This window comes from Streptomyces pseudovenezuelae (assembly GCF_001513955.1).
GTDB classification, from domain to species: Bacteria; Actinomycetota; Actinomycetes; order Streptomycetales; family Streptomycetaceae; genus Streptomyces; species Streptomyces pseudovenezuelae.
The window spans coordinates 883,133-925,120 of the sequence record NZ_KQ948146.1 but is presented as its reverse complement, the minus strand read 5'-3'; the positions used below and the strand labels follow the sequence as shown (position 1 = coordinate 925,120).

Sequence of the window (41,988 nt, the reverse complement as noted above, 5' to 3'; positions counted from 1 at the left end):
GGGAGGTTCGGATGTCGGCCCGCGTACGCGCGGAGTCGTGCGGCTGGCTGGGTCGGGAAGGCTCGCTTCGCCGTCATGGGGGTCGGGGCCGGGTGGGTTCAGGTGCTCCGGTCGAGAGCCGGACAGGACGTTCGGATGTCGGCCGTGTACCCGCCGGACGGTTCGGGTGGCCGAGTCAGGGGCGCCCGCCGGGGTGCCGGGCCCGGGAGCCGGGCCGTGATCCGCCGGACGGCTCCCGTGCCCCGGCGCATCGGATCTGCCGTGGCTGCCGCAACCGCGGCGATAGGGTCCACCCCATGGAGAATCAGGACATTCGGGTGGAGATCGCCCGGGAGGCGGACCAGGAGCTTGTCGACGCCTTCGCGCGGATGCTGCCGCAGCTGTCCTCGACGGCCGAGGCCCTCGATCTCGCCGCACTCGGCCGCATCCTCGCCTGTGACGCCAACACCATGCTGATCGCGAGGTCGCGGACCGGGTCGGTCGTGGGGACGCTCACCCTCGTCATGTTCCCCGCGCCCGCGGGACTGCGGGCCCGTATCGAGGACGTGATCGTCGACCACGCGGCTCGCGGTCAGGGCATCGCGGGACTGCTGATCAGGGAGGCCATCCGACTCGCCCGGGAGGCCGGGGCCCGTACCGTCGACCTGACCTCCCGCCCGGACCGGGCGGCGGCCAACCGGCTGTACGAGCGGCAGGGTTTCCGGCAGCGGGAGTCGACCGTGTACCGGGTGCCGCTCAAGAGCTGACCCGGAGCCGGCCGGACCTCAGGAGGCCACCGCCTCCGGCTCGCGCTCCCGCTCCACCGCCGCGAACTCCAGCTCCAGCAGCTCGCCCACCGCCGCCTGGTCCGCCCGGTGCGTGCGCCACAGCCACAGGATGTCCCGGCCGAACGACCAGACCAGCGTCCCCAGGGCGAGGGCCACGACCCCGAAGGTCGCCGAGTGCGGCAGGTACCCGGACGCGGCCACCAGCAGCAGGATCCCCTGCAGCGCGGCCACCGTCTTTCGGGCCATGCTCGGCGGCAGCGGGGCGTTGAGCCAGTTCCAGACGCGGGCGGCGGCGACGAAGCCGTAGCGCATGGCGCCGATGAGGAGGACCCACGGGCCCTGGGACATCGACACGTACACGCTGAGCACCAGGATCAGGAACGCGTCGACCTCCATGTCGAACCGCGCGCCCAGCGGCGTCGAGGTGCCCGTCGCGCGGGCCACCTTGCCGTCGACGCCGTCGAGGATCAGGGCCACCGCCGTCAGCCCGACGAAGAGGGTGACCGGCGGGGAGTCCTGGAAGGAGTCCGCGACCAGGGCCGTGACGCCGCCCACCAGGGTCGCCCGGCCGAGGGTCACCCGGTTGGCCGGCCCGAAGGACCGCGGCCGGGTGCGGTGCAGCGCCCTGGAGAGCACGGCCCAGGTGGCGACGGCGAAGGCGAGGCCGGTCAGCCAGCCCGCCGGCCCCATGCCTATCGCCGTGCCGAGCAGGGCCAGCAACAGGATCTGAACGCCCGCTCCCACAGCGGTCTCCTGCTGGACCAGCCTTGCTTCGTAAGTGTTGTTCAGGGCCACCGCGCATTCCTCCGGCCAGATGACAGAGTCGATCAAGGCCGCGTACTGTGCGCGGCCTGTGCACATCTCGGTACGTGACGAGGTACGTGCACGGGTTGCCGATCGTTCAGGAGGTTCTCGATGAAGGCCGCCGCTCGCGCGTTCTGGCTCCGCTCTCCGGGAGAGGGCGAGATTCGGGAGGTCGCCCTTCCGGCTCCCCGCGAGGACGAGGTGCTGGTCCGCTCGCTCTACTCGGGGGTCAGCAGGGGCACGGAGACACTCGTGTTCCGCGGCGGGGTGCCCGAGAGCCAGCACGCGGCCATGCGGGCACCGTTCCAGGAGGGTGACTTCCCGGGACCCGTGAAGTACGGCTACCTCAGCGTGGGGCTGGTGGAGGAGGGGCCCGCCGCGCTGAAGGGCAGGACCGTCTTCTGTCTGTACCCGCATCAGACGCGGTACGTAGTTCCCGCGAGCGCCGTGACGGTCGTACCCGACGACGTGCCCGCCCGCCGGGCCGTGCTCGCCGGCACCGTCGAGACCGCCGTGAACGCCCTCTGGGACGCGGCGCCCCTGGTGGGCGACCGGATCGCGGTGGTCGGCGGTGGCATGGTCGGCAGCTCGGTCGCCGCGCTCCTCGCCCGCTTTCCCGGCACACGGGTCCAGCTCGTGGACGCCGACCCCGCCCGCGCCGCCACCGCCGAGGCCCTCGGCGTCGGCTTCGCGTCCCCCGCGGACGCCCTCGGCGGCTGCGACCTCGTCGTCCACGCCAGCGCCACCGAACAGGGCCTCGCCCGCTCGCTGGAACTCCTCGGCGCCGAGGGCACGGTCCTCGAACTGAGCTGGTACGGCGACCGGAAGGTCAGCCTGCCGCTCGGCGAGGCCTTCCACTCCCGGCGGCTCGTCATCCGCAGCAGCCAGGTCGGCACGGTGTCACCGGCCCGCGGCAACCGCAGTTACGGCGACCGGCTCGCCCTCGCCCTGAAGCTGCTCGCCGATCCGGCGCTCGACGCCCTCATCACGGGGGAAAGCGCGTTCGAAGAACTGCCGAAGGTGATGCCCGCGCTGGCCAGTGGGGACATTGCGGCCCTCTGTCACCTCGTGAGGTACGGCAAGACCGCCTGACCTGAGAAAAGAGTGAGATCCGGCTGAACACGGGGACACGGAGAGCCGTACTACACGGCATCCCCCGGCAGGGATCAGCCGGGGGACCAGACGCGCCGCACCTGGAGGGTCGTCCGTTGTTCAGCATCACCGTCCGCGATCACATCATGATCGCCCACAGCTTCCGCGGCGAGGTCTTCGGCCCCGCGCAGCGACTGCACGGCGCGACGTTCCTCGTGGACGCCACGTTCCGGCGCGAACAGCTGGACGACGACAACATCGTCGTCGACATCGGACTGGCCACCCAGGAACTCGGTGCCGTGGTCAGCGAGTTGAACTACCGCAATCTCGACAACGAGCCCGACTTCGCCGGGGTCAACACCTCCACGGAGTTCCTGGCGAAGGTCATCGCGGACCGGCTCGCCGAGCGCATCGAGAAGGGCGCTCTCGGAGAGGGCGCCAAGGGGCTCGCGGGCCTGACCGTCACGCTGCACGAGTCGCATGTCGCCTGGGCGAGTTACGAGCGTGCCCTGTGACCGACATGACGACCGGGCGGGCGGGCACTCTCGACTACGTGCCCGTACAGCACACGGCTCTCAAGAAGGCCGAGATCATCCCGATGTCCCTGCGGACCGTGCACTTCGTGATGCCGGGCGGCGTGGACGACGCGACCGCGCCGAGCGGCGGCAACGCCTACGACCGGCGGGTCTGCCTGGATCTGCCCGGCTTCGGCTGGCAGGTCGAGCGGCACGCGGTGCCCGGCAGCTGGCCCCGGCCGGGAGGGCCGGCCCGTACCGAGCTGGCCCGCACCCTGCGGGACCTGCCCGACGACACCGTCGTCCTCATCGACGGCCTGGTCGCCTGCGGAGTCCCGGAGATCATCGTCCCGGAGGCGGAGCGGCTGCGTCTCGCGGTCCTCGTCCACCTGCCGCTCGGCGACGAGACGGGACTCGAACCCCGACTCGCCCTGGAACTGGACGCCAGGGAGCGCGAGGTGCTGCGGGCCGTGCCCGCCGTCATCGCCACCAGCGACTGGGCCGTACGCCGGCTCGTCTCCCACCACGGCCTAGCCCCCGAGCGCGTCCACGTCGCGACCCCGGGCGCCGACATCGCCCCCCTCGCCTCCGGCACCGACGGCCTCTCCCGGCTGCTGTGCGTGGCCGCGGTGACGCCCCGCAAGGGCCAGCACCGGCTGATCGAGGCCCTGGCGGGCGCGCAGGACCTGCCGTGGAGCTGCGTGTGCGTCGGCGGGATCACCCAGGACCCCGAGTACGTCGCCCATCTGCGGATGCTCATCAAGAAGTACGGCCTCCAGGACCGCCTGCACCTCGCGGGCCCGCAGGCCGGCGCCGAGCTGGACGCCAGCTACGCCGCCGCCGACCTGATGGTCCTCGCCTCCTACGCCGAGACCTACGGCATGGCGGTCACCGAGGCCCTCGCGCGCGGCATCCCGGTGCTGGCGACCGACGTCGGCGGACTGCCCGAGGCGCTCGGACGCGCCCCCGACGGCGGGGTGCCCGGCATCCTCGTCCCGCCGGAGGACCCCGGCGCCCTCGCCGCCGAACTGCGCGGCTGGTTCGGCGAGGCGGACGTACGACGCAGGCTCAAGGCGGCTGCCCGGGGCCGGCGGGCCGCCCTGGACGGCTGGGCGACCACGGCCCGCAGCCTGGCCGGAGTTCTCGGCCGACTCCCGAGCGAGCCCAGGAGGGCGGCATGAGGAAGACGGCGACCAAGCAGAGCGGGAAGATCCCGGCCCAGCCCGGTCCTCGAGAGGTGACGTCGGTGCAGCCTGTCCCGTCCGACGCGGAATCGGTCATCCCCGGTGCCGGTCCCAGCACCCGCCCCGGCGAGCGTCCCACCGTACGGCTCAGGGACGCCGGACCCGACGACGCTCCCCGTTACGCCCCCGAGTGGCTGGAGCTGCGGGAGGGGCCCGACGCGGCCGCGCGGGCGGGTGATCTGCTCGACCCGCTGCGGATCCGGCTGGCCAACCTGCCGGGCAAGGCCGGGCTGGTCATCCACGACCTGGGCTGCGGCACCGGCTCGATGGGCCGCTGGCTCGCGTCCCGCCTGGACGGCCCCCAGCACTGGATCCTGCACGACCGGGACCCCTACCTGCTGCACTTCGCGGCCGTCGCCTCCCCGCGCTCCGCGGCCGACGGCAGCCGGGTCACCGTCGAGACGCGCCGCGGCGACGTCGGGCTGCTCACCCCGGACGCCCTCGCCGGCGCCTCGCTGGTGACGGCCTCCGCGCTCCTGGACGTCCTCACCCGCGAGGAGATCGACACCCTCGCCGCGGCCTGCACGGGCGCCGGCTGCCCGGCCCTGCTCACGCTGTCCGTGGCGGGCCGCGTCGAGCTCACCCCGTCCGACCCGCTGGACGAGGAGATCGCCGACGCCTTCAACGCCCACCAGCGGCGCGGCGGACTGCTCGGCCCGGACGCCGTCAACGCCGCCTGCGAGGCGTTCTCCGAACGGGGCGCGACGGTACGGCTGCACCCCAGCGCCTGGCACCTGGGCCCCGCCGAGGCCGCGCTCACCGCCCAGTGGCTGCGCGGCTGGGTCGGCGCGGCCGTCGAGGAGCGCCCCGAACTGAAGGAGCGCGCCGAGCGCTATCTCCGGGACCGCCTGGAGGCCTGCCGCGCCGGGGAGCTGAAGGTCGTCGTCCACCACAGCGACCTGCTGGCGCTGTCCCGTCCGACGGGCGGAGCGTCATGAGCGTGGAGACGGTGCGGCCGGACACGGACCTCCCGGCCCGCGGCACCGCTCGCACCAAGGCGCCGCTGCCCGTACGGCGACCCGCGGACCCGGCCGGGCCGGGCACGCTCTCCCAGCGGGCGCGCACCCTGCGGGCAGAGGTGGTCCAGACCCGGGACGAGCTGCTCACGGCACGGACCGACGCTCTCGTGGCCCGGGCCGAGATCCTCGAAGCGGCCGGCGTGCCCGCCAGGGACCTGACCGAGGCCGCCGTCTCCCACGACCGGATCGGTGTGATCGTGACCGAGGCCCGGCCCGAGCCCGCTCACCCGGCCGCCCCCCGGTGGCGCACCGCCCTGCGCGCGGTGCTCAACTCCCGTGCCCTGCGCACCCACTTCGGCACGGTGGCCGGGGTCACCATCCTCGCGCTCCTGCTGTGGCGCCTCGGCACCGGCGTCTTCCTGGACGGGCTGCGCCGGATCGACGGCCCCGCCCTCCTGGCGGCGCTCGCGATCGGCGTACTGACCACCGTGTTCAGCGCCTGGCGCTGGCAGCTGGTGGCCCGCGGGCTGCGCATCCGGCTGCCCCTCGGCGAGGCCGTGGCCGACTACTACCGGGCCCTGTTCCTGAACGCGGCCCTGCCCGGCGGCGTCCTCGGCGACGTGCACCGCGCGGTCCGGCACGGCCGGAGCGCCGGTGACATGGGCCGCGGAGTACGGGCGGTCGTCCTCGAACGGGTCGCCGGTCAGATCGCGTTGGCGTTCGTCGGCGGTGCCGTACTGCTCACCATGGACTCCCCGGTACTGGCCGAGGCCCGCCACCTCGCACCCCTCGTCGGACTCGCCGCCCTCGGCGCGCTCGCCGTGGCCGTGGCCCTGCGGATGAACCGGGCCCCCTCCACCCGACGCGGCCGCGTCCTGCGCGCGACCCTCGCCGAGGCCCGCGAGGCGCTGCTCTCCCACCGCAACTGGCCCGGCGTCGCGCTCTCCTCCGCCGTCGTCCTCGCCGGCCACCTCGGGATGTTCGTGCTCGCCGCGCGCATCGCGGGCTCCGACGCCTCCGTCGCCGCCCTGCTGCCGCTGGCCGTGCTCGCCCTGCTCGCCATGGGACTGCCCCTGAACATCGGCGGGTTCGGCCCCCGCGAGGGCGTCACCGCCTGGGCGTTCGCCGCCATGGGCCTCGGTGCCGGCACCGGCCTCGCGACCGCGATCGTGTACGGCGTCCTCAGCTTCGTGGCGAGCCTGCCGGGCGCCGCCGTCCTGGCCGTCCGCTGGTACGAGGGCCTGCGGCGCCCGGCGGCGGAGCCCTACTCGGCGCCGGATTCGGTCAGCATCGAGAAATACGTCCCGAAGGAAGCCGCGAGGCTCTCCAGCAACGCTTTCCCTTTTTCCGCCGAGCCCAGCGAAGGGCGCCCGATGACACCGGAATCGGTGTAACCGGACATGCCGAGGGTGAGGAGATGACGACGGTCGTCCGCGACGAAATCGGAGGTCTCGTAACCGGGACGGAGACTTTCCGGGTGCGTGTGCAGAAGAATGGAGGTCTCGATTTCTCCCGCGTGCATGTCGGTGAGCAGCGAGGTGACCACTCCCGCCTCCGTACGGGCGGCCTCCCAGTCCTCCGCGGCCGGGAACAGCGCCATCCGCTCCCCGCGGGCGGAGGCCTCCTGGACGACGTTGCCCAGCACGTAGTTCCCCCCGTGGCCGTTGACCACGACCAGCGCCTCGACGCCCGAGCGGCGCAGCGAGGCGGCGATGTCCCGCACCACCGCGTGAAGGGTGACGGAGGAGATGCTGACGGTACCCGGCCAGGCCGCGTGCTCGTGCGAGCAGGCGACCGTCACCGGGGGGAGGAGGTGCACCGGGTACGCCGCGGCGATCTCCCGCGCGACGGCACACGCGACGAGGGTGTCGGTCGCCAGGGGAAGGTACGGACCGTGTTGTTCGAAGCTACCGACCGGAAGGACGGCGACCTGAGTTGAGACGCCCGCACCCCGCGTCCGTACGTCTTCCGTAGTGTCCGTCGGCAACAGACCGTACGCCGCCGACCGTATTCCCGAACCGCTCATCTTTTCACGGCCTTTCGTCTCTGCTTAGGAAACAGATCATGACAGATTACGTTGGCGTACTCGGCAAGAAGGCACCGCAGCGCACCGGGGTGGAACGCGTGGTGAATGCCCCGCTGCCCACCGTGTACGGGAAATTCCAGGCGGTCGGCTACCTCGATCACGACCGCGGTGATGAACAGGTCGCCCTCGTCTACGGTGACATCGCCGCGGACGACGTCCTTGTGCGACTGCATTCCGAGTGCCTGACCGGTGACGCCTTCGGCTCCCAGCACTGCGAGTGCGGTGACCAGCTGGACGCCGCGCTGCGGGCCGTGGTCAAGGAGGGCAGCGGCATCGTCGTCTACCTGCGGGGTCACGAGGGCCGGGGCATAGGGCTGCTCGCCAAGCTGCGCGCCATGGCGCTCCAGGCGGAGGGCCTGGACACCGTCGAGGCGAACCTCGCGCTCGGCCTTCCGGTGGACTCCCGCGACTACGGCGTCGCCGCCGGGATCTTCCACGACCTGGGCGTGAACTCGGTCCGCCTGATGTCCAACAACCCGCGCAAGCGCGAGGCACTGCTGCGGCACGGCATCGAGGTCACCGAGACGGTGCCGCTGCTGATCACCCCGTGCGAGAGCAACATCACCTATCTGCGCACCAAGCGGGAGCGGCTGGACCACCACCTGCCCCATCTGGACGCGGTGGCCCACCTGTCCTGATCGCCGGGCGGATTCCGGGAGGGCGGATCCGGACAGGAAGAGGGAATGACCGACGACGTCCTCTTCCTCTCCGGACAGCGGGTCACGCGCCTGCGCGACGCGGACCCGGCCATCGCCCCACCGCCGACGATCCACGCCGGCCCGGGTGACGTCCCGCCCGGACGAGCCGACGGGGAGCCGCGGTGAGTACGCGCACGGCCGAGGTCGTCGTCATCGGCGGCGGCGTCATGGGGACGGGCATCGCCCGCCACCTGGTGCGCGCGGGCGTACGGGACGTGGTGCTCGTCGAGCGGGACGAGCTCGCCTCCGGCTCCACCTCGAAGGCGGCGGGCGGGGTACGGGCGCAGTTCTCCGACGAGCTCAACATCCGGCTCGGGGCGCGCAGCCTGGAGGCGTTCGGCCGCTTCGAGGAGGAGACCGGGCAGGACATCGGCCTGCACCGGGTCGGATACCTGTTCCTGCTGTCGACGCCCGAGGAGGTCGCCTCCTTCGAGGAGAGCGTGCGGCTGCAGAACGCCCTCGGCGTCCCGAGCCGCATGATCGACCCGGCCGAGGCGCGTCGGCTGTCCCCGCTCATCACGACCGACGGCCTGCTCGCCGCCGCCTTCTCGCCCGAGGACGGCCACTGCACCCCCGAGTCCGTCGTCCACGGCTACGCGGCCGACGCCCGTCGGCACGGCGCGACCGTCCTGCGGCACACCGAGGTCACCGGCATCGAACTGCGCGGCGACGACATCACGGCCGTCACGACCACCGGGGGCCGGATCGCCACCGGCACGGTGGTCTGCGCGGCCGGCCCCTGGTCCCGGGCCGTCGGCGCGATGGCCGGCGTGGACCTGCCCGTCGAGCCGCTGCGCCGCCAGATCGCCGTCACCGAACCGGTCGACGCACTGCCGCCCGGTCTCCCCATGACCATCGACTTCACCAGCAGCCTCTACTTCCACCGCGAGGGCCCCGGGCTCCTGCTCGGCATGTCCGACCCCGACGAGCGACCCGGCTTCGACACCGCCACCCACGACCGCTGGATCCCCCGCCTGGCCGAGGCCATGCAGCACCGCGCCCCCGCCCTGCTCGACCTGCGCCGCACCGGTGGCTGGGCCGGCCTGTACGAGATCACCCCGGACCACAACGCCCTGATCGGCGAGGCGACTTCGGTCTCCCGCTTCCTGTACGCGACCGGCTTCTCCGGCCACGGTTTCCTCCAGGGACCGGCCGTCGGCGAGGTCGTCCGCGACCTGTACCTCGGCCGCGTACCCTTCGTGGACATCAGCCCGCTCAGCGCCGGCCGGTTCGCGGCCGACGCCCCGCGCCCGGAGGCCAACCGCGTATGACCGAGCTCCATCTGTGGCTGCGCCACGAGGTCCGCTCCACCGAGCGACGCACGCCCGTCGTACCGTCCGACGCCCGGCGGCTCGTCGACAGCGGTGTGACGCTGACCGTCGAGGAGTCCCCGCAGCGGATCTTCCCGATCGAGCAGTACGAAGCGGTCGGCTGCGAGGTCGCCCCCGCGGGTTCCTGGGCCTCCCGGGCGCCTGAGGACGCCGTGGTCGTCGGCCTGAAGGAGCTCCCCGACGGGCCCGCCGCCCTGCCGCACCGGCACGTCTTCTTCGGGCACGCCTACAAGGAGCAGCCGGGCGCCGCGGAACTGCTGCGCCGCTTCGCCGCCGGGGGAGGAGCCCTCCTCGACCTGGAGTACCTGGTCGACGACCACGGCCGCAGGCTCGCCGCCTTCGGCTACTGGGCCGGTTACCTCGGCGCGGCCCTCGCCGTGCTCCAGCACCGGGGGAGGCTGTCCGCGCCCCTCACGCCCACCTCGCAGGAGGAACTGGAGGAGGCTCTGCGCCCGGTCGCCGGGGACGAGGAGTTCACGGCCCTGGTGATCGGCGCGCTGGGCCGCAGCGGCCGGGGCGCCCGCGTCGCCCTCCAGGCCGCCGGCGTCGAGCCCACCTGCTGGGACCTCGACGAGACCCGCGACCTGGACCGCCCCGCCCTGCTCGCCCACGACGTGCTGGTGAACTGCGTCCTCGCCACCAGCCCGATCCCTCCCTTCGTCCGCGAGAGCGACCTGGACGACCCCTCCCGCCGGCTGCGCACCCTCTCCGACGTCACCTGCGACGTCGGCTCGCCGCTGAACGTCCTGCCGGTCTACGACCGCACCACCGAGTGGGACGAGCCCGTCCGCCGGCTCCACAAGGAGCCCCCGCTCGACCTGATCGCCATCGACAACCTGCCGTCCCTGCTCCCGGAGGAGTCCAGCGTCGGCTTCTCGGGCTCGCTGCTGCCCCTGCTGCTGGAGTTCGGGGTCGGCGGACCCTGGGGGCGCTGCCTGGACCGCTTCCACCGGGCGTGCCGCGAACTCGGCATCGACAAGGAGGGGGTGCGCCGTGACTGACCTGGTCCCCGCGAGCGGCACCGTCCACTGGATCGGTGCCGGACTCTCCACCGGCAGCGGTCTGGCCGCCCTGTGCGACACCGCCGACCGCGTACTGCTGTGGCACCGCACCGAGGAACGGGCGGAGGAGGCCCTCGAAGGCCTTCGTATCAACGGACGGGCCGCGCCCCGCGCCTACACGCTCGCCGCGCTCACGGCCGAACTGGCCCCCGGGGACGTCGTCGTGTCGATGCTGCCCGCCCCCGAGCACGCCGGGATCCTCGCCGCCTGTGTGCGCGGGTCGGCCCACTTCGCCTGCTCCAGTTACGTGTCCGACGCCGTCCTCGCACTCGTGCCCGAGGCGCGCGAGGCAGGACTCGTCGTGCTCACCGAGGCCGGCCTCGACCCGGGCATCGACCACCTCTTCGCGCACAGCCTCGTCGCGAGGGCCCGCGAGGCGATCGGCGACGGAACGCCGGCGTCGTACGGTCTCACCTCGTACTGCGGGGGAGTGCCCGCCGTCCCGAACGACTTCCGGTACCGCTTCAGCTGGGCTCCGGCCGGTGTCCTCAACGCCCTGCGCTCGCCCGCCCGTTACATCGACCACGGCACCCCGACCACCGCCGAGCGCCCCTGGGAGGCGACCCGGCGCCATGTCGTGGACGGCGAGACCTTCGAGGTCTACCCCAACCGTGACAGCGTCCCCTTCGTCGAGCAGTACGGACTGCCGGCCGCCTGGACCCCGCGGACCTTCGTGCGCGGGACCCTGCGGCTGGACGGCTGGCTGCGCGCCTGGGAGCCGGTCTTCGAGGAGCTGAGGACCGGCGACGACGCCCGGATCGCCGCCCTGGCCCAGGAGTTGGCGGCCAGGTACCCCACGACGGACGCCGACCGTGACCGGGTCGTCCTCGCCGTCTCCCTCGATGTGCGCGCGGCGGACGGCCGTACCTGGTCCGGCGGCTATCTGCTCGACCTGGTGGGGGACGAGGAGGACAGCGCCATGGCCCGCTGCGTCTCCCGGACCCTCGCCCTGGGCGTCGGCCACGTGCTGGACGGCTCCCTCCCGGCAGGGCTGAACCGCGCCGCGGAGAGCGCCGACCGCTCGGAACGGTGGCTGGGCGAACTCGCCCGCGACGGCGTGCACTTCGCCCTGCGGGTCGATCAGTAGGCGCCTACGCCGTGACGGCCTCGTGGACCAGCCGCTTGAGGTCGGGGAAGAGCTTCAGCGATTTCGGCCGCACCTGGGTGAAGAACTGCACGGTCAGATCGCGGCCCGGGTCGACCCAGAAGGTCGTGGACGCCGCCCCGCTCCAGCCGTAGGAACCGAGGTTCGAGGGGGCCAGGGTGCGGGCGGGGTCGATCACCACGGAGACGCCGAGGCCGAAGCCGACGCCGTCGTTGCCGGGCTCGTCGTGGGCCGGTTTGGTGCCGAAGGCGCGCAGGTCGGCGCCGCCCGGCAGGTGGTTGGAGGTCATCAGGTCCACCGTCTCGGCGGACAGCAGACGGGTGCCGTCCAGTTCGCCGCGGCGGCGCAGCAGTTCCGCGAAGCGGTGGACGTCGTACGCCGACGCCGCGAGTCCGCCGCTGCCGGAGAGCAGGCGGGGGCGGCCCCGCAGCGGCAGTCCGGGGACCGGCTCGATGCTGCCGTCGTCCTTCTCGCCGTACAACTCCGAGAGCCTGTCGGCCTGTTCGTCGCTCACCCAGAAGCCGGCGTCGGTCATCCCGAGCGGGCCGAGGACGCGTTCGGCGAAGAACGTGTCGAGCGTCCGGCCGGACGCGACCTCTATGACCCGGCCCAGGACGTTGGAGGCGACCGAGTAGTTCCACTGGGTGCCCGGCTCGAACTGGAGCGGCAGGCTCGCGTACACGTCGACCGTCCTGGCGAGGTCCGAGCCCGGCAGCACGGACGACTCCAGTCCGGCCTCGCGGTAGAGGGCGTCGACCGGGTGGGAGTGGTAGAAGGCGAAGGTCAGGCCCGCGGTGTGGGTCATCAGATGCCGGACCAGGATCGGACCGTGGGCCGGGCGGGTGGTGAGGTCGTCGCCGGAACCGTCCACATAGACCCGGGGCTCCGCGAACGCCGGCAGGTACTCGGCGACCGGGTCGTCCAGCGACAGCCGGCCCTCCTCCACCAGGATCAGGGCGGCCACCGCGGTCACCGGCTTGGTCATCGAGTAGATCCGCCACAGGGTGTCGGCCTCGACCGGCAGGCCGGCGGCGAGGTCACGGTGGCCGTGCGCGGTGAGGTGGGCGACGCGGCCGCCGCGGGCGACGGACACCAGGAAGCCGGGCATCCGGCCCTCGTCGACGTAGTGGGCGAAGTGTTGGTCGAGGCGGTCGAGCGCCTTCGCGTCCAGCCCCACCTCACCGGGATCGACCTCTTGCCGCAGCTGTGCCATCGCTCTCCTCCGTCGCATCCGTCGAGGTGGGGACCGACATACCCGGTCCGCACCACCTCAGACATCATCGTCGCTCAGAAAACCGCGACGAGCCGCGGGTCGTCCCGGATTCGGCGCCGGCGGGAATGCCGGGTGCGGCCGGGCCGGTTGATCGTGTCATGACCGAAGACGCGACGCAGGACGCACTGCTCCGGCTGCTCTCCGAAAGCCACGGCGGGGTGCTGGTCACCCTCAAGCGCGACGGCCGGCCCCAGCTGTCGAACGTCAGCCATGCCTACTACCCCGACGAACGGATCATCCGGGTCTCCCTCACCGACGACCGGGCCAAGACCCGCAATCTGCGCCGGGACCCCCGTACCTCGTACCACGTGACGACCTCGGACCGATGGGCGTACACGGTCGCCGAGGGCACGGCCGACCTCACGCCCGTGGCGCAGGACCCGCACGACGACACGGTCGAGGAACTCGTCCGCCTGTTCCGGGACGTCCAGGGCGAACATCCCGACTGGGACGACTACCGCGCGGCGATGGTCCGGGACCGGCGGCTGGTGCTGCGGCTGCGGGTGGATCGGGCGTACGGAATCCCCACCGGCACGAACCACGGCTGACCACCCGGACCACCGCGCCGACCCGCGAGCGTCCACGACGAGCCCAGCGGAGGCCGCCGGCCGGGGTGGCACCGGCCCGGGTACGCTGGCGCTGCCCGCGCTGGCGTGGCTGCTCCCGCTGGTCTGGGTCACGGTGAGTGGGGTCGGTGGGGCGGTGCATGGGATGAGCCCAGGGGACGCCTTTCTGTCGGGTGGCACCCGCCCGGTTCCCGGCGTTGCCCGCAGCGGGTGGGCCGGCATGTCTGCTCCTACTGGCCTCGGCCACGGTGAGCGGGATCGGTGGGGCGGTCCATGGAGGGCGAGCCCAGGGGACGCCTATCTGTCGGGTGGCATCCGCCTGGCGGTGTCCCGCCCGGTTCCCGGCGCTGGCCGCGCTGGGCGGGTCGGCGTGGCCTCCCACTGGCCTCGGCCACGGTGAGCAGGACCGGTGTGGTGTGCGGGACGAGCTCGGCGGAATCCCGCCTGCCGGGTGGCACGCGCTGAGCGGTAACCCGCCCGGGTACGCGGGCCCTGCCCGCACCGGGCGGCCCGGCGTCGCCGCTCCCGCCTGTCCCGGCCACCGCGAGCAGGACCGGCTCGGTCTACGGCAGCGTGCCCGCGCGGAACCACTCGGCGGCGCCGACCCTGCCGTACCGGCTCGTTCGCTTCTGCCAAGAGCGGGACCGGCCCGGTCTGCGACAGCGTGCCCCTGGCGGAACCACCCGGCGGTGCCGACCCTGCCGCACTCGCTCGTCCGCCTCCGCCGCGAGCAGGCCCGGTCCACGGCAACGCGCCCGCGCGGAATCACCCGCCGCCCCGGTCCGCCGGTCCTACGACCTGGGGTCCAGGGCCGACGGCCGATGTGTCGGGGAGGGGCGGGTGCCTACGCTGGCCGGGACATCCAGGGAAGAGGTCAGCATGCCCGTGAACGGCCGTAGCCACATCCGTATCGCCCGCCCGTCCCGGGACCTGGTCGCCGCCGAACGGTTCTGGGTCGAGGGGCTCGGGCTGGGCGTGGTGTGGCGGGCCGAGGGCGGCTCCGAGCCCGGTGAGCACGACCTGCTGATGCTGGGGTGGCCGGACGCCGGGTGGCACCTGGAGCTGGTCCACGAGCAGGGGAGCCCGGTCGAACCGCGCCCGACCGAGGAGGACCTGTTGGTGGTCTACGTCGACGGGCCGGTGCCGGAGGACCTCGTCGCCCGCCTGGAGGCGCACGGCGGCAGCCGGGTGCGGTCGCCGAACCCGTACTGGAACGAGTGGGGCGTGACGGTGCAGGACCCGGACGGGTACCGGCTGGTGCTGTGCACACGGGGCTGGGCGAACGCGTAGGCGTGGCGAGCCGGGCAGGCCCGAGCCCCCGGTGCCGGCAGGGCGCTCGGGGGCTCGACGTGGGGGGAGAGCGGAGCGGGGAGGGTCAGGCCGTCACCTTCTCCGGGCGGGACGCCTCCCGGGGGGTGCGGGAGCCGAGGTCCTCCGTGGGGACCTTGTGGGTCTCGCGGGCCGTCAGGGCGGCGATCACCGGCGGGACGCACAGGGCCCCGGTGAAGAGGGCCACTGAGGACCAGTCGGTGCCGTCGGGGCCCGCGATCTGCGCCGCGAAGGTGACCGCGAACCCGGCCACCGCGAAACCGATCTGCGTGCCGATCGCCATGCCCGACAGCCGGACCCTGGTGGAGAACATCTCACCGTAGAAGGACGGCCAGACGCCGTTCGCGGCGCTGTAGACGACACCGAAGGCGAGGATGCCGAGCAGCAGCGTCAGCGGGTAGTTGCCCGTGGAGATCGCCCAGAGGTAGAGGAACATCGTCACCGCGCTGCCCGCCGCGCCGATCAGGAAGACCGGCCGCCGGCCGATGCGGTCCGACAGCGTGGCCCACAGCGGGATCGCGGCGAGCGCGACGAGGTTGGCCAGCGCGCCCACCCACAGCATCGAGGAACGGCTCATCCCGACCGCGTCGCTCGTCGCGTACGCCAGCGCCCACACCGTGAAGATCGTGGAGACCGAGGCGATCAGCGCGCCCCCGATCACCCGGAGCACATCCGCCCAGTGCTCCCGCAGCAGGACCACCAGCGGCAGCTTCGGGACGCCCTCGGAGGCCGCCTGCTGCTCGAACGCCGGTGTCTCCTCCAGCTTGCGGCGGATCACGAAGCCGACCACGGCGACCGCCACGCTCAGCCAGAACGGCACCCGCCAGCCCCAGGACAGCAACTGGTCCTCGGGCAGCGCGGCGACCGGCAGGAAGACCAGGGTGGCGAGCAGCTGTCCGCCCTGGGTGCCGCTGAGCGTGAAGCTCGTGAAGAAGCCCCGCCGGTGCCCCGGCGCGTGTTCCAGGCTCATGGAGTTGGCGCTGGCCTGCTCACCGGCGGCCGAGATGCCCTGCAGGACACGGCAGAGCACCAGCAGGACCGGGGCGAGGGTGCCGACCTGGTGGCGGCTCGGCAGACAGCCGATCAGGAACGTCGACAGGCCCATCAGGATCAGCGTGAAGACCATGATCTTCTTACGGCCGACCCGGTCGCCGAAATGCCCGAGGAAGAGCGCGCCGACCGGCCGGGCCGCGTAGGCGACACCGAAGGTGGCCAGCGACAGCAAGGTCGCGGTGGCCGGGTCGGACTCGTCGAAGAACACCTTCGGGAAGATCAGGGCTGCGGCGCTGCCGTAGATGAAGAAGTCGTAGTACTCCAGGGCGCTGCCGATCCAGGCGGCGGTGGCGGCCTTTTTCGGTTGCCCGACGGCTTCGGCGGGGACGGACACGGGTTGCTCCTTCGGGGGGACTCCGGGAGCTATCCAGTTAATTAACCCACTGGATAGTTAGTAGCGGTTGCCGAGGATGGTGCGCCCGCGCCTCCCGGGTGTCAAGGGGTGCGGACGCGCCGGGTCAGTCCGCCGCGCGGTCCGCCGTCAGGTAGGCGATCACCATGTCGCCCAGCATGGCCCGGTAGTGCGCGCGCTGCTCCGGGGCGACGAGGTCACGGCCGAAGAGGGCGCCGAAGGTGTGCCGGTTGGCCACCCGGAAGAAGCAGAACGAGCTGATCATCGCGTGCAGGTCCACCGCGTCCACGTCGGCCGTGAACAGGCCGGACTCCTGCCCCGAGACCAGGATGCGGCGGATCACGTCGAGGGCGGGTGAGCCGATCCTGCCGAGCTTCTCGGAGCCGGCGATGTGCTCGGCCCCGTGGATGTTCTCGATGCTGACCAGGCGGATGAAGTCGGGGTGCTGCTCGTGGTGGTCGAAGGTCACCTCGGCCAGCCGCCGGATCGCGGCGACCGGGTCCAGGTGCTCGACGTCCAGCTCCTGTTCGGCCTCGCGGATCACGGTGTAGGCCCGCTCCAGGACGGCCGTGAACAGCTGCTCCTTGCCGCCGAAGTAGTAGTAGATCATCCGCTTGGTGGTGCGGGTACGGGCGGCGATCTCGTCGACGCGGGCCCCGTCGTAGCCGGCCCGCGCGAACTCCTGGGTCGCCACGTCGAGGATCTCGGCCTGGGTGCGGGCGGCGTCGCGGGTCCGCCCGCCTGGTCGTGCCGGTTCGTCGACGCTGGTCATCGGGTTCCTTCGGGAAGAGCGGCCGGTGCGGCAGATTCTAGAAGGCGCCGCCCGGCTCTTCCCCGGCGGCTGTCCGGCTGATATAGCTAACGTACTGGTTCGTACATTAGCTCTCGGCTGGGAGGTCCGCGTGGCCAAGGACTCGTTTCTCGTCGGACTCATCGGCGCCGGCATCGGCCCTTCGCTGAGCCCGGCGCTGCACGAGCGGGAGGCGGACCGGCAGGGCCTGCGCTGTCTCTACCGGCTCATCGACATCGACGTGCTCGGCGTACGTCCCGAGGCGGTCGGCGAGCTGGTGCGGGCCGCCCGGGACCTGGGCTTCGACGGGCTGAACATCACCCACCCGTGCAAGCAGCTGGTCATCGGGCACCTGGACGCGCTCGCCCCGCAGGCGGAGGCGCTCGGCGCGGTCAACACCGTCGTCTTCGAGGACGGCCGCGCGACCGGACACAACACCGACGTCACCGGCTTCGCCGCGTCCTTCGCGCGGGGGCTGCCCGACGTGCCCCTGGAGCGGGTCGTGCAGCTGGGCGCGGGCGGTGCGGGGGCGGCCGTCGCGCACGCCATGCTCACCCTGGGCGCCGGGCAGGTCACCGTCGTCGACGCGCTCGCCGACCGGGCCGCCGCTCTCGCCGCCGCCCTGAACCGGCACTTCGGCGAGGGACGGGCGGCCGCGGCCGGCCCGGACCGGCCGGCCCCGCTGCTGGCCGGCGCCGACGGCCTCGTGCACGCCACCCCCACCGGCATGGCCGCCCACCCCGGTCTGCCCCTCCCGGCCGGCCTGCTCCGCCCCGAGCTGTGGGTCGCCGAGGTGGTCTACCGACCGCTGGAGACGGAACTGCTGCGCACCGCCCGCGCGCTGGGCTGCGCCACGCTCGACGGGGGAGGGATGGCCGCCTTCCAGGCCGCGGACGCGTTCCGGCTGTTCACGGGGCGGGAGCCGGACGCGGCCCGGATGCTCGCGGACATCACGGAGCTGGCGGGCGTGGTCGGGGCTCCCAAGTAACCCTTCTCAAGTCACCCCTTCTCACTGGCGGTTGACGGTCCGTGTCACACCCGCGAAGACCGTCGTCGCCAGGATCCAGCCCGCGATGACCAGCGCGTACGACAGCGACTGGTACCAGCCCTGCGGGGCGAAGGCGCCCTCCTGGCCGAAGGAGATCACCGGCAGCAGCAGGTCGAGGGTGTAGAAGAGCGCGTTGAAGTGCGGGGCCTCGTCCGCCTTGAGCGGCGGCGGGTGGTGCAGACCGTAGGCGAGCGTGCCGACGGCGAGCAGGGAGACCAGCCAGACGCACGCCCGCAGGGGATGGAAGCCGTAGCCGACGGTGGCGTCCTGGACGTGGCCCCACAGGCGCCCGTACCAGGCGAGGGTGGCGCGGTGGCGGCGCTGCTTGGCGAGCTGGACCAGCCGGGCGGCCCGGTCGTCGCCGATGCGGCGGTAGGCGGCGGTCAACTGCTCGTAGGCGTGCGGGACATAGCCCTCGCGGTCGCGCTCCAGCATGGGCAGGCGGCGCTCGGCGGGCTCCTGCGGGGTGAGCGAGGTGTAGACGAGCTTGTTGAACTGGACCTCCTCCGGCACCACTTCGGGTTCCAGGAACAGGTCGTCGATCTGGGCGCGGCGCAGGCTGAGGGTGCCCTGGATGCGCGGCCCCTTGCGCAGCCACAGCTCCCCGATGGTGGAACTGTTCGCCCTGAGCGCCGCGTCGCCCGGGTTCGACAGATGCGCGTACGAGAAGTCGAGCCGGCCCGCGATCCGGGCACCCCGCAGACCGATCCAGCCGAAGGTGTGCACCCGGCGCAGATGGACGTCGCCCTCCACGACGAGGGTCTGCGCGTCGAGCACGATGTCGCCGGGGTGGCTGAGCCGGGCGTCGTTGAGGTTGACGGAACCGGCGACGGTGGCGCCGTTGAGGCGGACCTCGCCGTGGGCGCGGAGCCCCGGAGCCCACAGGTCGTCGCCGAAGCTCATGTGGTTGAGCTGGAGCGCGGGTTCCCCGGCCTGGTCCGCGACGATCTCGGCCCGGTCCAGGAACAACGCCCCGGCGATGTGCGCCCCGCCGAGCCGCACCGGGCCGTTCACCCGGCAGTCCGTCATCCGCAGCACGGCCTCCACGCGCATCGTGGCCGCGGTCAGTCCGGGCAGCACCGAGTTGCTGAGGTTCAGCTGGCGCAGCCGGCAGCCGTACAGCAGCGGTACGTCGTCGAAGTGGCAGTGGCTCATGCGTACGGCGTGGTCGACCGTCCCGTACTGGAGCGCGAGCACACCGGTGATCCGGGCGCCCGCGAGCTTGAGGGCGGGTATCTCCCCGTCCTCCTGTGGTCCGTTGAGCATCAGCGCCCGCAACACGGAGGCCCGCACGGTGCGTTCGGCGCCCCACTCGGCACCGCCCGCCACGTCCTCGTCCTGCGCCGCCCGGAAGTCCACGGCCTCGCCCTTCGGGAAGGCGCGCCACACCCGCAGTTCGGCCGGGGTCAGGTTGTCGATCTCCATCAGCCGTGACTCTCCAGTGCGCACGTCACGGTGTCAACCGGCCCTGCCGACGACGACGGCCCGGGAGCCTGTGCTCCCGGGCCGTCCACAACTGCCGTGCTAGGTCCTGGTGTTCCACTCCGCGATCACCGGTCGGTCGTGTTCCGTCGACAGCCGGCTCACCGTGCCGGTCGCCAGCTGGAACAGCCTGCCGTCCGCCGGGGGGAGCCCCAGCCGGCGGGCCGTCAGGACCCGCAGGAAGTGGGCGTGGGCCACGAGGACCACATCCCCCTCGGGCAGGGCGGCATCCACGCGGGCGAGGACCCGGTCGGCGCGGCGGCCGACCTCCTCGGGCGCCTCGCCGGGGTGTCCGTCCGGGCCGGGCGGGACCCCGTCGGTCCACAGGTTCCAGTCGGGCCGGGTGCGGTGGATGTCGACGGTGGTGACGCCCTCGTAGGCGCCGTAGTCCCACTCGTGGAGGTCGGGGTCGGTCAGGGCCCCGGTGATGCCCGCCAGTTCGGCGGTGCGTATCGCGCGGTCCAGGGTGCTGGTCAGCGCGAGCGAGAAGGTCCGGTCCGAGAGGAGCGGAGCGAGTGACTTGGCCTGTTCCTCGCCGTGCTGGGTGAGGGGCAGGTCGGTCCAGCTGGTGTGCTGTCCCGACACGCTCCACTCCGTCTCACCGTGGCGGACCAGAAGGAGATCCCCCACGGCGCGCCTACTTCTTCGACTCGACGGCGTGCCCGCCGAACTGGTTGCGCAGCGCCGCGATCATCTTCATCTGCGGGGAGTCGTCCTGGCGGGACGCGAACCGGGCGAACAGCGACGCGGTGATCGTGGGCAGCGGCACCGCGTTGTCCACGGCCGCCTCCACGGTCCAGCGGCCCTCGCCGGAGTCCTCGGCGTAGCCCTTGAGCTTGTCCAGGTGCTCGTCCTCGTCGAGGGCGTTGACCGCGAGGTCCAGCAGCCAGGAGCGGATGACGGTCCCCTCCTGCCAGGAGCGGAACACCTCCCGCACGCTGTCCACCGACTCGACCTTCTCCAGCAGCTCCCAGCCCTCGGCGTACGCCTGCATCATGGCGTACTCGATGCCGTTGTGGACCATCTTGGAGAAGTGCCCGGCGCCGACCTTGCCCGCGTGGACATAGCCGTACGGCCCCTCGGGCTTGAGCGCCTCGAAGATCGGCTGGAGCCGCTCGACGTGCTCCTTGTCGCCGCCCACCATCAGGGCGTAGCCGTTCTGGAGGCCCCACACGCCGCCCGAGACACCGGCGTCGACGAAGCCGATGCCCTTGGCGCCCAGCTCCTCGGCGTGCTTCTCGTCGTCCGTCCAGCGGGAGTTGCCCCCGTCGACCACGGTGTCACCGGGGGACAGGAGACCGCCGAGCTCGTCGACGACGGACTGGGTGGCGCCGCCGGCCGGCACCATCACCCAGACCACGCGCGGGGCTTCGAGCTTGTCGACCAGCTCGGCGAGGCTCGCCACGTCGGAGACTTCGGGGTTGCGGTCGTAGCCGACGACGGTGTGGCCGGCGCGGCGGATGCGCTCGCGCATGTTGCCGCCCATCTTGCCCAGGCCGATGAGTCCCAACTGCATGTCAGTGCACTTCCTTCAGTTCACGGTAGGCGGCCACGAGGGCGGTGGTGGAGGGGTCGAGACCGGGGACGTCGGCGCCCTCGGTCAGGGCGGGCTCGACGCGCCTGGCGAGGACCTTGCCGAGCTCGACGCCCCACTGGTCGAAGGAGTCGATGTTCCAGATCGCGCCCTGGACGAACACCTTGTGCTCGTAGAGGGCGATGAGCTGGCCCAGCACCGAGGGCGTCAGCGCGCGTGCCAGGACGGTCGTGGTCGGGTGGTTGCCCTGGAAGGTGCGGTGGGCCACCTGCTCCTCGGCAACCCCCTCCGCGCGTACTTCCTCGGCGGTCTTGCCGAAGGCGAGCGCCTGCCCCTGGGCGAACAGGTTGGCCATCAACAGGTCGTGCTGGGCCTTGAGTTCGTCGCTCAGTTCGTCGACCGGACGGGCGAAGCCGATCAGGTCGGCGGGGATGAGCTTGGTGCCCTGGTGGATCAACTGGTAGTAGGCGTGCTGTCCGTTGGTGCCGGGCGTGCCCCACACCACCGGGCCGGTCTGCCACTCCACCGGGTTGCCGTCCCGGTCCACCGACTTGCCGTTGGACTCCATGTCCAGCTGCTGGAGATAGGCGGTGAACTTCGACAGGTAGTGGGAGTAGGGCAGTACGGCGTGTGACTGGGCGCCGTGGAAGTTGCCGTACCAGACGCCCAACAGGCCCAGGAGCAGCGGGGCGTTGGCCTCGGCGGGCGCGTTCTGGAAGTGCTCGTCGACGATCCGGAAGCCGTCGAGCATCTCCCGGAACCGGTCCGGGCCGATGGCGATCATCAGGGAGAGGCCGATCGCCGAGTCGTAGGAGTAACGGCCGCCGACCCAGTCCCAGAACTCGAACATGTTGTCCGGGTCGATACCGAAGTCCGTGACCTTCTCGGCGTTGGTCGACAGGGCGACGAAGTGCTTCGCGACGGCCTTGTCGTCCCGCAGACCGTCCGGGCCCTCCAGCAGCCAGGTGCGGGCCGAGGTGGCGTTGGTGATCGTCTCGATCGTGGTGAAGGTCTTGGACGCGACGATGAACAGGGTCTCCGCCGGGTCCAGGTCCCGCACCGCCTCGTGCAGGTCGGCGCCGTCCACGTTGGAGACGAAACGGAAGGTCAACTCCCGTGCCGTGTAGGCCCGCAGGGCCTCGTACGCCATCGCGGGACCGAGGTCCGAGCCACCGATGCCGATGTTGACGACGTTCTTGATCCGCTTGCCGGTGTGGCCGGTCCACTCGCCGGAGCGGACCCGGTTCGCGAAGTCGCTCATCTTGTCGAGGACGGCGTGCACGCGGGGCACGACGTTCTCGCCGTCGACCTCGACCACCGCTCCCGCGGGGGCGCGCAACGCGGTGTGCAGCACCGCCCGGTCCTCGGTCGTGTTGATCTTCTCGCCGCGGAACATGGCGTCGCGCAGCCCGAACACATCGGTGGCGGTGGCCAGTTCCTGGAGCAGGGCCAGGGTCTCGTCGGTGATCAGGTGCTTGGAGTAGTCGATGCGCAGATCGCCGACGCGCACCACGTACCGCTCCGCGCGCCCGGGATCGTCGGCGAACAGGTCACGCAGATGCGCGTGCTGCTCGGCACGGTGGTCCTCCAGGGCCGTCCACTCGGGGCGGCGCGTCAGAAGAGGGGAGTCAGACATGAGCAGGGGTCTCCTTGGTGCCCGGAGAGGGCGTCTGATGGATCTTTCCGACGGGGCGGGGCCTGGCACGCGGTCCCCCGCGGGGAGTACCCCCGGCGGCGTCGGCCGCCGGGAGGTACGGCACCTCAGGACCGGCCGGATCCATCGGGCCCTCCCTCGCCCCGCAGGGCCACGGCGTACATCTCGTCGGCGTCGAGGCGGCGGAGCTCCTCGGCGATGAGTTCGGAGGTGGAGCGGACCTTCAGCGCGAGGGTGCGGGAGGGCTGGCCCGGCAGGGACAGCGTGGCCAGCGGGCCCTCGGGACGGTCGATGACGACCTCGCCGCCCGCGGTGCCCAGGCGGACGGCGGTGACGACCGGACCGGCGGTGACCACACGGTCGATCTTCACCTTCAGCCGCGCCTCCAGCCAGCGCGCGAGCAGTTCGGCGGCCGGGTTGTCGGCCTCGGCCTCCACGGCCCCGGAGATGATCTCCGCACGGGCCTGGTCGAGGGCCGCCGCCAGCATCGAGCGCCACGGCGTCAGCCGGGTCCAGGCCAGGTCGGTGTCGCCGGGCGCGTAGGAGCGGACCCGGGCCGCGAGGACGTCGAGGGGGTTCTCGACGGCGTACAGGTCGGTGATCCGGCGCTGGGCCAGCGCGCCCAGCGGGTCCTTGGCCGGGTTCTCCGGCGCGTCCACCGGCCACCACACGACGACCGGGGCGTCGGGCAGCAGCAGCGGCAGCACGACGGAGTCGGCGTGGTCGGAGACCTCGCCGTACGTCCGCAGGATGACCGTCTCGCCGGTGCCGGCGTCGGCGCCCACCCGGACCTCGGCGTCGAGGTGCGAGTTGGTGCGGTCGCGCGGGGTGCGGGCGTGCCGCTTGATGACGACCAGGGTGCGCGAGGGGTGCTCGTGCGAGGCCTCCTCGGCCGCCTTGATCGCGTCGTAGGCGTTCTCCTCGTCCGTGACGATCACCATCGTCAGGACCATGCCCACGGCGGGGGTTCCGATGGCGCGGCGACCCTGCACCAGCGCCTTGTTGATCTTGCTTGCCGTGGTGTCGGTCAGGTCGATCTTCATGGCCTGCGCCAGCTCCGTCCGTCTCGTGCGAGCATCTCGTCGGCTTCCTCGGGTCCCCAGGTACCCGACGCGTACTGCGCCGGACGGCCGTGGTTCGCCCAGTGCTCCTCGATCGGGTCGAGGATCTTCCAGGACTCTTCCACTTCCTGGTGACGCGGGAACAGGTTGGCGTCACCGAGGAGGACATCCAGGATGAGCCGCTCGTACGCCTCCGGGCTGGACTCCGTGAACGACTCGCCGTAGGCGAAGTCCATCGTTACGTCCCGGATCTCCATCGAGGTGCCCGGCACCTTCGAACCGAACCGGACCGTCATGCCCTCGTCCGGTTGCACCCGGATGACGATCGCGTTGGAGCCCAGCTCCTCGGTGGCCGTGGAGTCGAAGGGCGAGTGCGGGGCCGTCTGGAAGACGACGGCGATCTCGGTGACCCGGCGGCCCAGGCGCTTGCCGGTGCGCAGGTAGAAGGGGACGCCCGCCCAGCGGCGGTTGTCCACGTTCAGCCTGACGGCCGCGTACGTGTCGGTGGTGGAGGTCCGGTCGATGCCGTCCTCCTCCAGGTACCCGAGCACCTTCTCGCCGCCCTGCCAGGCGCCCGCGTACTGGCCGCGCACGGTGTGCTTGCCGAGGTCCTCCGGCAGCTTCACGGCCCTGAGGACCTTCAGCTTCTCGGTCAGCAGCGACTCGGCGTCGAAGGCGGCCGGCTCCTCCATGGCGGTGAGCGCCATGAGCTGGAGCAGGTGGTTCTGGATGACGTCACGGGCGGCGCCGATGCCGTCGTAGTAGCCGGCCCGGCCGCCGATGCCGATGTCCTCGGCCATCGTGATCTGGACGTGGTCCACGTACGACCGGTTCCAGATGGGCTCGTACATCTGGTTGGCGAAGCGCAGCGCCAGGATGTTCTGGACGGTCTCCTTGCCCAGGTAGTGGTCGATGCGGAACACCTGGTCCGGCTCGAACACGTCGTGCACCAGGGCGTTGAGCTCGCGGGCGCTCTTCAGGTCGCGGCCGAACGGCTTCTCGATGACCGCCCGCCGCCAGGACCCCTCGGGCGCGTTGGCCAGCCCGTGCTTCTTGAGCTGCTGGACGACCTTCGGGAAGAACTTCGGCGGTACGGAGAGGTAGAAGGCGTAGTTGCCGCTGGTGCCGCGGGCCTTGTCCAGGTCCTCGACGGTCTGGCGCAGCTGCTTGAAGGCCGTGTCGTCGTCGAAGTCGCCCGGGATGAACCGCATCCCCTCGGCGAGCTGCTGCCAGACCTCCTCACGGAACTCGGTCCGCGCGTGCTCGCGCACGGAGTCGTGCACGATCTGCGCGAAGTCCTCGTCCTCCCAGTCCCGGCGGGCGAACCCGACGAGCGAGAAGCCCGGCGGGAGCATGCCGCGGTTGGCGAGGTCGTAGACGGCCGGCATCAGCTTCTTGCGGGACAGGTCGCCGGTGACTCCGAAGATGACGAGCCCGGAGGGCCCGGCGATCCGGGGCAGACGCCGGTCGCGCTCGTCGCGCAGGGGGTTCTCCCAGTCGGCGGTGATGGTCATTCCGCGTCCACTCCCTTGCTGTTCAGCGACTTGGTCACGGCGTCCAGCAGCTCCTGCCAGGCCGCCTCGAACTTGGCGACACCCTCGTCCTCCAGCTGCCGCACCACCTCGTCGTACGAGATCCCCAGCGCCTCCACGGCGGCCAGGTCGGCGCGGGCCTGCGCGTAGCCGCCGGTCACCGTGTCGCCGGTGATCACGCCGTGGTCGGCGGTGGCGTTCAGCGTGGCCTCGGGCATGGTGTTGACCGTGCCGGGCGCGACCAGGTCGTCGACGTAGAGCGTGTCCTTGTAGGACGGGTCCTTCACGCCGGTCGAGGCCCACAGCGGGCGCTGCCTGTTGGCGCGGGCTCCGCCGAGGGAGGTCCAGCGCTCACCGCCGAAGACCTCCTCGTACGCCTGGTAGGCGAGCCGCGCGTTGGCGAGCGCCGCCCGTCCCTTGAGCGCGAGGGCCTTCTCCGTGCCGAGGACCGTGAGCCGCTTGTCGATCTCGGAGTCGACCCGGGAGACGAAGAAGGAGGCGACGGAGTGGATCGTGGAGAGGTCGAGGCCGTTCTTCGCGGCCTTCTCCAGACCGGCCAGGTAGGCGTCCATGACCTCGCGGTAGCGCTCCAGGGAGAAGATCAGCGTGACGTTGACGCTGATCCCGAGGCCGATGACCTCGGTGATCGCCGGGAGCCCGGCCTTCGTCGCCGGGATCTTGATCATGACATTGGGGCGGTCCACCAGCCAGGCGAGCTGCTTGGCCTCGGCGACCGTCGCCCGCGTGTCGTGGGCGAGCCGGGGGTCGACCTCGATGGAGACCCGGCCGTCCCGCCCGCCGGTGGCCTCGTGCACCGGACGCAGCACGTCAGCGGCGGCGCGCACGTCGGCCGTCGTCATCATGCGTACGGCCTCGTCGACCGTCACGCCCCGGGTGGCGAGGTCGGCCAACTGCTCCTCGTAGCCCTCTCCGGAGCCGATCGCGGCCTGGAAGATGGACGGATTGGTGGTGACGCCGACGACATGCCGGGTGGCGACGAGTTCGGCGAGGTTCCCGGACTCGATCCGCCGGCGCGAGAGGTCGTCCAGCCAGATGGAGACGCCCTCGTCGGACAGGCGCTTGAGTGCTCCCGCGGTCGCGGTCGCTTCGGTCACAGTGATCATCTTCTTTCTGGCGGTCGGATCAACCACGCGCGGCGGCGAGGGATTCCCTGGCGGCCGCGACGACGTTCTCGGGGGTGAAGCCGTACTCGGCGAACAGGGTCTTGGCGTCGGCGGAGGCGCCGAAGTGTTCGAGGGAGACGATGCGTCCTGCGTCACCTGTGAAGCGGTACCACGTGAGACCGATACCGGCCTCGATTGCGACGCGGGCTCGCACGGACGGCGGAAGGACGCTCTCCCGGTACTCCCGCGGCTGCTCCTCGAACCACTCCACGGACGGCATCGACACCACCCGGGTGCCGACCCCCTCCGCCTCCAGCCGCTCCCGCGCGGCGACGGCGAGCTGGACCTCGGAGCCGGTGGCGATGAGGACGACGTCCGGGGCCTCGGTGGAGGAGTCCCGCAGCACGTAACCGCCCCTGGCCGCGTCCGGGTTCGGGGCGTACGTCGGGACGCCCTGGCGGGTCAGCGCGAGGCCGTGCGGGGCCGGGTCGGTGGCGTGCCGGCGCAGGATCTCGGCCCAGGCGGTGGCGGTCTCGTTGGCGTCGGCCGGGCGGACGACGTTCAGGCCCGGGATGGCGCGCAGGGACGCGAGGTGCTCGACCGGCTGGTGGGTCGGGCCGTCCTCGCCCAGGCCGATGGAGTCGTGCGTCCAGACGTAGGTGACGGGCAGCTGCATCAGCGCCGACAGGCGCACGGCGTTGCGCATGTAGTCGGAGAACACCAGGAAGGTGCCGCCGTAGATCCGTGTGTTGCCGTGCAGCGCGATGCCGTTCATCTCGGCGGCCATCGAGTGCTCGCGGATTCCGAAGTGGACGGTACGGCCGTACGGGTCGGCCTCCGGCAGCGCGTTGTCCTTCGGGAGGAAGGAGCTCGTCCTGTCGATGGTGGTGTTGTTCGACCCGGCGAGGTCGGCGGAGCCGCCCCACAGCTCGGGCAGCACCGGACCGAGCGCCTGGAGGATCTTGCCGGAGGCGGCACGGGTGGCGACGGACGTGCCCTCCTCGAACACCGGGATCGCGGACTCCCAGCCCTCGGGGAGCTGGCCGGCGACGACCCGGTCGAAGAGCTCGGCCCGCTCGGGCTGCTCACCGCGCCACACGGAGATCTGCTTGTCCCAGGCCGCGTGCGCGTCGGCGCCCCGGTCCAGGGCCAGACGGGTGTGACGGATGACCTCGTCCGCGACCTCGAAGCTCCGGTCCGGGTCGAAACCGAGGAGGCGCTTGGTCGCGGCGACCTCGTCGGCGCCGAGCGCGGAGCCGTGGGCGGCCTCGGTGTTCCGCGCGTTCGGGGCGGGCCAGGCGATGATCGTGCGCATCGCGATGATCGAGGGGCGCTCCGTCTCGGCCTGGGCGGTCTTCAGGGCCGCGTACAGGGCGTGTACGTCGATGTCGCCGTCGGCGCCGGGCTCGATGCGCTGGGTGTGCCAGCCGTAGGCCTCGTACCGCTTCAGCACGTCCTCCGAGAACGCGGTGGCGGTGTCGCCCTCGATGGAGATGTGGTTGTCGTCGTAGAGGAAGACCAGGTTGCCGAGCTTCTGGTGGCCGGCGAGGGAGGAGGCCTCGGCGGAGATGCCCTCCTGAAGGTCGCCGTCGGAGACGATCGCCCAGATGGTGTGGTCGAAGGGCGACTCGCCCTCCGGAGCCTCGGGGTCGAAGAGGCCGCGTTCGTAGCGGGCGGCCATCGCCATGCCGACGGCGTTGGCGACACCCTGGCCGAGCGGGCCGGTGGTGGTCTCGACGCCGGCGGTGTGCCCGTACTCGGGGTGGCCGGGCGTCTTGGAGCCGTGGGTGCGGAAGGCCTTGAGGTCGTCGAGCTCCAGCTCGTACCCGGAGAGGTAGAGCTGGGTGTAGAGCGTCAGCGAGGTGTGCCCGGGGGAGAGGACGAAGCGGTCACGGCCGGTCCACTCGGGATCGGCGGGGTCGTGACGCATCACCTTCTGAAAGATCGTGTACGCCGCCGGGGCCAGGGCCATCGCGGTGCCAGGGTGGCCGTTTCCGACCTGCTGCACGGCATCGGCCGCCAGGAGGCGGGCCGTGTCGACGGCGCGACGGTCGAGGTCGGTCCATTCGAAGCTGTCCGGTGTCTGCGTGCTCATCTTCAAGAAATCCTCGATCGGAGCGGGAAAGCTGGCCTGACGTGTTCAAACTTAAAAGTCTGACTTTTACGGGGGAAGGTCACGGTGTGCCAGCCTGTGGTGAAAGTGGGACACGGAACGCTCCAGGCAGGCGGCACGAGCAGGACATGGCGGACAGAACATCCCAAGGCTCCATCCAAGGTGGAGACGGTGACGGCACAGTGGACGGGATCAGAACGTTCCCCTTCCCCAGCGAGCTGAGCGTGTGCGGAGTCGGCATGCAGGTCGGCCCGATGGGAGCCGGACGCACCTGGCACGCGGATGCCCCGTTGGAGCGCGTGCACCGCATCGACTTCCATGTGGTGATGCTCTTCGACGCCGGACCCGTCCGCCACATGATCGACTTCGCCGAGTACGAGGCGGCCGCGGGCGACCTGCTGTGGATCCGCCCGGGCCAGGTCCACCGCTTCTCACCGACGAGCGAGTACCGCGGAACCGTCCTGACCATGCAGCCGGGCTTCCTGCCGCGGGCCACCGTGGAGGCGACCGGGCTCTACCGCTACGACCTCCCGCCGCTGCTGCGCCCCTCCGACGCCCAGTTGGCGGGACTCCAGGCCTCCGTGGCCCTGCTGCAGCGGGAGTACGAGGACACGTCGACCCTGCCGCTGAGCCTGCACACCTCGGTCCTGCGGCACGCGTTGACGGCGTTCCTGCTGCGGCTTGCCCACCTCGCGGCGAGTTCGGCGGAGGCGGGGCGGCGGGCCGAGTCGACGTTCACCCTGTTCCGGGACGCGGTCGAGAAGGACTTCGCCACGAACCACAGTGTCAGCGCCTACGCCGACGCGCTGGGATACTCCCGCCGGACCCTGGTGCGCGCGGTGCGGGCCGCCACGGGGGAGACCCCCAAGGGGTTCATCGACAAGCGGGTCGTGCTGGAGGCGAAGCGGCTGCTGGCCCACACCGACCTGCCGATCGGGCGGGTGGGGGCGGCGGTGGGGTTTCCCGACGCCGCGAACTTCTCCAAGTTCTTCCATCAGCACACCGACATGACACCGGCGGCGTTCCGGACGGAACTTCTGTAGGAGCGGATCGAGTTGGCCCGACTGCGTGACATCTTCTTCGACGGCACCACGCAGACCATCTCGTGCTGACCGATCCCGAGGGCAACGGGCCCTGCGTCATGGGTGAGGGTGGATGTGACCCGGTCGAACCGGGCCCGTCCGACGCTCACTTGACCCTCCCTTTGCTGTGCATGACCTGTGCGTGGGGTGATCTTTGCCCGGTGGGGCCCACGGTTCGCCCGGCCTTCACGTGGACCCGGCCGAGAGCTCCTAGGGTTGCGGCGCCGCTCCCCCCGAACGTCCGTCACCTCTGTCCGGAGGACAGTCATGGCCGCCGTCAAGGCACCGCAGCGCAACCGACGTTCCCTCTCCGCACTCGCCGGAGCCCTCGCCCTCACCGCCACCTCGATCGGCGTGTGGGCCGCGACGGCCTCCACCGCCGAGGCAGCCGCTCTCCCCGCCCCCGACCACGTCGTGGTCGTGGTGATGGAGAACCACGCCTACTCGCAGGTCATCGGAAGCTCCAGCGCCCCGTACCTCAACAGCACCCTCAAGGCGGGTGGCGCCGACCTCACCCAGTCCTACGGCCTCACCCACCCCAGTGAGCCGAACTACTACATGCTCTTCTCCGGCTCCAACCAGGGCCGCACCGACGACAGTTGCGTGAGCGTCGGCTCGATCAACAAGCCCAACCTCGCCTCCGAGCTCATCGCCGCGGGCAAGACCTGGGCGAGCTACAACGAGTCGCTGCCCAGCCAGGGTTCGACGACCTGCAGCAGCGGCGACTACGCGCAGAAGCACAACCCGTGGTTCGGCTTCTCCAACGTGCCGACCAGCACCGCGAAGACCTTCGCGCAGTTCCCGACCGACTACACGACCCTGCCCAAGGTGTCCTTCGTGGTCCCGAACCTGTGCAGCGACATGCACGACTGCTCGGTCTCCACGGGCGACACCTGGATCAAGAACAACCTGGGCGCCTACGCCACGTGGGCCAAGACCCACAACAGCATCCTCGCCGTCACCTTCGACGAGGACAACAAGCTCTCCGGCAACCGCATCCCCACCCTGTTCTACGGGCAGCACGTCACCCCGGGCAGCACCAGCTCCACCACCTACAACCACTACAACGTGCTGCGCACGGTGGAGGACCTGGCGGGTCTGAGCGCCCACGCGGGCAACGCCGCCTCCGCCGCCGACATCACCGGCATCTGGAACTGACGCCCGTGTACCTCGCGGACTCCCGGAGCACGGGTTCCCGCGGCACCGAGGCCGCCGTCGTACCGGACACCCCTCCGGTGCGGCGGCCGGCCGCCGTGCCCTCCACCGTGCTGGCGCTGGGCGCGGTCAGCCTGATCACGGACGTCTCCTCGGAGATGGTCACGGCCGTCCTGCCGCTGTACGTGGTCGCGGGCCTCGGCCTCTCGCCCCTCGGCTTCGGCCTCCTCGACGGCATCAACAACGGCGTCGGCGCCCTCGTCCGGCTGGCCGGCGGCCACCTCGCCGACCGGGGCGGCCGCCGCCACAAGGTCGTGGCGGGCCTCGGCTACGGTCTGTCGGCCCTGTGCAAGCCGTTGTTGCTCCTCGCCCACACCCTGCCCGTGCTCAGCGCGGTGCTCGCTGTCGACCGGACCGGCAAGGGACTGCGCACCGCCCCGCGGGACGCGATGATCTCGCTGGCGACCGAACCCGCCCACAGGGGACGGGCGTTCGGTGTCCACCGTGCCATGGACACCACCGGCGCGCTGCTCGGCCCGCTCGTCGCCTTCGCCGTCCTGCGGGCCACCGTCGACGGCTACGACGCGGTCTTCGCGGTCAGCGGCTGCGTCGCCGTACTCGGCGTCCTGGTGCTGGTGCTCTTCGTGCCCCGCCGCATCGACGCCCCCGCCGACGCCGTACGACGGCCGCCACCGCCCGAGCCGGTCCGCCCGCCACAACTGCGTGAGGCGATCGGCCTGCTGCGGCGTCCTGAACTGCGCCGCCTCACCGTGTGCGCGGCCCTGCTCGGCCTGACCACCGTCAGCGACTCCTTCCTCTATCTGCTGCTCCAGCGCGAGGGGAACCTCCCCGCCCACCTGTTCCCGCTGCTGCCGCTGGGCACCGCCGCCTGCTTCCTGCTGCTCGCCGTGCCGCTCGGCGCGCTCGCCGACCGCGTCAGCCGCCGCCTGCTCTTCCTGGCCGGCCACGGTGTCCTGCTGCTCGGCTACGGCCTGGTGCTCTCGCCGTGGCACGGTGTCCCGGCCGTGATCGCCGTCCTCGTGCTGCACGGCACCTTCTACGCGGCCACCGACGGAGTGCTCGCGGCCGCCACCGCCGCGGTCGTCCCCGCCCGGCACCAGGGCGCCGGGCAGGCGCTGGTGGGCACCGGGCAGGCGCTGGCCCGGTTCGCCTGCTCGCTCGCCTTCGGCGCGGCCTGGAGCCTGTGGGGCGGGCGGACCGCGCTCGCCGTCACCGCGGCCGCGCTGGCCGTCAGCGCCGTCGTGGCCGTGTTCGTCCTGCGCGGCACGGCCGAGACCCCCACCCCCGACGAGGTGCCCGCGTGACCCGAACGCCCCGTCTGGTGACCCTGCTCGTCGCCGTCCTGCTGCTCGGTGCCGTCGGCACCGGCTCGGTGCTGTACGCCGCCCACCGCTCGGGCATGAGGGACCGGCAGCAGGCGGACGGACCGACCGTACGGGCCGGCACCGTCTCGCTCCGCCCCACGGCCGGACGCCGCCTGCTGGTGCGCAATCTCGCCTGGGGCCCGCACCGCGACGAGATCGCCACCGTGCCCGCCGACGATCCCGAGGGCCCGCGCACCGCCTCGGGGGTGAAGTGCCTGCGCTTCCACGCGGCGGCCGGCACCGGCATCTGCCTCCAGGCCGTGCACGGCGCGCTGGAGGACACCTACCGCGCGGTGGTGCTCGACGCGCACCTGCGCGAACGCCACCGCTTCCCGGCGGCCGGCATCCCCACCCGGGCCCGGGTCTCGCCCTCGGGACACATGGTCGCCTGGACGGTGTTCGTCAGCGGGGACTCGTACGCCGGACCGAACTTCTCCACCCGCACGGCCGTCGTGGACACCCGTACCTGGGCGATCGACGACAACCTGGAGACCTTCCACATCGTCAAGGACGGCCGCACGTACCACGCCGCCGACACCAACGTCTGGGGCGTCACCTTCGCCGACGACAACCGCTTCTACGCCACGCTGGCGACCGGCGGCCGGACGTATCTCGTGCGGGGCGACGTGACCGCACGCACCCTCACCACCCTGCACCGCAACGTCGAATGCCCCTCCCTCTCACCCGACGGCACCCGCGTCGCCTACAAGAAGCGCGTCAAGGGGCTCTCTCCCGACGCCCCTTGGCGGCTGTACGTCCTGGACCTGCGCACCATGAAGGAGACCGCGACCGCCGAGTCGCGCGACATCGACGACCAGGCACTGTGGGCCGACGACGACACCCTCGTCTACGCCCTCCCCGGCGACTACGGCTCCGACCTGTGGACCGTACCCGCCGACGGCACCGGCACGGCCCACCGCCTGATGACCTCCGCGGTCGCCCCGGCCTATCTGGGGTGACACGAGACTTGGGGTGACACGAGGCTGTCCCGCGGGACCTCATCCGTCTGTCAGGCCAATTGACCAGCGGACGTCGGCGGTCGGCAAGACCTCAGCAATTCGTCCACCACGAAATTGAAATTTTCCGGAAAACCGGTGTCTGACTTGATCAGCCGATCGAGAAAAAGAGCAACCCCGGCTGCGCCGGTTGCAAAATCGGAACTCTCGCGCATCGCCTGCTCGCCGGGGAAGCCTGCGCCCTCAGGGCGATCGACACGAAACAAGAGCACTCCCTCCGCCACTCTCCATGCCGCCTTGCGATACTGGGGGTCATGCGTGAAGTACCATGCGTCAAGAAGAGCATTTCCCATGCCTGCGAGCCCATGGAACATCTGAGGGAATACGGCGTACTTGTGTGAAACGTTTTCGGTGAGCTGCCCGAACCAGTGGGAGAGGGCTGGGTCCGGATTCACCGCCAGGTAGCGGACTAGCGGCGTGAGGATTCCCGCCGATCCATAATCCCAGTAGCATCTGGCCACAACCCCACCCAGCTCGTCATCCTCTGGCGCCAGGGCGGGGAATCCCAGGAACTCTCCGCCGTTGTGCATCGCGTACCCCAGGTCGTGATTCAGTGCGGCACGGCCCGCCTCGAAAACCTGCTCGTCCTCGATCGCTTGTGACAGGTACAGCAGGAACAGGGATATCCCACTGCTCCCGAATGCATAGCCGATGGGGACGGTGCCCGAGGAGTCGACCCAGTAGATTCCCTCCCTGCTGTGCTGACATGAGTCCATGAGGTGGCGTCCCGTTTGTTCGGCCTCGGAAAGGAATTCTTCCCCCAGGCCTGCCGCCCAGAATTTCAGGCAGGCAAGGCCGTATCCGGAATCGCCGTGCATTATATTGGGAGATGTGTGCAGCAGTTCGTGCCGACGGGCGCGCCGCAGCAGTTCCACGCCCTCTTCAGGGTGTCCCAGTTCTTGCAGTACCCATGCGATCCCCGCCTGCCCCATGTACAGACCGGGCGGATAGCGGCCGTTGTCGATGTCATGACTCAACAGCCACGACAGGAATGGCTGGGGAATTGGCCGGCCTGCATAATGGAGCGCGTGCAGTACTCCGGCCGCCCCATGTGAGATCGAGAGTGGGTTGGTCTCGAACACCGCTGGATCGGCTGGAAACAGTCTGTCCTTCCGCTGCAGGTCGGCAGTGTTCACCACATAGGAGAGTCCGGCAGCGCGAGCGGCCAGGGCAAGAGCACGATGGCTGTCGTCGGGTTCGGGTTCGATCACATCGTTCGGTGACGTGTCGACCGGTCTGTGGCTCGGCTTGACCAACCGAGGGCTTGAGGGACCTTCTTGCAGTATCGGCATCTGTTCTATTTCCGAGAGGACTCCCTTCATGTCGGGAACGCGGCCCGCACTCGATTCGCTCATCAAGTGAACAACCAAGTCGATGAATCGGTCCGACAATCCTAGATCCTCTACCAGGTCGGATAGGAATCGCTGGAGCGAAGGCGGGTGCAACTCGGAAACACCGTTGGCCAGCATTATGCTTCCGAACATAATGGCGCCCAAGGCGTAGACGTCACTGGCGCGATCGTTCACCCCTTCGCGTACAGCCTGTCCTGTGACCAGGCCTGGCGTGTGAAGTCCCACCGGCTGATCTATACCGTCTTCGGTTGCGCATTCGAGATCGACGAAACAGATGGCTTTATCGCCGTCAGCCAGCATGACATTTCCGTAGGAAATGTCACCGATGACTATTCCGTTCGTGTGAGAAAAGTCGATCGCCTGAGCTATCTGAAGCCACAGTCGACGTGTACTGGAGTAGTATTCGCTCAGCGTCTCACGAGTGATGTTTCCGTGGTACAGCGGATTACTTCGTATGGTGAAGCGACCGAGATGCTCACCTGGTATGAACTCTTCAACCAGAAAAGCGTGCCCGCGGTCTTCGAACATGGTGACAGGTTTGACGAACAACTCGCAATCGGAGAGTTGCTCCAGGATCCGATACTCCTTTGCCAATAGTGCCACGGAGTCGATTGCGTGCGTGCCGATGAGGATCTCTGGACGCGCCTCTTTGATGACGACCGTGGTGTCGGTGGCCAGGTCGTCTGCGAGATAAACTCCGCCTCGGTTGGTGAAAGTCAGAGCGGAGGTCACCGCGAATCGCTCGTTGAGCAGAGTCGGATTACTGACGTATTCCATGTGCTCTTGGGATTCTGGAGCAACCAGGGGGTCTGTCACCCAATGCGGGGGATCCCAAAAGGGGTGGCGTGTGTCCGGCACGTAACCGCCGTCTGGATCGCGTATGACAAAGCGTCGGCTTCCGTCTATCTGAAGGACTGAAACGGGCTGGAAGCCTCCGTAGCGATAGTGGACGCAGGATGAACCAGGCCACCGGCGGTCAGAGAGAATGTAAGGGCCCGTGAAGTCCAGAAGTTCCTCTTTGAGCCTGTTCCCCAGTCGGGTGAATTCTTTCATGTTCGGCGGGTATATGGTTATGCACTTTCCGCCGGATTGTCTGGGCCACAGTTTTCCGTTCACCGATGTGACGGTCTTCGTGTCTACCAGGAACTTGAACGGTGTTGAGGCGTCGAAGAGGAGGGGGAGGGCTCGCTCCAGGCACTTCAAGGCTTCCTGTGGCCGAACTGATACGTGTATCTTCCATCCCTGACGGGGTAGTTGAAACTGGGACGGCGATGCACCGTACCAGATCCCATCCCGACGAACATTCCAATCGGCCGGAGCCAGGCGCTGGTAGAGATCCAGGAATTCTGACGAAGGCTGGTACCTCGTTGGGCTTTCGAACCACCGCGAATCGTACTGGGAATAAAAGTACAATTCTTCCCAACTCTGCATGTCCGACTCCTCCGGGCTGATGAGGATGCCATCCCGCGCAGCTCCCCCGGGGACAGTCCGTCGACCGTCAGGGGACGGAAAAGTGAGTCCCCAGGGGAACGTTGGTGTCGGTGGTGTCCCTACCTTTCGGCCACTCCGTGGCAACTGTGGGAGGTGCAGGAGGTGAGGCTCACGATGCCGGCCATCCGTTCACTTCCGGTCCCGAGAGCGTTTCTCGACCCCTCGACAAGAACCCTCTGCAGTTCCAGGATCGTGGGCATGACCTGCTGGGCCAGTTCTTCCGCGCTGCTTTTGTTCGAAGCGTCCGTCATGTCACTCACCCGTCGACGTGCTGCAAATTTCCCGTATTGCACATGGGCACCTGTCGACTCGCCAGTTGCCCGAGCCGAGTTTCTGTGCCGTGTGCCCCCAGAGGCTCCGCCGAAGTCTGGCCAGAGCTTCTACGTCCAGTCTCTGTCCGCCATGCGTTTCCCGCATCTCGACACAGGATTTGGTTGAATTGCTAACCGCACGAAAACAGCGCCGGTTGCCGCCACCTCGAACGTGAGTCTGCTTTCGCGATCTGCCCAGCGGATTCTTCGATAGTTCGACGTCGGTAATGGTCGCGTCGGCTGGTCGGAGCCGGTCTGCCGCCACCGGAGCAAACTCTGGCGACAACAGACCCGCCTCCGTGACAACTGTCGTGCCTCGGCTCGGCAAGGCGGCCTGGCGGCGACTGAAGCAGCCTGTCAGTGACCGAAGGTGAACCAGTTCACGTTCACGAAGTCGGCCGGCTGGCCGCTGGTGAAGGTCAGATAGACGTTGTGGGTGCCGGTGACGGAGCTCATGTTGGCCGGGACCGTTCTCCAGGACTGCCAGCCACCGGTGTTGGCGAGGGCGAAGCTGCCGATCGGGGTGGCGGTACGGCTGTCCAGGCGCACCTCGACCAGGCCGCTGACCCCGCCCGCCGCGCCGCTCGCCACCCGCGCGACGAACTGAGTCGCCGCGGTGGAGCCGAAGTTGACGTTCTGGTAGAGCGCCCAGTCGCCGTTGGCGAGGGACGCGATGTTCTGGCCGCCGCCGGTGTCGGTCGTGGTCTCGGTGCCGACACCGCTCTGGCTGGTGTACGACTCCGCCTGAATGGTGCCGTAGGCGTCGACGCCCCCGGTGGACGGCGGCGTGGTACCGCTCCCACTCGCCGACAGCACCTGGACGTAGTCCACGACCATGGGGACGCCGGACTGGGTGCCGGAGTCGAGACCGCCGCCGAACGCGTCAGGGAAGGCGCCGCCCATCGCCACGTTGAGGATGACGAAGAAGCCGTGCTGGGTGGCGTTGGCCCAGGTGGTGGCGTCCACCTGGCTCGCGTTGACCGAGTGGAACTGGGTGCCGTCCACCAGGAAGCGGATCGTCTCGGGGCTCACCGAGCGGTCCCACTCCATCGTGTAGGTGTGGAAGCCGGACTGGCAGGTGGAGCCCGGACAGGGGACGTTGTTGCCGATGCCGGTCGTCTCGTTGCACGGGCCGCCCGGGTTGGTGCCGCAGTGCATCGTGGCCCACACCCGGTTCATGCCCTGGACGTTCTCCATGATGTCCAGCTCGCCGACGCCCGGCCAGTTCTGGTAGTTGCCGCGGTAGGGCGCGCCCAGCGCCCAGAACGCCGGCCAGTAGCCCTCGGCCGCGGTGCCGGTGACGTTGGGCATCTGGATGCGGGCCTCGACGCGCAGTTTGCCGCCGGACGGGGGCTGGAAGTCGGTGCGGTTGGTCTCGATACGGCCCGAGGTCCATCGGCCGGCCGAGTCGCGGAGCGGGGTGATCCGCAGGTTGCCGTTGCCGTCCAGCGCCACGTTGCTGGTGCTGTTGGTCATCGTCTCGACCTCGCCGGTACCCCAGTTGGCGGGGCCGCCGGGGTAGGAAGTCCCGGTCGCGTACTGCCAGTTGGAGGTGGAGACACCGGTCCCCGCGGAGCCGTTGAAGTCGTCGAGGAAGACCTGCGACCAGCCCGTGGGGGGTGTGGGGGCGGAGGCGTCGGCGGGGAGGGTGGCGGCCGTCGCGAGGGCGGCGGCCAGGCCGAGGGTGCTCAGCACGGCGACGAGGACCCGTCGCCGTCTGGGTATGCCGGAGGTTTCGCTCATGGGGGTGCCTCTCGGGTACGGGGTGGGGGTGCGGATGCGCTTCGAGTGCACTCTGAGAGCGCTCTCAAAGTGCGCCCAATGTGCTCTCGGCCACTCCGGTCGTCAAGAGGTGAAACAGTGAAAGTCGCTGCGCCGCAGGTGAGTTCAGCGGGTGAAGGCGACGCGGGGCCCCTGCCGAGCGGAGATGCCGTCTTCGGCCGGGCCCCGACACGGGGCGGGTCGTGTGCGCTGGTCGGCCCCGGGCGGTGAGCGGGCGTCGGGTGCCTCGGGTGCCTCGGGTGCCGAGTCCGGGGCGCCTCCGGCCGGGGGGCTCGCCCCGACGGAGTGCCGGCTCACGCCCTCGCGGCGAGCTCGCGCCACGCGTCCCAGGTGTCCAGGCGCTGCCGGTAGGCCGCCTCGACGACGGGATAGGGGTACGTGCCGAGGAAGAGCCGCAGGGGTGGTTCGTCGGTGTCGACGAGTTCGAGGACGACCTCGGCGGTGGCCGCGGGGTCCTGGGGTGCGCGGGCCGAGGCCCCGGCCCGGCGTGCCGCGCGGACCGGGTCGTAGGCGTCGATGGGCTCGGTGTGCACCGCGGAGGAACCGGACCAGTCGGTGCCGTACGGGCCGGGTTCGACGATCGTGACGCGGATGCCGAGCGGGCCGACCTCCTGGGCAAGCGCCTCGCTCATGCCCTCCAGCGCCCACTTGGAGGCGTTGTACAGGCCGAGGGAGGGGAAGGCGGCCAGGCCGCCGAGGCTGGACACCTGCAGGATGTGCCCGGCGCCCTGGGCGCGCAGGACCGGCAGGGCCGCCTGGGTCACCCACAGTGGGCCGAGCACGTTGGTGTCCAGCTGGGCGCGGGCCTGTGCCTCGGTGGTCTCCTCGACCATGCCGAACAGGCCGTAGCCCGCGTTGTTGACGACCACGTCGAGGCGCCCGAAGGTGTCGGCGGCCCGTCGGACCGCGGCGAAGGCTTCCGTCCGGTCGGTGACGTCGAGGGTGAGCGGCAGGACGCCGTCGCCGTAGGAGCCGGCGAGGGGCTTCAGGGACTCGGGGCGGCGGGCGGTGGCGGCCACGCGGTCGCCTCGGGACAGTGCGGCCTCGGCCCAGATCCGGCCGAAGCCGCGGGACGCGCCGGTGATGAACCATGTCTTCGTCATGCCCTCGACCCTGCGCGTTCGGCCGGACGGCAGCCAGCACCCCCGCAGGGTTACCCTTCCGCCATGGCGGCCGACAACGCGCTCGGAGAGTTCCTGAAGGCCCGGCGGGGCAGGGTCCCGCCCGCGCGTGCGGGGCTGCCCGACCACGGCAGGCGCCGGGTCGCGGGACTGCGCCGCGACGAGCTGGCCCGGCTCGCCGGCATCAGCGAGCCCTATCTGACCCGGCTGGAGCAGGGCGTCGACCAGCATCCGTCGCCGCAGGTGCTGCGGGCGCTCGCACGGGCGCTGGAACTGGACGACGACGCCCGTGCGCACCTGTTCGCGCTCGCCGCGCCCACGCCCGGCCCCGCACGCCCCGCGGAGACCGAAGTCGCCCCGGACGTGCACCAGTTGCTCGACGCGTGGGCGGGCACCCCGGCGTATGTGCGCGACCGGCGGTTCGACGTGCTGGCCGCCAACAAGTGGGCCCGCGCGCTCGCCCCGATGTACGAGCCGGGACACAACCTGGCCCGGGACATGTTCCTCGACCCGGCGGCCCGGCAACTGTTCCCCGACTGGCCCGAGATCGCCGCGCAGACCGCCGCCGCCCTGCGCGCCGAGGCCGACCCGCGCGATCCCCGGGTCGGGGCGCTGGTCGCCGAGCTGGAGACGGACGAGGACTTCCACCGCCTGTGGGCCCGGCACGACGCGCGGCCCTCCCGCGACGAGCTCAAACGCTTCGCGCACCCGGCCGTCGGCGAGCTGGCGCTGCGGCGGCAGGCGCTCATCGTCGGGGGCGCGGAGCAGCAGGTGATCATCGTCTACCAGGCGGCGCCGGGAAGCCCCTCAGAGGCCGCGCTCGCCAGGCTCCTGTGACGACTGGGCCGCGCTGCCGGCCTGCGAGTCCGATGACTATTGGACCGCCCTGCCGGCCTTCCAGCCCGATGACTACTGGACCGCACTGCCGGCCTTCCAGTCCGACCACGACAGGTTCCAGCCGTTGAGGCCGTTCGACGGTTCCACGGTCCTCTCCCCGGAGTTCTTCACGATCACGACGTCGCCGAGCAGGGAGCTCTCGTAGAACTTGTAGCCATCCACGGAGCTGTCGTTCGCGCCCTTGGCGTCGTGCAGGCCGACGCAGCCGTGGCTGGTGTTGCGGCTGCCGAACACCGAGTCGGCCGCCCAGTAGTTGCCGTGCACGAAGGTGCCGGACGTGGTCAGGCGCTGGGCGTGCGGGACGTCGGAGATGTCGTACTCGTCGCCGAGCCCGACCGTCGAGGACTCCATGCGGGTCTGCTTGAACCGCTCGCTGATCACCATGATCCCGGACCATGTGGTGTGGTCCGGGTCGCCGCCGCTGACCGGGTAGGTGGCGATCGTCTCGCCGCCCCGCTCGACGACCATCTGCTTGGTGGCGAGGTCGACCGTGCTGATCTGCCGGCGGCCGATGTGGAAGGTGACGTCCTTCGACTGGACGCCGTAGACGCCGTCCGTGCCCTGGACGTCCCTGAGCCGCAGACCGAGCGTGATCGTCGTGCCGGGCGCCCAGTAGGTCTCGGGCCGGAAGTCGAGCCGGGTGTCGCTGAACCAGTGGCCCACGATCTCCACGGCGGGCTCCGCGGTCACGGTGATCGCCTTCTGGACGGCGGCCCTGTCGGACACGGCATGGGTGAAGTTGATCGACACCGGCATGCCGACGCCGGAGGTGGAGCCCGCCTCGGGGGTGAAGTAGCCCACGAAGGTCTCGCCGGGTGACTTCGTGGTGAAGGCCGCCGTCTCCTGGGTGCCGCCCTGTGTCGCGACCGCGACCGTGTACCTGGTGCCCGAGTACGGGTTCCTCGACGAGGTCCAGGTCGTCCTGGCCTTGTTGTAGGACCCGTCCAGCGTGGAGCCGTCGTTGCCGGTCACCTTCACCGAGGCGAGGGTTCCGTCGGTGACGGTGACCTCGACAGGGGCGGTGAAGTCGGCCTTCGTGGTGCCGTCGGCCGGGGTGACCTTGACGACAGCCTTCCTGGTCGCCGCCCGTACGGACGCGGTCGCCGACGACCCCTGCGAGGCATCCGCCGAACCGCTCCCGCACCCCGTCAGCAGGGTCGTGGCCGGTACGGCGCCGAGCGCGGCGAGGATCCCGCGCCGGGACCACTTCTCCGACTGCCCGGACCGGTTCGATATGTGCGAGTCGCCCACTGCAGGCCTTTCTGGGATATCCGCCCTTGCGGGTGCATCGTGCGCCCCGCACCTTGGCTGATCCTTTGAATCGCCGGGTTGCCGGCTGAGATTCCGGTGAGGAGGGGGTGAGGAGGGGGTGAGGGGGGACTGCGTGGCCGTCGGCGGATACGGGGGGAGAGAGGGTGGGGCTTCCCGGGGGCCCTGGTTGTCGGCGGGTGCTTGGGGGTGGGGGAGCTTTGGGGGTGCCCTTACTTGTCGGCGGGTGCAGGGGCGGCTTCGAGGGGTAGCCCCGGTCGTCGGCGGGTGCGTGGGGGCTTCGTGGGTTGCCTCGATCGCCGTCGCGTACGCGGGGACGGCGGCCCCCCGGTGCCGGGGGCACCGCCGTCTCTCGCTGTCAGGCGCTTGTCGGCGCGGGGCGCTCGGGGGTGGCGGGCTCGCGGAGGCCGAATCGGTTGGGGGCCGTGCGCAAGGGCTTCGGTGCTCACCAGGCGCGAGGGTCGAGCAGGGCTGTGGTCGCCGGAGCCGGCGGCGGGGGCCTCCTGTCGGTGTCAGGCGCTTGTCGGCGCGGGACCTTCGCATGTGGCCGGCTC

The 41,988-nt window shown here is 70.8% G+C and carries 35 protein-coding genes and 1 pseudogene; 19 read left to right on the top strand and 17 right to left on the bottom strand.

The annotated features are described in order from the left end of the window. Positions 1-296: 296 nt before the first annotated feature. The gene (locus AQI94_RS16270; protein ID WP_031059501.1) at positions 297-746 is read left to right on the top strand and encodes a GNAT family N-acetyltransferase; all 450 of its coding nucleotides are present in this window, start codon (positions 297-299) and stop codon (positions 744-746) included. Between the two features lie 18 nt (positions 747-764). Here AQI94_RS16270 and AQI94_RS16265 read toward each other — a convergent pair whose 3' ends face one another. Further along, the gene (locus AQI94_RS16265) at positions 765-1,562 is read right to left on the bottom strand and encodes a CDP-alcohol phosphatidyltransferase family protein (RefSeq protein WP_031059503.1); all 798 of its coding nucleotides are present in this window, start codon (positions 1,560-1,562) and stop codon (positions 765-767) included. A 120-nt stretch (positions 1,563-1,682) separates the two neighbouring features. Between AQI94_RS16265 and AQI94_RS16260 the strand changes: the two genes are divergently transcribed. The 5 genes and pseudogenes from AQI94_RS16260 to AQI94_RS16240 all read left to right on the top strand — a co-directional run. Continuing rightward, the gene (locus AQI94_RS16260) at positions 1,683-2,663 is read left to right on the top strand and encodes a zinc-dependent alcohol dehydrogenase (protein WP_031059505.1); all 981 of its coding nucleotides are present in this window, start codon (positions 1,683-1,685) and stop codon (positions 2,661-2,663) included. Positions 2,664-2,779: 116 nt separating this feature from the next. Further along, positions 2,780-3,178 (top strand): 6-pyruvoyl trahydropterin synthase family protein, encoded by a 399-nt coding sequence (locus AQI94_RS16255; protein WP_020123858.1) that lies wholly within the window; start codon positions 2,780-2,782, stop codon positions 3,176-3,178. A 5-nt stretch (positions 3,179-3,183) separates the two neighbouring features. Beyond that, on the top strand, positions 3,184-4,359 hold the full coding sequence (locus AQI94_RS16250) for a glycosyltransferase family 4 protein (RefSeq protein WP_404817917.1): 1,176 nt from the start codon (positions 3,184-3,186) through the stop codon (positions 4,357-4,359). Next, the gene (locus AQI94_RS16245) at positions 4,356-5,360 is read left to right on the top strand and encodes a class I SAM-dependent methyltransferase (protein WP_031059516.1); all 1,005 of its coding nucleotides are present in this window, start codon (positions 4,356-4,358) and stop codon (positions 5,358-5,360) included. The genes AQI94_RS16250 and AQI94_RS16245 overlap by 4 nt, the downstream gene beginning before the upstream one ends. Next, a pseudogene (locus tag AQI94_RS16240) lies at positions 5,357-6,577 on the top strand (lysylphosphatidylglycerol synthase transmembrane domain-containing protein); the annotation flags it as partial. The gene AQI94_RS16245 and the pseudogene AQI94_RS16240, both read left to right, overlap by 4 nt. Before the next feature lie 68 nt (positions 6,578-6,645). Here the strand turns inward: AQI94_RS16240 and AQI94_RS42795 are convergent. Further along, the gene (locus tag AQI94_RS42795; RefSeq protein WP_078902977.1) at positions 6,646-7,407 is read right to left on the bottom strand and encodes a creatininase family protein; all 762 of its coding nucleotides are present in this window, start codon (positions 7,405-7,407) and stop codon (positions 6,646-6,648) included. 38 nt (positions 7,408-7,445) lie between these two features. On the opposite strand from AQI94_RS42795, the gene ribA reads away from it, so the two are divergent. The 5 genes from ribA to AQI94_RS16220 are packed head-to-tail and all read left to right on the top strand — an operon-like array spanning position 7,446 to position 11,644. Then, positions 7,446-8,105 (top strand): GTP cyclohydrolase II, encoded by a 660-nt coding sequence (ribA, locus tag AQI94_RS16235; protein ID WP_031059521.1) that lies wholly within the window; start codon positions 7,446-7,448, stop codon positions 8,103-8,105. A gap of 45 nt (positions 8,106-8,150) precedes the next feature. Beyond that, positions 8,151-8,291: a hypothetical protein gene (locus AQI94_RS44605; RefSeq protein WP_158806472.1), complete on the top strand. Its 141-nt coding sequence runs from the start codon at positions 8,151-8,153 to the stop codon at positions 8,289-8,291. After that, positions 8,288-9,436, top strand: a complete 1,149-nt coding sequence (locus AQI94_RS16230; protein ID WP_031059523.1) for an NAD(P)/FAD-dependent oxidoreductase — start codon at positions 8,288-8,290, stop codon at positions 9,434-9,436. Before AQI94_RS44605 ends, AQI94_RS16230 begins: the two co-directional genes overlap by 4 nt. Then, entirely contained in the window at positions 9,433-10,497 is a 1,065-nt protein-coding gene (locus tag AQI94_RS16225) for a saccharopine dehydrogenase (protein WP_031059525.1), read from the top strand. The genes AQI94_RS16230 and AQI94_RS16225 overlap by 4 nt, the downstream gene beginning before the upstream one ends. Beyond that, positions 10,490-11,644, top strand: coding sequence for a saccharopine dehydrogenase family protein (locus tag AQI94_RS16220; RefSeq protein ID WP_031059528.1), 1,155 nt, complete (start codon positions 10,490-10,492; stop codon positions 11,642-11,644). The genes AQI94_RS16225 and AQI94_RS16220 overlap by 8 nt, the downstream gene beginning before the upstream one ends. Positions 11,645-11,648: 4 nt before the next feature. On the opposite strand, the gene AQI94_RS16215 is transcribed toward AQI94_RS16220, so the two are convergent. Beyond that, a complete protein-coding gene (locus AQI94_RS16215; protein ID WP_031059529.1) occupies positions 11,649-12,875 on the bottom strand; it encodes a serine hydrolase domain-containing protein in 1,227 nt (408 codons plus the stop codon). 158 nt (positions 12,876-13,033) lie between these two features. Between AQI94_RS16215 and AQI94_RS16210 the strand changes: the two genes are divergently transcribed. Both AQI94_RS16210 and AQI94_RS16205 read left to right on the top strand, forming a co-directional pair. Beyond that, complete coding sequence (locus AQI94_RS16210; RefSeq protein WP_031059533.1) at positions 13,034-13,483, top strand: PPOX class F420-dependent oxidoreductase; 450 nt, start codon at positions 13,034-13,036, stop codon at positions 13,481-13,483. 897 nt (positions 13,484-14,380) lie between these two features. After that, positions 14,381-14,791 (top strand): VOC family protein, encoded by a 411-nt coding sequence (locus AQI94_RS16205; protein ID WP_031059534.1) that lies wholly within the window; start codon positions 14,381-14,383, stop codon positions 14,789-14,791. An 85-nt stretch (positions 14,792-14,876) separates the two neighbouring features. Here AQI94_RS16205 and AQI94_RS16200 read toward each other — a convergent pair whose 3' ends face one another. Both AQI94_RS16200 and AQI94_RS16195 read right to left on the bottom strand, forming a co-directional pair. Beyond that, complete coding sequence (locus AQI94_RS16200) at positions 14,877-16,217, bottom strand: MFS transporter (RefSeq protein ID WP_031059536.1); 1,341 nt, start codon at positions 16,215-16,217, stop codon at positions 14,877-14,879. A 124-nt stretch (positions 16,218-16,341) separates the two neighbouring features. Next, complete coding sequence (locus AQI94_RS16195; RefSeq protein ID WP_031059538.1) at positions 16,342-17,007, bottom strand: TetR/AcrR family transcriptional regulator; 666 nt, start codon at positions 17,005-17,007, stop codon at positions 16,342-16,344. 130 nt (positions 17,008-17,137) lie between these two features. Here AQI94_RS16195 and AQI94_RS16190 point away from each other — a divergent pair, with 130 nt between their 5' ends. Next, on the top strand, positions 17,138-18,013 hold the full coding sequence (locus tag AQI94_RS16190; RefSeq protein ID WP_062229777.1) for a shikimate dehydrogenase: 876 nt from the start codon (positions 17,138-17,140) through the stop codon (positions 18,011-18,013). Between the two features lie 21 nt (positions 18,014-18,034). Here AQI94_RS16190 and AQI94_RS16185 read toward each other — a convergent pair whose 3' ends face one another. The 8 genes from AQI94_RS16185 to tkt form a co-directional block, all read right to left on the bottom strand. Then, complete coding sequence (locus AQI94_RS16185) at positions 18,035-19,498, bottom strand: oxidoreductase (RefSeq protein ID WP_031052943.1); 1,464 nt, start codon at positions 19,496-19,498, stop codon at positions 18,035-18,037. Positions 19,499-19,597: 99 nt separating this feature from the next. Further along, positions 19,598-20,185 (bottom strand): histidine phosphatase family protein, encoded by a 588-nt coding sequence (locus tag AQI94_RS16180; protein ID WP_031052940.1) that lies wholly within the window; start codon positions 20,183-20,185, stop codon positions 19,598-19,600. Between the two features lie 7 nt (positions 20,186-20,192). Next, complete coding sequence (gene gnd / locus AQI94_RS16175; RefSeq protein WP_031052939.1) at positions 20,193-21,071, bottom strand: phosphogluconate dehydrogenase (NAD(+)-dependent, decarboxylating); 879 nt, start codon at positions 21,069-21,071, stop codon at positions 20,193-20,195. 1 nt (position 21,072) lies between these two features. After that, on the bottom strand, positions 21,073-22,725 hold the full coding sequence (pgi, locus tag AQI94_RS16170) for a glucose-6-phosphate isomerase (protein ID WP_062229776.1): 1,653 nt from the start codon (positions 22,723-22,725) through the stop codon (positions 21,073-21,075). A gap of 125 nt (positions 22,726-22,850) precedes the next feature. Next, a complete protein-coding gene (opcA, locus tag AQI94_RS16165) occupies positions 22,851-23,786 on the bottom strand; it encodes a glucose-6-phosphate dehydrogenase assembly protein OpcA (RefSeq protein WP_031061150.1) in 936 nt (311 codons plus the stop codon). Then, entirely contained in the window at positions 23,783-25,318 is a 1,536-nt protein-coding gene (zwf, locus tag AQI94_RS16160) for a glucose-6-phosphate dehydrogenase (RefSeq protein WP_031061148.1), read from the bottom strand. The genes opcA and zwf overlap by 4 nt, the downstream gene beginning before the upstream one ends. Further along, positions 25,315-26,460, bottom strand: coding sequence for a transaldolase (gene tal / locus AQI94_RS16155; RefSeq protein ID WP_031061145.1), 1,146 nt, complete (start codon positions 26,458-26,460; stop codon positions 25,315-25,317). Before tal ends, zwf begins: the two co-directional genes overlap by 4 nt. A gap of 19 nt (positions 26,461-26,479) precedes the next feature. Beyond that, positions 26,480-28,555: a transketolase gene (gene tkt, locus AQI94_RS16150; RefSeq protein ID WP_031061143.1), complete on the bottom strand. Its 2,076-nt coding sequence runs from the start codon at positions 28,553-28,555 to the stop codon at positions 26,480-26,482. A gap of 146 nt (positions 28,556-28,701) precedes the next feature. On the opposite strand from tkt, the gene AQI94_RS16145 reads away from it, so the two are divergent. From AQI94_RS16145 to AQI94_RS16130, 4 genes are all read left to right on the top strand, one after another. Continuing rightward, positions 28,702-29,616 (top strand): helix-turn-helix transcriptional regulator, encoded by a 915-nt coding sequence (locus AQI94_RS16145; protein ID WP_031061140.1) that lies wholly within the window; start codon positions 28,702-28,704, stop codon positions 29,614-29,616. 306 nt (positions 29,617-29,922) lie between these two features. Beyond that, positions 29,923-30,813 (top strand): alkaline phosphatase family protein, encoded by an 891-nt coding sequence (locus AQI94_RS16140; protein WP_031061137.1) that lies wholly within the window; start codon positions 29,923-29,925, stop codon positions 30,811-30,813. 5 nt (positions 30,814-30,818) lie between these two features. Beyond that, positions 30,819-32,135, top strand: coding sequence for an MFS transporter (locus AQI94_RS16135; protein WP_062229775.1), 1,317 nt, complete (start codon positions 30,819-30,821; stop codon positions 32,133-32,135). Further along, on the top strand, positions 32,132-33,154 hold the full coding sequence (locus AQI94_RS16130; RefSeq protein ID WP_031049460.1) for a TolB family protein: 1,023 nt from the start codon (positions 32,132-32,134) through the stop codon (positions 33,152-33,154). The genes AQI94_RS16135 and AQI94_RS16130 overlap by 4 nt, the downstream gene beginning before the upstream one ends. Positions 33,155-33,204: 50 nt before the next feature. On the opposite strand, the gene lanKC is transcribed toward AQI94_RS16130, so the two are convergent. The 3 genes from lanKC to AQI94_RS16105 all read right to left on the bottom strand — a co-directional run bounded on the left by lanKC (position 33,205) and on the right by AQI94_RS16105 (position 39,250). Then, on the bottom strand, positions 33,205-35,994 hold the full coding sequence (gene lanKC, locus AQI94_RS42790) for a class III lanthionine synthetase LanKC (RefSeq protein ID WP_078902816.1): 2,790 nt from the start codon (positions 35,992-35,994) through the stop codon (positions 33,205-33,207). A gap of 728 nt (positions 35,995-36,722) precedes the next feature. Continuing rightward, positions 36,723-38,108, bottom strand: a complete 1,386-nt coding sequence (locus tag AQI94_RS16110; protein ID WP_031049464.1) for a glycoside hydrolase family 16 protein — start codon at positions 38,106-38,108, stop codon at positions 36,723-36,725. 332 nt (positions 38,109-38,440) lie between these two features. After that, positions 38,441-39,250, bottom strand: a complete 810-nt coding sequence (locus tag AQI94_RS16105) for an SDR family NAD(P)-dependent oxidoreductase (RefSeq protein ID WP_031049467.1) — start codon at positions 39,248-39,250, stop codon at positions 38,441-38,443. A gap of 63 nt (positions 39,251-39,313) precedes the next feature. Here AQI94_RS16105 and AQI94_RS16100 point away from each other — a divergent pair, with 63 nt between their 5' ends. Then, positions 39,314-40,105: a helix-turn-helix transcriptional regulator gene (locus AQI94_RS16100; protein ID WP_031049470.1), complete on the top strand. Its 792-nt coding sequence runs from the start codon at positions 39,314-39,316 to the stop codon at positions 40,103-40,105. 72 nt (positions 40,106-40,177) lie between these two features. On the opposite strand, the gene AQI94_RS16095 is transcribed toward AQI94_RS16100, so the two are convergent. Further along, positions 40,178-41,416 carry a L,D-transpeptidase gene (locus AQI94_RS16095; RefSeq protein ID WP_031049472.1) on the bottom strand — a complete coding sequence of 413 codons (1,239 nt, stop codon included), beginning with the start codon at positions 41,414-41,416 and terminating at the stop codon, positions 40,178-40,180. Positions 41,417-41,988: the final 572 nt, after the last annotated feature.

Coding starts and splice junctions, on each gene's coding strand:
- AQI94_RS44605 (WP_158806472.1), top strand. CDS start 8,151: ATGACCGACGACGTCCTCTTCCTCTCCGGACAGCGGGTCACGCGCCTG.
- AQI94_RS16260 (WP_031059505.1), top strand. CDS start 1,683: ATGAAGGCCGCCGCTCGCGCGTTCTGGCTCCGCTCTCCGGGAGAGGGC.
- AQI94_RS16215 (WP_031059529.1), bottom strand. CDS start 12,875: ATGGCACAGCTGCGGCAAGAGGTCGATCCCGGTGAGGTGGGGCTGGAC.
- AQI94_RS16110 (WP_031049464.1), bottom strand. CDS start 38,108: ATGAGCGAAACCTCCGGCATACCCAGACGGCGACGGGTCCTCGTCGCC.
- pgi (WP_062229776.1), bottom strand. CDS start 22,725: ATGTCTGACTCCCCTCTTCTGACGCGCCGCCCCGAGTGGACGGCCCTG.
- tkt (WP_031061143.1), bottom strand. CDS start 28,555: ATGAGCACGCAGACACCGGACAGCTTCGAATGGACCGACCTCGACCGT.
- AQI94_RS16245 (WP_031059516.1), top strand. CDS start 4,356: ATGAGGAAGACGGCGACCAAGCAGAGCGGGAAGATCCCGGCCCAGCCC.
- ribA (WP_031059521.1), top strand. CDS start 7,446: ATGACAGATTACGTTGGCGTACTCGGCAAGAAGGCACCGCAGCGCACC.
- lanKC (WP_078902816.1), bottom strand. CDS start 35,994: ATGCAGAGTTGGGAAGAATTGTACTTTTATTCCCAGTACGATTCGCGG.
- AQI94_RS42795 (WP_078902977.1), bottom strand. CDS start 7,407: ATGAGCGGTTCGGGAATACGGTCGGCGGCGTACGGTCTGTTGCCGACG.
- AQI94_RS16140 (WP_031061137.1), top strand. CDS start 29,923: ATGGCCGCCGTCAAGGCACCGCAGCGCAACCGACGTTCCCTCTCCGCA.
- AQI94_RS16145 (WP_031061140.1), top strand. CDS start 28,702: ATGGCGGACAGAACATCCCAAGGCTCCATCCAAGGTGGAGACGGTGAC.
- zwf (WP_031061148.1), bottom strand. CDS start 25,318: ATGACCATCACCGCCGACTGGGAGAACCCCCTGCGCGACGAGCGCGAC.
- gnd (WP_031052939.1), bottom strand. CDS start 21,071: ATGCAGTTGGGACTCATCGGCCTGGGCAAGATGGGCGGCAACATGCGC.
- opcA (WP_031061150.1), bottom strand. CDS start 23,786: ATGAAGATCGACCTGACCGACACCACGGCAAGCAAGATCAACAAGGCG.
- AQI94_RS16250 (WP_404817917.1), top strand. CDS start 3,184: ATGACGACCGGGCGGGCGGGCACTCTCGACTACGTGCCCGTACAGCAC.
- AQI94_RS16185 (WP_031052943.1), bottom strand. CDS start 19,498: ATGGAGATCGACAACCTGACCCCGGCCGAACTGCGGGTGTGGCGCGCC.
- AQI94_RS16270 (WP_031059501.1), top strand. CDS start 297: ATGGAGAATCAGGACATTCGGGTGGAGATCGCCCGGGAGGCGGACCAG.
- AQI94_RS16195 (WP_031059538.1), bottom strand. CDS start 17,007: ATGACCAGCGTCGACGAACCGGCACGACCAGGCGGGCGGACCCGCGAC.
- AQI94_RS16210 (WP_031059533.1), top strand. CDS start 13,034: ATGACCGAAGACGCGACGCAGGACGCACTGCTCCGGCTGCTCTCCGAA.
- AQI94_RS16225 (WP_031059525.1), top strand. CDS start 9,433: ATGACCGAGCTCCATCTGTGGCTGCGCCACGAGGTCCGCTCCACCGAG.
- AQI94_RS16105 (WP_031049467.1), bottom strand. CDS start 39,250: ATGACGAAGACATGGTTCATCACCGGCGCGTCCCGCGGCTTCGGCCGG.
- AQI94_RS16205 (WP_031059534.1), top strand. CDS start 14,381: ATGCCCGTGAACGGCCGTAGCCACATCCGTATCGCCCGCCCGTCCCGG.
- tal (WP_031061145.1), bottom strand. CDS start 26,460: ATGATCACTGTGACCGAAGCGACCGCGACCGCGGGAGCACTCAAGCGC.
- AQI94_RS16100 (WP_031049470.1), top strand. CDS start 39,314: ATGGCGGCCGACAACGCGCTCGGAGAGTTCCTGAAGGCCCGGCGGGGC.